Origin of the sequence: Levilactobacillus zymae (assembly GCF_032190635.1) — a bacterium.
In the GTDB taxonomy this organism is placed as follows: Bacteria; Bacillota; Bacilli; order Lactobacillales; family Lactobacillaceae; genus Levilactobacillus; species Levilactobacillus zymae_A.
In genome coordinates this window covers 2,074,364-2,132,034 of sequence record NZ_JAVLAS010000001.1, presented here as the reverse complement: position 1 = coordinate 2,132,034, position 57,671 = coordinate 2,074,364, and the positions used below count along the sequence as shown (strand labels likewise).

At 51.4% G+C, this 57,671-nt stretch carries 51 protein-coding genes and 2 pseudogenes (2 of these 53 running past the window's edge); 39 read left to right on the top strand and 14 right to left on the bottom strand.

Going from position 1 to position 57,671, the window contains the following annotated elements; all coding sequences use genetic code 11:
- Positions 1-270, bottom strand: partial view of a GTPase HflX gene (gene hflX, locus RI501_RS10155; RefSeq protein ID WP_313822256.1) — the 5' portion only. Its footprint begins 1,023 nt before the window's first position; only the first 270 of its 1,293 coding nucleotides appear in the window; the start codon lies at positions 268-270; its stop codon lies off the left edge, out of view.
- 174 nt (positions 271-444) lie between these two features.
- Between hflX and RI501_RS10150 the strand changes: the two genes are divergently transcribed.
- The 9 genes from RI501_RS10150 (at position 445) to RI501_RS10110 (ending at position 13,412) form a co-directional block, all read left to right on the top strand.
- On the top strand, positions 445-2,085 hold the full coding sequence (locus RI501_RS10150) for a peptide ABC transporter substrate-binding protein (RefSeq protein ID WP_313822254.1): 1,641 nt from the start codon (positions 445-447) through the stop codon (positions 2,083-2,085).
- A gap of 199 nt (positions 2,086-2,284) precedes the next feature.
- Positions 2,285-3,913: a peptide ABC transporter substrate-binding protein gene (locus tag RI501_RS10145; protein ID WP_313822252.1), complete on the top strand. Its 1,629-nt coding sequence runs from the start codon at positions 2,285-2,287 to the stop codon at positions 3,911-3,913.
- A gap of 692 nt (positions 3,914-4,605) precedes the next feature.
- Positions 4,606-5,535, top strand: a complete 930-nt coding sequence (locus tag RI501_RS10140; RefSeq protein WP_313819825.1) for an IS30-like element ISLpl1 family transposase — start codon at positions 4,606-4,608, stop codon at positions 5,533-5,535.
- A 44-nt stretch (positions 5,536-5,579) separates the two neighbouring features.
- Positions 5,580-7,217 (top strand): peptide ABC transporter substrate-binding protein, encoded by a 1,638-nt coding sequence (locus RI501_RS10135; protein WP_313822250.1) that lies wholly within the window; start codon positions 5,580-5,582, stop codon positions 7,215-7,217.
- 317 nt (positions 7,218-7,534) lie between these two features.
- The gene (locus RI501_RS10130; protein WP_313822248.1) at positions 7,535-9,166 is read left to right on the top strand and encodes a peptide ABC transporter substrate-binding protein; all 1,632 of its coding nucleotides are present in this window, start codon (positions 7,535-7,537) and stop codon (positions 9,164-9,166) included.
- Between the two features lie 206 nt (positions 9,167-9,372).
- On the top strand, positions 9,373-10,302 hold the full coding sequence (gene opp3b / locus RI501_RS10125; RefSeq protein WP_057732854.1) for an oligopeptide ABC transporter permease: 930 nt from the start codon (positions 9,373-9,375) through the stop codon (positions 10,300-10,302).
- 11 nt (positions 10,303-10,313) lie between these two features.
- The gene (locus RI501_RS10120; RefSeq protein ID WP_313822244.1) at positions 10,314-11,342 is read left to right on the top strand and encodes an ABC transporter permease; all 1,029 of its coding nucleotides are present in this window, start codon (positions 10,314-10,316) and stop codon (positions 11,340-11,342) included.
- A 13-nt stretch (positions 11,343-11,355) separates the two neighbouring features.
- Positions 11,356-12,453 (top strand): ABC transporter ATP-binding protein, encoded by a 1,098-nt coding sequence (locus RI501_RS10115; protein WP_313822243.1) that lies wholly within the window; start codon positions 11,356-11,358, stop codon positions 12,451-12,453.
- Positions 12,453-13,412 (top strand): ABC transporter ATP-binding protein, encoded by a 960-nt coding sequence (locus RI501_RS10110; RefSeq protein WP_313822241.1) that lies wholly within the window; start codon positions 12,453-12,455, stop codon positions 13,410-13,412. Before RI501_RS10115 ends, RI501_RS10110 begins: the two co-directional genes overlap by 1 nt.
- A gap of 145 nt (positions 13,413-13,557) precedes the next feature.
- Here the strand turns inward: RI501_RS10110 and RI501_RS10105 are convergent, their stop codons facing one another.
- The 4 genes from RI501_RS10105 to RI501_RS10090 form a co-directional block, all read right to left on the bottom strand.
- Positions 13,558-14,067, bottom strand: coding sequence for a DUF2798 domain-containing protein (locus RI501_RS10105; protein ID WP_313822239.1), 510 nt, complete (start codon positions 14,065-14,067; stop codon positions 13,558-13,560).
- Positions 14,068-14,140: 73 nt separating this feature from the next.
- Entirely contained in the window at positions 14,141-14,572 is a 432-nt protein-coding gene (locus RI501_RS10100; protein WP_313822237.1) for a nuclear transport factor 2 family protein, read from the bottom strand.
- A 94-nt stretch (positions 14,573-14,666) separates the two neighbouring features.
- Positions 14,667-15,182: a LysR substrate-binding domain-containing protein gene (locus RI501_RS10095; protein WP_313823213.1), complete on the bottom strand. Its 516-nt coding sequence runs from the start codon at positions 15,180-15,182 to the stop codon at positions 14,667-14,669.
- 18 nt (positions 15,183-15,200) lie between these two features.
- Complete coding sequence (locus tag RI501_RS10090) at positions 15,201-15,551, bottom strand: LysR family transcriptional regulator (protein WP_313822235.1); 351 nt, start codon at positions 15,549-15,551, stop codon at positions 15,201-15,203.
- 130 nt (positions 15,552-15,681) lie between these two features.
- On the opposite strand from RI501_RS10090, the gene RI501_RS10085 reads away from it, so the two are divergent.
- Complete coding sequence (locus RI501_RS10085; protein WP_313822234.1) at positions 15,682-17,307, top strand: malolactic enzyme; 1,626 nt, start codon at positions 15,682-15,684, stop codon at positions 17,305-17,307.
- A gap of 293 nt (positions 17,308-17,600) precedes the next feature.
- Here the strand turns inward: RI501_RS10085 and RI501_RS10080 are convergent, their stop codons facing one another.
- Positions 17,601-18,530: an IS30-like element ISLpl1 family transposase gene (locus RI501_RS10080; RefSeq protein ID WP_313819825.1), complete on the bottom strand. Its 930-nt coding sequence runs from the start codon at positions 18,528-18,530 to the stop codon at positions 17,601-17,603.
- Positions 18,531-18,706: 176 nt separating this feature from the next.
- Between RI501_RS10080 and RI501_RS10075 the strand changes: the two genes are divergently transcribed.
- From RI501_RS10075 to RI501_RS10050, 6 genes are read left to right on the top strand one after another with little or no spacing between them, the layout of a single operon-like run.
- On the top strand, positions 18,707-20,050 hold the full coding sequence (locus RI501_RS10075) for an aldehyde dehydrogenase family protein (RefSeq protein ID WP_313822231.1): 1,344 nt from the start codon (positions 18,707-18,709) through the stop codon (positions 20,048-20,050).
- A 12-nt stretch (positions 20,051-20,062) separates the two neighbouring features.
- Positions 20,063-21,490 carry a glycoside-pentoside-hexuronide (GPH):cation symporter gene (locus RI501_RS10070; protein ID WP_313822229.1) on the top strand — a complete coding sequence of 476 codons (1,428 nt, stop codon included), beginning with the start codon at positions 20,063-20,065 and terminating at the stop codon, positions 21,488-21,490.
- The gene (locus RI501_RS10065; RefSeq protein WP_313822227.1) at positions 21,471-22,139 is read left to right on the top strand and encodes a transaldolase family protein; all 669 of its coding nucleotides are present in this window, start codon (positions 21,471-21,473) and stop codon (positions 22,137-22,139) included. Before RI501_RS10070 ends, RI501_RS10065 begins: the two co-directional genes overlap by 20 nt.
- A gap of 3 nt (positions 22,140-22,142) precedes the next feature.
- Entirely contained in the window at positions 22,143-23,480 is a 1,338-nt protein-coding gene (locus RI501_RS10060) for a hypothetical protein (RefSeq protein ID WP_313822225.1), read from the top strand.
- Position 23,481: 1 nt separating this feature from the next.
- On the top strand, positions 23,482-23,844 hold the full coding sequence (locus tag RI501_RS10055; RefSeq protein ID WP_313822223.1) for a hypothetical protein: 363 nt from the start codon (positions 23,482-23,484) through the stop codon (positions 23,842-23,844).
- Positions 23,747-25,477, top strand: coding sequence for an alpha-glucosidase (locus RI501_RS10050; protein ID WP_313823211.1), 1,731 nt, complete (start codon positions 23,747-23,749; stop codon positions 25,475-25,477). The genes RI501_RS10055 and RI501_RS10050 overlap by 98 nt, the downstream gene beginning before the upstream one ends.
- 149 nt (positions 25,478-25,626) lie before the next feature.
- Here the strand turns inward: RI501_RS10050 and RI501_RS10045 are convergent, their stop codons facing one another.
- Positions 25,627-26,292, bottom strand: a complete 666-nt coding sequence (locus RI501_RS10045) for a histidine phosphatase family protein (RefSeq protein WP_313822222.1) — start codon at positions 26,290-26,292, stop codon at positions 25,627-25,629.
- Between the two features lie 46 nt (positions 26,293-26,338).
- Positions 26,339-28,195, bottom strand: a complete 1,857-nt coding sequence (locus RI501_RS10040; protein ID WP_313822220.1) for a cation:proton antiporter domain-containing protein — start codon at positions 28,193-28,195, stop codon at positions 26,339-26,341.
- 171 nt (positions 28,196-28,366) lie between these two features.
- On the opposite strand from RI501_RS10040, the gene helD reads away from it, so the two are divergent.
- The 4 genes from helD to guaA all read left to right on the top strand — a co-directional run bounded on the left by helD (position 28,367) and on the right by guaA (position 33,994).
- Complete coding sequence (gene helD, locus RI501_RS10035) at positions 28,367-30,679, top strand: RNA polymerase recycling motor HelD (RefSeq protein WP_313822218.1); 2,313 nt, start codon at positions 28,367-28,369, stop codon at positions 30,677-30,679.
- 160 nt (positions 30,680-30,839) lie between these two features.
- Positions 30,840-31,763, top strand: a complete 924-nt coding sequence (gene coaA, locus RI501_RS10030) for a type I pantothenate kinase (RefSeq protein ID WP_313822216.1) — start codon at positions 30,840-30,842, stop codon at positions 31,761-31,763.
- Between the two features lie 12 nt (positions 31,764-31,775).
- A complete protein-coding gene (locus tag RI501_RS10025) occupies positions 31,776-32,369 on the top strand; it encodes a hypothetical protein (protein WP_313822214.1) in 594 nt (197 codons plus the stop codon).
- A gap of 68 nt (positions 32,370-32,437) precedes the next feature.
- Positions 32,438-33,994: a glutamine-hydrolyzing GMP synthase gene (gene guaA, locus RI501_RS10020; RefSeq protein ID WP_057732890.1), complete on the top strand. Its 1,557-nt coding sequence runs from the start codon at positions 32,438-32,440 to the stop codon at positions 33,992-33,994.
- A 151-nt stretch (positions 33,995-34,145) separates the two neighbouring features.
- Here guaA and RI501_RS13770 read toward each other — a convergent pair.
- Positions 34,146-34,385: pseudogene (locus RI501_RS13770) on the bottom strand (helix-turn-helix domain-containing protein); the annotation flags it as partial.
- A gap of 194 nt (positions 34,386-34,579) precedes the next feature.
- Between RI501_RS13770 and istA the strand changes: the two are divergent.
- The 8 genes from istA to RI501_RS09980 all read left to right on the top strand — a co-directional run bounded on the left by istA (position 34,580) and on the right by RI501_RS09980 (position 43,523).
- Complete coding sequence (gene istA / locus RI501_RS10015; RefSeq protein ID WP_048734103.1) at positions 34,580-35,797, top strand: IS21 family transposase; 1,218 nt, start codon at positions 34,580-34,582, stop codon at positions 35,795-35,797.
- A gap of 11 nt (positions 35,798-35,808) precedes the next feature.
- Positions 35,809-36,546: an IS21-like element helper ATPase IstB gene (istB, locus tag RI501_RS10010; protein ID WP_048734105.1), complete on the top strand. Its 738-nt coding sequence runs from the start codon at positions 35,809-35,811 to the stop codon at positions 36,544-36,546.
- A 218-nt stretch (positions 36,547-36,764) separates the two neighbouring features.
- On the top strand, positions 36,765-37,244 hold the full coding sequence (locus RI501_RS10005) for a hypothetical protein (RefSeq protein WP_313822209.1): 480 nt from the start codon (positions 36,765-36,767) through the stop codon (positions 37,242-37,244).
- Between the two features lie 315 nt (positions 37,245-37,559).
- Positions 37,560-38,102: a matrixin family metalloprotease gene (locus RI501_RS10000; RefSeq protein ID WP_313822207.1), complete on the top strand. Its 543-nt coding sequence runs from the start codon at positions 37,560-37,562 to the stop codon at positions 38,100-38,102.
- 177 nt (positions 38,103-38,279) lie between these two features.
- Positions 38,280-39,173: an ABC transporter ATP-binding protein gene (locus RI501_RS09995; protein ID WP_313822205.1), complete on the top strand. Its 894-nt coding sequence runs from the start codon at positions 38,280-38,282 to the stop codon at positions 39,171-39,173.
- Between the two features lie 115 nt (positions 39,174-39,288).
- Positions 39,289-39,957, top strand: coding sequence for an ABC transporter permease subunit (locus RI501_RS09990; protein ID WP_313822203.1), 669 nt, complete (start codon positions 39,289-39,291; stop codon positions 39,955-39,957).
- A 270-nt stretch (positions 39,958-40,227) separates the two neighbouring features.
- Positions 40,228-40,779, top strand: a complete 552-nt coding sequence (locus tag RI501_RS09985) for a matrixin family metalloprotease (protein ID WP_313822201.1) — start codon at positions 40,228-40,230, stop codon at positions 40,777-40,779.
- A gap of 206 nt (positions 40,780-40,985) precedes the next feature.
- On the top strand, positions 40,986-43,523 hold the full coding sequence (locus tag RI501_RS09980; protein ID WP_313822199.1) for a M1 family metallopeptidase: 2,538 nt from the start codon (positions 40,986-40,988) through the stop codon (positions 43,521-43,523).
- Between the two features lie 55 nt (positions 43,524-43,578).
- Here RI501_RS09980 and RI501_RS09975 read toward each other — a convergent pair whose 3' ends face one another.
- Positions 43,579-43,890, bottom strand: a complete 312-nt coding sequence (locus RI501_RS09975) for a helix-turn-helix domain-containing protein (RefSeq protein ID WP_313822197.1) — start codon at positions 43,888-43,890, stop codon at positions 43,579-43,581.
- 220 nt (positions 43,891-44,110) lie between these two features.
- Between RI501_RS09975 and RI501_RS09970 the strand changes: the two genes are divergently transcribed.
- Together RI501_RS09970 and RI501_RS09965 are read left to right on the top strand one after the other, a co-directional pair.
- A complete protein-coding gene (locus tag RI501_RS09970; RefSeq protein WP_313822195.1) occupies positions 44,111-44,575 on the top strand; it encodes a hypothetical protein in 465 nt (154 codons plus the stop codon).
- An 84-nt stretch (positions 44,576-44,659) separates the two neighbouring features.
- Positions 44,660-45,505 (top strand): tyrosine-protein phosphatase, encoded by an 846-nt coding sequence (locus RI501_RS09965; RefSeq protein WP_313822193.1) that lies wholly within the window; start codon positions 44,660-44,662, stop codon positions 45,503-45,505.
- An 80-nt stretch (positions 45,506-45,585) separates the two neighbouring features.
- Here the strand turns inward: RI501_RS09965 and RI501_RS09960 are convergent, their stop codons facing one another.
- Positions 45,586-46,992, bottom strand: coding sequence for a C69 family dipeptidase (locus RI501_RS09960; RefSeq protein WP_313822192.1), 1,407 nt, complete (start codon positions 46,990-46,992; stop codon positions 45,586-45,588).
- Positions 46,993-47,205: 213 nt separating this feature from the next.
- On the opposite strand from RI501_RS09960, the gene RI501_RS09955 reads away from it, so the two are divergent.
- From RI501_RS09955 to RI501_RS09945, 3 genes and pseudogenes are all read left to right on the top strand, one after another.
- Positions 47,206-48,909 (top strand): FAD-dependent oxidoreductase, encoded by a 1,704-nt coding sequence (locus RI501_RS09955; protein ID WP_313823209.1) that lies wholly within the window; start codon positions 47,206-47,208, stop codon positions 48,907-48,909.
- 148 nt (positions 48,910-49,057) lie between these two features.
- Positions 49,058-50,833 carry a DNA helicase RecQ gene (recQ, locus tag RI501_RS09950; protein ID WP_313822189.1) on the top strand — a complete coding sequence of 592 codons (1,776 nt, stop codon included), beginning with the start codon at positions 49,058-49,060 and terminating at the stop codon, positions 50,831-50,833.
- Positions 50,834-51,098: 265 nt separating this feature from the next.
- Positions 51,099-52,186, top strand: a pseudogene (locus RI501_RS09945) (GntR family transcriptional regulator).
- 269 nt (positions 52,187-52,455) lie between these two features.
- Here RI501_RS09945 and RI501_RS09940 read toward each other — a convergent pair.
- Entirely contained in the window at positions 52,456-52,644 is a 189-nt protein-coding gene (locus RI501_RS09940; protein ID WP_313822187.1) for a hypothetical protein, read from the bottom strand.
- 131 nt (positions 52,645-52,775) lie between these two features.
- On the opposite strand from RI501_RS09940, the gene RI501_RS09935 reads away from it, so the two are divergent.
- The 5 genes from RI501_RS09935 to RI501_RS09915 all read left to right on the top strand — a co-directional run bounded on the left by RI501_RS09935 (position 52,776) and on the right by RI501_RS09915 (position 56,016).
- On the top strand, positions 52,776-53,093 hold the full coding sequence (locus RI501_RS09935; RefSeq protein ID WP_313822185.1) for a biotin/lipoyl attachment domain-containing protein: 318 nt from the start codon (positions 52,776-52,778) through the stop codon (positions 53,091-53,093).
- A gap of 21 nt (positions 53,094-53,114) precedes the next feature.
- Positions 53,115-53,999 carry an RluA family pseudouridine synthase gene (locus RI501_RS09930; RefSeq protein ID WP_313822183.1) on the top strand — a complete coding sequence of 295 codons (885 nt, stop codon included), beginning with the start codon at positions 53,115-53,117 and terminating at the stop codon, positions 53,997-53,999.
- Between the two features lie 12 nt (positions 54,000-54,011).
- Complete coding sequence (locus RI501_RS09925; RefSeq protein ID WP_313822181.1) at positions 54,012-54,752, top strand: DUF1003 domain-containing protein; 741 nt, start codon at positions 54,012-54,014, stop codon at positions 54,750-54,752.
- 236 nt (positions 54,753-54,988) lie between these two features.
- A complete protein-coding gene (locus RI501_RS09920) occupies positions 54,989-55,528 on the top strand; it encodes a GNAT family N-acetyltransferase (RefSeq protein WP_313823207.1) in 540 nt (179 codons plus the stop codon).
- 92 nt (positions 55,529-55,620) lie between these two features.
- Complete coding sequence (locus RI501_RS09915; protein WP_313822179.1) at positions 55,621-56,016, top strand: hypothetical protein; 396 nt, start codon at positions 55,621-55,623, stop codon at positions 56,014-56,016.
- A gap of 72 nt (positions 56,017-56,088) precedes the next feature.
- Here the strand turns inward: RI501_RS09915 and RI501_RS09910 are convergent, their stop codons facing one another.
- Together RI501_RS09910 and RI501_RS09905 are read right to left on the bottom strand one after the other, a co-directional pair.
- The gene (locus RI501_RS09910) at positions 56,089-56,421 is read right to left on the bottom strand and encodes an AzlD domain-containing protein (protein WP_313822177.1); all 333 of its coding nucleotides are present in this window, start codon (positions 56,419-56,421) and stop codon (positions 56,089-56,091) included.
- On the bottom strand, positions 56,412-57,116 hold the full coding sequence (locus tag RI501_RS09905; protein ID WP_313822175.1) for an AzlC family ABC transporter permease: 705 nt from the start codon (positions 57,114-57,116) through the stop codon (positions 56,412-56,414). Before RI501_RS09905 ends, RI501_RS09910 begins: the two co-directional genes overlap by 10 nt.
- Positions 57,117-57,447: 331 nt before the next feature.
- Here RI501_RS09905 and RI501_RS09900 point away from each other — a divergent pair, with 331 nt between their 5' ends.
- Positions 57,448-57,671: the 5' portion of a MerR family transcriptional regulator gene (locus RI501_RS09900; protein WP_313822173.1), read on the top strand. 16 nt of this gene lie beyond the right edge of the window; the window shows 224 of its 240 coding nt (coding positions 1-224); the start codon lies at positions 57,448-57,450; its stop codon lies beyond the right edge, outside the window.

Genomic DNA, 57,671 nt, shown 5'->3' with positions numbered 1-57,671 from the left:
TAAGTTCCGAATCTGGCTGGGGGTCAGTTCATCGTTGACCACGATGGTATCGACCCCGTCGTCAGCGACGATGGTGGCCAATTCTTCCACTTTCCCGGTCCCAAAGTAGGTGCCAGGATTGGGCTTACTTAAGGCCTGTTGCACCTGTTCGACCACGGTCATGTTGTTGGCCGCCACGAGGGCGTCTAATTCGGCCATGGCGTAGTCGAACGTTGCCTGCCCCGAGTTAAGGCCAATGGTAATGACGGGTGTTGCTGGTGTTTCATCCATATGCTCACGCTCCTTATTCTTCTTATGGGCTCAGTATACCATGTGCTAGACCTTTCGGGGGGAATGTGGGTTAGGATACCTTACAAGATTAGAGGATAATGTTGATTCTCATCGAATTCCAATCTAGGATGACCTCAACGTCATTAAGAGAGACGTGAGGGGAGTTGAGTCGCAATGAAATTATCAGCAATGGCCAAGTTGGGGACTGTGGCCACGCTGGCAGCGATGCTATTAGCTGCCTGTGGTAATAGTGCTTCGCCGGCCAAATCGAGTACCGCCCAGGCCAAGAACCAAACGTTGACTTGGATGGAGAGTTCTTCGCTGACTAGCATGGACAACTCACTGGCCACCGATATTATTTCAGCTGAAACGCTGAATAACACCGGTGCCGGTCTGTTGAAGTTTGGGGCGGGTAATAAAACGTACCCGTCAGTCGCAACCCGGTATACCAAGTCGAAGGATGGGAAGACCTATACCTTTTACCTGCGGAAGTCTAAGTGGAGTAACGGGCAACCGGTAACGGCCAAAGACTTCGTTTACGGGTGGCAACGGACCGTTAATCCCAAGACCGGATCACAGTATGCTTACCTGTACGCGGATATTAAAAACGATGCCGCGATTTCTAAGGGCAAGGAACCGGCTAGTGACCTAGGGGTAAAGGCGGAAGGTAATTATAAACTGGTGGTTAACTTGGTTCATCCAACTAGTTACTTCCCAACCCTAGTGGCCCAGGTCAGCTTCTTCCCGCAAAATAAGTCAGTCGTACAAAAGTACGGCAAGGCCTACGCGGCGAACGCGCAAAATAACGTGTACAACGGGCCGTTTAAGCTAACTTACTGGACCGGGACGTCGGATAACTGGACGTTGACCAAGAACCCGAGTTACTGGGACGCTAAGGGGGTTAAACTCCATCAACTGAAGTTTAGCGCCGTCAAGGATCCGCAAACCGCGTTGAGTCAGTATCAAAGTGGCAAGTTGGATGCCATTTACCTGACGGGACAACAACCACGGAACTTGAAATCCAATCCAGGTTACCGGTCGTTGGACAGTGCCCGGGCGGCCTACGTGGAAATGAATGAGAAACACGATTCGTTGATGCGCAACACCAAGGCACGGCAAGCGTTGTCCTTAGCCATTAACCGGACTCAGTTTACCAAGAAAGTCATGGCCGATGGGTCAACTCCCGCAACTGGAATCGGCACTAAGGGGTTGGCGACCTATAAGGGCAAGGATTTCGCGACCGAAGCCACGGACCCAAGTGCCACGGCTTATGACCAAGCTAAGGCGAAGAAGTTGTGGGCCGAAGCGTTGAAGGAAACCGGGCGGAAGAGTTACAATATGACGTTGATGTCCGATGATACGCCAGTGGGCAAGAGTACCACCAAGTACCTGCAAAGTGAATGGAGTAAGCTCCCTGGCCTGAAGGTCACCAACCAAAACATTCCGTACAAGACGCGGCTCGCACGGTCGGCTGCAGGACAATTCGATGTCGTCGTTTCCCTGTGGGGCGCCGACTTCCCAGACCCGATTACCGATCTGCAACTGTTTACGTCGGGGAACACCTACAACAACGGCAAGTGGTCCAACCAGGCCTACGACCGTCTGATCAATAAGGTCACGACGACCGATGCCAACAACCCAGACAAGCGGTGGAACGAAATGGTTTCTGCCCAAAAGATTCTCTTACAAAACGAAGGCATCATTCCATTGTACCAAGCCGGTAAGCCACAATTGTTGAAGTCGAAGGTCAAGGACGTTGTGTACTACCCAATTGGGGGTAACTGGGACTTTAGTCACGCCTACATCTCGAAGTGAGGTCGGTAACAGACTAATTCTTAAAATTTGATGATAAATGGGAAACGGGGTCAATCCAGCGATTGGCCCCGTTTTTTTGGCGTATTCGACAACTAAATTAATATAAAATTAAAAAATACTATTGATTCTCATTGTTCTATCATTTATGATGATGACATGTTGTATTGCTGATGGGTACATATTAGAGGGGTTGAAAGATATGAGGGTAACTTCGTTTATTAAGTTGGGGACTGTCGCCACGCTCTCGACGATTTTATTAGCAGCGTGTGGCAGTTCCACCAGTAGTTCTAAACAGGCCAAGGACCAAACCTTAACCTGGATGGAAAGTTCGTCACTCTCGTCGATGGATAATTCACTGGCCACCGACATCATTTCGGCGGAGACGTTGAATAATACCGGGCAAGGGCTCTTACAGTTCGGTAAGAACAACAAGACCTACCCGGCCGTGGCCAAGAGTTACACGACGTCTAAGGACGGAAAAACGTACACGTTTAATTTGCGGAAATCCAAGTGGAGTAACGGTGATCCCGTGACCGCCAAGGACTTTGTCTACGGGTGGCAACGGACGGTCAATCCTAAGACCGCGTCGCAGTATGCTTACCTGTACGCTGACGTGAAGAACGCTAACGCTATCATGAACGGAAAGAAGGCCGTGTCAACGTTGGGGGTTGAGGCTAAGGGGAATTACAAAGTAGTCGTTCACCTAACCCACGCAGTTAGCTACTTCCCAACGTTGGTCGCGCAGGTTAGCTTCTTCCCACAGAACCAAAAGGTCGTGCAAAAGTACGGTAAGAAATACGCCAACAACGCCCAGAACAACGTTTACAACGGGCCATTCAAGTTAACCTCCTGGACCGGGACGTCGGATAACTGGACCTTGAGCAAGAACCCGAAGTACTGGGATGCCAAGTCCGTGAAGTTGCAACACATCAAGTTCAGCGCCATCAAGGATCCACAAACCGCGTTAAGTCAGTACCAAAGTGGCAAGATGGACGCCATCTACCTGAGTGGGCAACAACCACGAAACTACAAGAACAACAAGGATTACCGGTCCTTGACCAGTTCGCGGGCGGCTTACGTGGAAATGAACCAAAAGTCCGACTCGATGATGAGAAACGTCAAGGCGCGGCAAGCTCTGTCCCTGGCCATCAACCGGAGTCAGTTTACCAACAAGGTCTTAGCCGATGGGTCGACGCCGGCCACGGGGATTGTGACCAAGAAACTGGCCTTACGTGACGGCAAGGACTTTGCGGACCAGGCCACGGTTAAGTCCGCCACGGACTACAACCTGACCAAGGCCAAGCAACTCTGGAAGCAAGCCTTAAAGGAAACCGGCCGTAAGAGCTACAACCTGACACTGATGGCCGACGATACGCCGGTCGCCAAGAGTACCACCGAATACTTGCAGAGCCAGTGGAGCAAGCTCTCCGGCATCAAGGTGACGAACCAAAACATTCCGTACAAGACGCGGCTATCCCGTTCGGCCAACCAACAATTTAACGTGGTTGTGAGCCTCTGGGGCGCTGATTTCCCCGATCCGATCACCGATTTACAGTTGTTCACATCGGACAACTCGTACAACAACGGGAAGTGGAAGTCTGCCGCTTACGATAAGCTGATCAAGGAAGCCACGGACACCAACGCCAACAAGCCAGCCGCTCGGTGGCAGAACATGGTGGACGCCCAGAAGGTCCTGCTGAAGGATGAGGGGATCATCCCGCTGTACCAAGGGGGTAAGCCGCAATTGGTTAAGTCGAAGGTCAAGAACGTGGTCTACTACTCGGTGGGTGCCAACTGGGACTTTAGTAAGGCCTACATCGCCAAATAATTAATGCTAATTGGAGCGAGATTGGTCGCCCTCCGGCGCTCAGGAGCTGGAACGCCTGCGGGCACAACTTCGAACCTCGCAAAAGCCGCGAGTTTTGAAGCTTGGCCTTATGGTAAGTCAGCGAAATACGCTGGCTAACCATAATGTCGCTGGCTGAGCTCCTGCTCGCCTCCGGGCTGTACACTAGTGGGATAAATTAATCAGTACTGCGAACTGGTAAACACAATTTTAACCGAGAAAATCTCTACTTGTGATTGGATAAGGGTTTATGCATAATATCCCACCTTAAGTCAATTTAGCGACAGCTTAAATCCGTGGGGTCCTAACGGGGCCGCACGGATTTGGTTTGCTTGCTTAACCGTTTATGAGTTTTTAAGGTGAATTTACTAATTTTGTAAGTGATATTTATTCAATTTTAGAATGGATTCCCCCACAAAAGACAGTTAATTAATCAATTACGCTTAATTTGAAACGTTAATTAGACGGCGTTTATAACGGTTTACTAAAAATAAATTAGATATTACTATTGATTTTAATGTTCTTCTAATATACACTAGGACTAATCAAATTTGAGGTGTTAGTTTTTGTTCCATGGTAGATTGTAAAATTAATCCGAACGCTGTTCGGACAAAAAAGATCAGCTTCCTTTAAAATGGTGTTTACCACAAACCCATCTTTTAGGAGCTGATCTTTTGTCTAGTATAACCTATTCCGAACGAATTAAAATCGAAACCTTTTGTGAACTAGGGCTGTCCAATATCCAAATGGGCGTTCGGCTGAACCGATCACCGTCAACAATTTCTTATGAATTATCTCGATGTCAACCTTATCAGGCTGAATTAGCACAAACAGATGCCGAATACAAGCGATCACGATGTGGTCGGAAAACTAAGCTGAGCGATGAGTTAAAGCAAAAAATTCTCAACCATTTACGTCTAAGCTGGTCACCAGGAATGATTGCTCACGAATTTAAACTAGCTACTAAATCTATTTATAATTGGCTAAATCAGGGGAGAATTGATTTCTCCTTGAATGATCTACCTGAACATGGCGTACGCCAACGGCGTAACGTTGACCAACGATCCAAATATAATCAATCTTTGGGGCGATCAATTGAACAGCGTCCCATGATGATTAATCAACGTAATCGCATCGGCGATTTTGAACTAGATACAGTCGTTGGTCCTCGTGGGCATAGTAAGGCAGTTTTATTAACTTTAATCGATCGAAAATCACGGTTCCTTTGGGCATACCGGTTAAAAGATCGAACGACAGCGAGTGTTAATGAAGCACTGACTAAGTTCCTAACAACTTTTAATGGACCGGTGCACAGTTTTACTGTGGACCGTGGTACTGAGTTTAGTGGGCTAGTATCATTTGAATCACAATATGGTATTAAGACCTATTACTGTCATGCTTATACGCCAGCTGAACGTGGTAGTAATGAACGCTTTAATCGGAATTTACGTTATTTTTATCCTAAGGGGACTCGTTTTGAGCACATTAGTGCTCAAGATTTAACGACGACGTTACTCCAAATTAACCAGCGACCGCTTAAAATACTCGACTGGCAAACACCGTATCAGGTTATGCTGACCAATTTGTCCAAAAATTCGGATTAAATTTGCAATCTACCCATGACCAACTAAGAGGGGTTGAATAAGTGATGAAAATCAATTCAGCAGTCAAGTTAGGGACGGTTGCTACCTTCGCCGCAATTTTACTCGCGGCGTGTGGCAGCTCGTCCAGTAGTAACGGTGGTGCCACCCAGGCGAAGGACCAAACCTTAAACTGGATGGAGTCCTCGGCTTTACCATCCATGGATATTTCCACGGCGACCGACGTGGTTTCCGGTGAAACCCTGAACAACACCAACGAAGGGTTACTTCGGATGGGGAAGAACAGTAAAACGCATCCTGGGGTCGCCAAGAGCTATTCCAAGTCCAAGGACGGGAAAACGTATACCTTCAATTTACGGAAGTCCAAGTGGAGTAACGGAGACCCCGTTACCGCTAAAGATTTCGTTTATTCCTGGCAACGCACCGTTAATCCGAAGACCGCTTCGCAATACGCTTACTTGTTTGCTCAGGTGAAGAACGCCAACGCCATCATGAACAATAAGAAGCCGGTTTCTAGTTTAGGGATCAAGGCGGACGGCAACTACAAGGTCGTGGTTACGTTGACCAAGGCGACGAACTACTTCCCAGCCTTAGTGGCTAACCCAACCTTCTACCCGCAAGATCAAAAGATCGTGCAAAAGTACGGCAAGAAGTACGCGGCCAACGCCCAAAGCAACGTTTACAACGGCCCATTCAAGTTAACTTACTGGACTGGGACGTCAGACAACTGGACGTTAAGCAAGAACAGCAACTACTGGAACGCTAAGAACGTCAAGCTGAAGAAGATCAACTTTAAGACCATGAAGGATCCACAAACCGCCTTGAGTCAATATCAAAGTGGTAAGTTGGACGCCACTTACCTGAGTGGTCAGCAACCAAAGAACTACAAGAACAGTAAGCAGTACGTGGTTCGTAAGGGGGCTTCAACCTTCTACATTGAAATGAACGAAAAAAAGGATGCCATCTTTAAGAACGTCAACGCCCGGAAGGCCTTATCCTTGGCCATCAACCGGAACCAATTCGTCAACAAGGTCTTACAAGACGGGTCCACGGTGCCATCCGGTTACGTGGCTGACGGTTTAGTTTCTTACAAGGGCACGGACTTCGCTAAGGCCGCTAAGACCAGCGAAGGCACGGCTTACAACTTGGCTGAAGCTAAGACCTTATGGAAGAAAGCCTTGAAGGAAACCGGCAAGTCTAACGTGTCTCTGACCTTAATGGCCGATGATACGCCAGCCGGTAAGAACGCCACTGAATACGTTCAGAGTCAGTGGGCTAAGTTACCTGGCTTGAAGGTTACGAACAGCAACTTACCATTTAAGACCCGGTTGAGCCGGTCACAAAATGGGCAATTCGATGCCGTAGTTTCTGGCTGGGGCGCTGACTTCGCCGATCCAATCTCCTTCCTGTCTCTGTTTACTTCCGGCAACTCGTACAACAACGGGAAGTGGAAGTCCACGACTTACGACAAGGACATCGACAAGGCCAACAACCAGGATGCTAACAACGAATCCGCTCGTTGGAACGATTTGATCGACGCTGAAAAGACGTTGATGAACGATCAAGGGATCATCCCAATCTATCAACAAGCTAAGCCACAACTGGTCAAGTCTAACGTCAAGGGAATCATCTACTTCCCAACCGGCGCTAACTGGGACTTCAGTCAGACTTATATCTCCAAGTAACGCATGCGTTATCGAAGCTCGCCGCTCGATCGTCGACCGGCGAGCTTCCTTAATCATCAGAGTGAATAATCGGGGGTGAAACTTAGTCATTTCCTGTATATCGTATACAAGAATGACGAATTAAATACATTTAAAATGTGACATCAGATTTTAATTTTTAATTTAAAACGTTGCTATATCAACGCTTATATCCGATTTAACCGAATAAATTAAATCCAACCATTGATTTTAATTGTTTTCTCATATACAATTGGAACCATCAAATTTGAGGTTGTCAATTTATTTGGCACAACCAGGATAGAGGGGTTGGATTTTCAATGAGGATCAATTCAGCAGTCAAGTTAGGGACAGTGGCCACGTTTGCCGCCATTGTGCTGGCAGCGTGTGGCTCGTCGTCAAGTTCGAGTACGAGTGCGGCGAAGGGCCAAACCCTAAATTGGATGGAAGCGTCCGCGCTCCCATCAATGGATATTTCTAAGGCGACTGATCAGGTTTCAGGGGAGACCATGAACAACACGGGGGAAGGACTCTTGCGGATTGGCAAGAACAACAAGCTAACCCCGGGTGTCGCGAAGAGCTACAGCAAGTCAAAGGACGGTACGGTCTATACCTTTAATTTGCGGAAGTCGAAGTGGAGTAACGGCGATCCCGTTACGGCCCAAAACTTCGTGTACTCTTGGCAGCGCACGGTCAATCCTAAGACCGCATCCCAATACGCGTACCTTTTGTCACCCGTTAAGAACGCTGACGCAATTTCAAAGGGTAAGCAACCCATGTCAACCTTAGGAATTAAAGCCCAGGGTAAGTACAAGGTCGTGGTCACGTTGACCAAGGCGACCGCCTACTTCCCATCCTTAGTGGCGAGTCCGACCTTCTTCCCACAGAACGCATCCGTGGCCAAGAAGTACGGTAGCAAATACGCCACGACTGCTCAGGCTAACGTTTACAACGGTCCTTTCAAGCTGACTTACTGGACCGGGACTTCCGATAACTGGTCGATGAGTAAGAATGCTAACTACTGGAACGCCAAGAATGTTAAACTGAAGAAGATTAATTTCAAGACGATGAAGGATCCTCAAACGGCCTTGAGTCAGTACCAAAGCGGTAAGTTAGATGCCACTTATTTAAGTGGTCAACAACCCAAGAACTACAAGAACAGTAAGGAATACGTGGAACGCAAGTCAGCCGGAACCTTCTACTTGGAACTCAACGAAAAGAAGGATTCCATGCTGCGTAATAAGCATGCTCGGCAAGCCCTATCCATGGCCATCAACCGGAACCAATTCATCAACAAGGTCTTAGAAGACGGTTCTACGCCGGCCAAGGGTGTGGTTGCGACGGGCCTAGCTTCCTACAAGGGTAAAGACTTCTCCGACGTTGCGAACGTCAAGTCGGCTTCAACGCAGAACTTAACGCAGGCAAAGAAGTTGTGGAAGCAAGCCTTGAAGGAAACTGGTCGGAAGAGCTATTCATTGACCTTTATGGCCGATGATACGCCAGCCGGCAAGAACGCAGCCGAATTCATCCAGAGTCAATGGGCCAAGTTACCTAACCTGAAGGTCACTAACCAGAACTTACCATTCAAGACGCGGTTAAGCCGTTCACAAAATGGTCAATTCGACGTGGTGGCCACGGCTTGGGGCGCTGACTTCCCCGACCCAATTTCCTTCCTGCAATTGTTTACGTCCGACAACGCATACAACAACGGGAAATGGAAGTCTGCGGCGTACGATAAGGATATCGCCAACGCTAACGGCAAAGATGCCAATAACGAGCGCGCTCGGTGGAACGACATGGTTAACGCCCAAAAGACGTTGCTAAACGACCAAGGGGTCATTCCGTTCTATCAACAAGGGAAGGCCCAACTGGTGAAGGCCAACGTCAAGGGCTTGATCTACTTCCCAACCGGCGCCAACTGGGACTTCAGTCAGACTTACATCGCCAAGTAATTGACGACTCATGCACAGGGTTTCTGCTTATGAGCCGGGCGACCGACTCATAAGCTTTATCGGGGAGTAAGGATCAACCATTGGTGGTCCTTACTCTTCGATGCTATAGCAATCATTTATCATCTTGTTGTTTTTTGATAGTTTTTATTAAGTTGTGGAACTTATATGGTAACGAATAAGTCTACTGATTGAGAAGAGGTAAACAAATGGCAAAATACCTAGCAAAGCGGATCTTTTACTTGATCCTGACCTTATTCATCGTGATTACCGTAACGTTTTTCCTGATGAAGCTGCTTCCCGGGACGCCATTGACCAACCAAGCCAAGCTGTCCAAGAGCCAGATTGCGTTGATTTACAAGCAATACGGGTTGGATAAGCCGGTTTGGCAGCAATACGTGCTGTACCTTGCCGGGGCAGTGAAGGGGAACTTCGGGACGTCATTCCAGTTCAGTGACCAACCGGTGTCCTACCTGATTTCCAGTCGGATTGAACCCTCCTTGCAGATTGGGCTGCAAGCTATCATCGTGGGGGTCATCGTGGGAATCATCATCGGGGCGTTTGGCGCGATGAAGCAAAATAGTTGGGTCGATACGTCGGCCACGGTGGTCTCCATCTTAGGGATCTCCATTCCGTCCTTCGTGTTGGCGGTCTTGTTGCAGTACTACCTGGGGTTAAAGCTTGGGTGGTTCCCCATTGCCGAATGGGGGGGCTTCAGTTATACCGTGTTACCAACCTTAGCGTTGGCCGCGGCACCGTTAGCTGAATCCGCCCGGTTCGTGCGAACCGAAATGGTCGATGTATTGAGTTCGGATTACATCGAATTAGCGAAGGCCAAGGGGCTCAGTCGGATGGGCGTGATTTACCATCACGCGTTGCGGAACAGTTTAATTCCGTTGATTACCATTGTGGGACCGTTAGCCGTCAACATCATGACCGGGTCGATGGTGGTGGAAAACATCTTCTCGATTCCCGGGATTGGGGAACAATTTGTGAAGTCCGTCTTGACTAACGACTACCCAACCATCATGGGGCTGACCATCGTCTACTCCTTTATGTTGTGTGTCGTGCTGCTGATTACCGATATCCTTTACGGTATCGTTGATCCGCGGATTCGGATTACAGGAAAGGCTAACTAGGAGGTAAATAAATGGCAGATACAGTAAAACTCCCAGAAGATAGCTTTAAGCCGATGACGCCGGCCGAACGGCAAGCGCTCGACAGTGAAAAAATTGCTGCCCCATCGCTGACGTTCCGTCAAGATGCTTGGCGTCGACTGAAGAAAAACAAGGGGGCCTGGGTGTCCCTCATCGTTTTAGCGATTATCTTTATCATGGCTTTCGGATCATTGGTCGTGTCACCGCACAACCCGAACGCCGTTAACCCGTCGTACGCCAACTTACCGTCCAAGATTCCGGGCGTGGGCATTAACGGGTTTAACGGGACGTTGGTTCAAGCGGGCCAACGGGTCGACGCCTACAAACAGGCGGGGGCCAGTGCCGGGACCTACTACATCATGGGGACCGACTACTTAGGCCGGGACCTGTTCTCCCGGGTCCTTTACGGGACACGAATTTCCCTGATTATTGCGTTGGTCGCCACGTTATTTGATTTGACTATCGGGGTGACTTACGGGATGGTTTCCGGCTGGAAGGGTGGTCGAGTCGACACCATCATGCAGCGGATTATCGAAATTATTTTGTCCATCCCTAACCTGGTCGTGATTGTCCTGTTGATTTTGATCTTAAAACCCGGGATGACCTCGATCATTATCGCCATCGCGCTGACGTCGTGGGTCAACATGGCCCGACTAGTCCGGGCGCAGACGTTAGAGTTAAAGGAGCAGGAATTCATTCTTGCGGCCAGAACCTTGGGGGAAAGTTCGATGAAGATTTCCTTCAAGCACTTGTTGCCGAACCTATCGAGTGTGATCATCATTAACACGATGTTCACCATTCCAAACGCGATCTTCTTCGAAGCTACCTTGTCCTACATCGGGATCGGGATTTCGTCACCCCAGGCTTCACTAGGGACGTTGTTGAACGATGGGCAAAAGAACTTCCAGTTCTTGCCGTATCAGATGTGGTGGCCCGCGTTGATTCTTTCCATCATCATGTTAGCCTTTAACCTCTTGGGTGATGGGCTGCGGGACGCCTTTGATCCACGGACGAAAGAGTAGGTGAATGCACGTCATGGATAACGAAAAAGATATTTTGGAAGTCCGGAACTTACAGGTTAACTTCAAGACCTACGCCGGGGACGTTAAAGCGATTCGGAACGTTAGCTTTGACCTGCGGAAGGGTGAAACGTTAGCCATCGTGGGGGAATCCGGTTCGGGAAAGTCCGTTACTACGCGGACCATCATGGGCTTAAACGCCTCGAACGCCCGAATCACCAGTGGTTCCATCATGTATAAGGGTCAGGACCTATTAAAGAAGTCGGAAAAAGAAATGCAAGCCATTCGGGGGCAAGACATTGCCGAAATTTTCCAAGATCCAATGACTTCGTTGGATCCCACCATGCGGATCGGCCGGCAAATCGCCGAACCGTTGATGATCCACAAGGGCATGAAGAAGGAAAAGGCCTTAAAGCAGGCCCTCGAAATGATGAAGTTGGTCGGGATTACCGACGCCGAAAACCGGATGAACGACTACCCGCACCAATTCTCAGGGGGGATGCGCCAACGGATCGTGATTGCGATTGCCTTGGTCAACTACCCGGAGGTGTTGATCGCCGACGAACCAACCACCGCGTTGGATGTGACGATTCAGGCCCAAATTCTGAATTTGATGAAGGAATTGCAAGACAAGATCTCGACGTCAATCATCTTTATCACGCATGATTTGGGCGTTGTGGCCGGCATGGCCGACCGGGTCGCCGTCATGTACGCCGGGAAGATCGTTGAATATGGGACCGTGGACGAAATCTTCTACAACCCCAAGCACCCTTACACCTGGGGCCTACTGAGTTCGATGCCGACGCTGGATACTAAGGGTGACGAATTGCCATCCATTCCCGGGACGCCACCGGACCTGTTGGATCCGCCAACTGGGGATGCCTTTGCGGCCCGGAACCAGTACGCCTTAAAGATCGATACGGAAAAGGAACCGCCGTTCTTCAAGGTTTCCGATACGCACTACGCGGCCACCTGGTTACTTCATCCGGATGCGCCGAAGGTGACGCCACCGGCCCAAATCGTGGCGCGCCAAGAACAATACGCTAAGATGCAAAAGGGCTTATTGGCTCAGCAGCATCACGGACCCGTTGAAGAAGAGGAGGAACAGCAATAATGGACTACGAAAATGCCGAAAAAATCCTCGAGGTCAAGCACCTCAAGCAATACTTCAACGTGGGCAAGGTCGATGAAGTTCGCGCGGTCGATGACATTTCCTTTGACATCTACAAGGGGGAAACCTTTGGGTTAGTCGGGGAATCCGGTTCTGGGAAAACTACGACCGGTCGGGCCATCATTCACTTGTACGAACCCACGTCCGGCGAGATCCTGTTTGACGGCAAGAACGTCGATAACTTTACCAGTAAGGAAGATCGTCATAAGTTCCACCAAGACATGCAAATGATTTTCCAAGACCCGTACGCGTCACTCAATCCGCGGATGAAGGTCAAGGATATCGTGGCGGAAGGTATCGACATCAACCATCTGGCGAAAGACGATGCCGACCGGACCAACCAAGTGGAAACGCTGCTGGAAACCGTGGGCTTGAATAAGGACCACTCCAGTCGTTACCCACACGAATTTTCCGGGGGGCAACGGCAACGGATCGGGATTGCCCGGGCGTTAGCCGTCCACCCGAAGTTCGTAATTGCCGACGAACCAATCTCCGCGTTGGACGTGTCGATTCAGGCCCAAGTGGTCAACTTGATGAAGAAGTTGCAACGGGAACAGGACTTAACCTACCTGTTTATCGCGCACGATTTGTCGATGGTCAAGTACATTTCCGACCGCATCGGGGTCATGCACTACGGGCGGATGCTGGAAATTGCCGACGCCGACGAAATCTATGCGCACCCGCTCCACGACTACACCAAGAGCCTGCTGTCAGCGGTACCTGTTCCGGACCCCGAATTCGAACGGACGCGCCAAGAGATCCACTACGACGCCAAGAACGAAAACGACGGTAAGGAACGGCACTTGGTTGAAATCGCGCCGCATCACTATGTGCGGGCGGCCGACGATGAAATTGAGATGTACAAGCAACGGGCGCACGCCGCTTCGTTGATTAAAGATTAGTCTCCTGTGAGGGACGCAAAAGGGCTTGCCAAGCGGCAAGCCCTTTTTGTGCACGATAAATGGATTCAGGGTCGCGGGCGTGGGTCCCGGACCAACGAAAAACGCCACCCCTACACTGATTGGTAGCGGTGACGTTTAGTTTGAATTAATCTTCTAAGGTTTTGGTGGCAGCTTCCGGCGCCGTTTTGGCAGCGGTCCGTCGTTGGACGGCACCCAGGATGGCCCGGGCGATGGGCCCGACAATCAAGAGTTGCAGTGGCAGAGCCATGAATAGGTTGAAAATCCAGGTGTGCAAGTAGGTCAACACGGGGTTGGCCCCGAAGTTCTGAGTCACCACCATCCCGAACAGTGACATCAGAGTCACCATGCCGGCCACCATCAGACACGAGATGGTTAGGGCAATCCGGATTTGTTTTTGTTTCATATAGTCGTTAATGATGAAATGGAAAAAGAGGTATTTGACGCCGGGGCCGATAATCCCCAGATCACAGATAGCAGCGACCAGTAACGCTAACGGGTAGCCGGTTAGGACCTCGCTGAGATAATGGGCCGTGAAGCCGTCGGTTAAGGCAATGTTGTAACCCGCCATGACCAGGACCATCAGGCCGGCCATTACAGCGGTAAATAATAATTCTTCTTTGAAATTTTTAGGCATAAATTGCTCCTTGGTTGAATTTCCCACGAGCAATTAGCGTACCACACCTCAAAAAATTTCGTAAGTCTTTTTTTTAGGCTAGAGGATGCGCGTCTTCGATCAAGAGGTGGACTTGACGTTCCTGAATCGCCCAGTTGTGGTCGATGAAGGCGTATTGGTCGTCGTAACGCACGCTGTAGTCGGTCAAGACTTGGTCCTTGACCACCTTGACTTGCGCGTACAGGACCCCGCTGGCCGTATTTTCGTCGGCGTTTAAGGTAATGAGGTGGGGGCCGTTTAAGGTAAAGACCGTGTCTGCGGCCTGAGCCTGTTGGGTGAATAAGGCTTTGAGTGCGGGCCGGCCGGTGGCTTCGGCAACCACGGTGTCCTGCCGGGTGACCCGGTAAGTCCCGCTGGCGGCCATTAGGTCGAGTTGCTGGTCGATTTTACGTTCGTCCCCCAATACGGCCCACTGGTTGACTAACCGGTCCAAGATAAGATTACTTTCTGCTTCACCATACGTCATAAGTTAAAACGCTCCTTTTTAAGCCTTAAGTTCTATTAAACCACCAACTTTGGGTGCTGTCAGTAGGCATCCCCCAATTAGGGTCGGATGCGGGTCAACGGCCTAGCGTCTGGGTCAACACGGCCAGCACCTGTTGTTGGGCGGGCGTCAGCACGTGGGCGGTCCGGTAGACGATGCTGGCGATAAATTCGGGTTGCTCGTCGTCCGTTAAGGTCAAACGGACCACGTCGTTGCGGTGTTGATCGGCGATGCTGGTCAGAAAGGTGATACCCACGTTGGCGGCCACCAGGTTCATGATCACGTGGGTGTCGTTGGCTCGGTAGACCACGTCGGGTCGAAAGTGGTTACGACGGGTCAGTTGGTTAAAGGCGGCGTTGTGCACGAAGTCGTCCGTAAAAAGGATGAAGTGTTCGTGGCGGAGCTCGCTAAAGGCAATGTGGTGGCGGTTAGCCAGGGGATGTTGCCGCGAGACGAAGATGGTGAAGGGCTGGCGGTCGAATTCCTGAGCTAGAAGCTGCTGGTAAGACAGCGGCGCCGTGGACCCCAGTAACGCGATGTCGGCCTCCCCGTTGCGCAGGGCCTGCCGCAGGGTCACCGAGCCGCCCTCGATGGTCCGAATGTTCTCTAGCTACTGATGGGCCTGCAGCTGGGCGGCAATTTGCGGGAAATAGTGGGTCTCGATGATGGGGGGCAGGGCCAAGACGGTTTGCTGCTGGGTCAGACGGGTGATCTCTTGGCGGGCCACCGTCAGTTCGTTAAGAATCGCTTCGGCGTGCGTCAACAGCTGCTGGCCGGTCGCGGTGACAGTTAGCTGGTTGTGGACCCGGTCACGTTGAATCAATTTAGTGCCGTAATCGGCCTCCAGCCGCTTCAGGGCCATGGTGATGGTGGGTTGAGTCACATGAAAATAATCGGCGACTTTGGAAAAACTTTTTTGGCGAATTAATTGATAAAAATAAGCTAGGTCTCTGGTGTTCATTTTAAATCCCTCTAATTCAGCGTTAATAGCTCCATTATAAAATATATTTATGTAACGGTCGAGAATTGACTATAAGATTTCTCGGCGACTATAGTAGGGCTTGTGAAATCGAACGAACGGAGGACTTAAAATGCCACAAGCAGATGAAATCTTAAATAATCCATTTTTAAATAAAGGAACGGCGTTCACTCAGGCTGAGCGCCAGACCCTTGGCTTGGTCGGGACGTTACCGAGTCAGGTCCAGACCATTGACGAACAAGCACAACAGGCCTACCTGCAGTTTCAGAACCGGCCAACTAATTTGGCCAAGCGGCTGTATTTGATGGACCTCTTCAACGAGAACCGGACCCTGTTCTTCCATTTGATGGGCGAACACGTGGCGGAGTTCATGCCCATCGTGTACGATCCCACGGTATCCGACTCAATCGAATCCTACAGCCACCTATTCAAGGATCCCCAAGACGCCGCGTTTATCTCGGTCGATGCGCCCGCCGATATTGAGGCCACGTTACGCAACGCCGCGAACGGTCGGGATATTCGACTGATCGTGGTGACCGACGCCGAGGGCATCCTGGGAATCGGTGACTGGGGCGTCGATGGGGTCGACATCGCCGTGGGAAAACTAATGGTCTACACGGCCGCCGCGGGGATCAACCCAGCGCAGGTCTTAGCCGTCAGCATTGACGCCGGGACCAACAACCAAAAACTGTTAAACGACCCGCTTTACCTGGGGAACCGCCACGCACGGGTGACCGGAGAGGCCTACTACGCGGTCATCGACCAGTTCGTTCAGGCCGAACAAAAGCTCTTTCCCGATGCGTTACTTCACTGGGAGGACTTCGGCCGGGATCACGCCAAGGTCATCTTGGATAAGTACAAGGACCGCTTGGCGACCTTTAACGACGATATTCAGGGGACCGGGATGGTGGTCTTAGCCGGAATCTTAGGCGCCATGAACATCGCTCACGAAAACATTCAAGACCAGAAGTTCATGGTCTTCGGTGCCGGGACCGCCGGCATGGGCATCGCCAGTCAGATTCTGGACGAGTTGACCCGGACCGGGTTGTCCGTAGCGGCTGCCAAACAACGCATCTACGCCGTGGATAAGCAGGGGCTGTTGTTCAACGACACGCCGGACCTGACCGCCGCGCAACGCGAGTTTACTCGTGACCGGTCGGAATTTAGCCAGGCGGACGCCTTGACGACGCTGACCGCGGCGGTCAAAGCCGTTCACCCGACCGTTTTGATTGGGACCTCCACCCAACCGGGGGCCTTCACCGAAGAGATCGTGAAGGACATGGCGGCCCACACGCCACGGCCCGTGATCTTTCCGTTGTCCAACCCGACCAAGTTAGCGGAGGCGAAGGCCGCGGATTTGATTACCTGGACGGCCGGTCGTGCCTTAGTGGCAACCGGGATTCCGACGCCGGACGTGACCTATCGGGGCGTGACCTACCAGATTGGGCAGGGCAATAATGCCTTGATGTACCCGGGGTTAGGCTTCGGGCTGATGGCAGCGACGGCTAAGGTCTTAAATGGCGAGACCCTGTCGGCGGCGTGCCACGCCTTAGGCGGCCTGGTGGACACCACCCAACCGGGCGCCGCGGTCTTACCCCCGGTCAGCCAGATTACGGCGTTTTCCCAAACCATCGCCGAGGTCGTGGCCCAAAGCGTCCTCGACCAGCAGTTGAACCGCGAACCCATTACCGATGCTAAGCAAGCGGTCGCGGCCATGAAATGGGTCCCGGAATACTAGGCTCAGTGGTCGGCAATTGTAACACGTTTCACACCAGAGAATAGAAGAGAAGCAACGTCTGGTAGCGGACACACCTCAGTGATGAAAGTGTGACCGCGACAAGAAGATTTTCTTGTTTTTACCGCGAGGTTGGTTAGTAACGGTCGTTTCCTGCGGGAGACGGCCGTTTTTGCGTGGTCGAAAGCGGTTGAAGACCATGCAGCTGGCTTTAGGCTAGCGTTAAGGATGATGAAGGGTTCATAAAGTTTCAGGGGTTTCTTAATATTGTTTTGACCTTATGGTAGATTGCAAATTTAATCCGAATTTTTGGACAAATTGGTCAGCATAACCTGATACGGTGTTTGCCAGTCGAGTATTTTAAGCGGTCGCTGGTTAATTTGGAGTAACGTCGTCGTTAAATCTTGAGCACTAATGTGCTCAAAACGAGTCCCCTTAGGATAAAAATAACGTAAATTCCGATTAAAGCGTTCATTACTACCACGTTCAGCTGGCGTATAAGCATGACAGTAATAGGTCTTAATACCATATTGTGATTCAAATGATACTAGCCCACTAAACTCAGTACCACGGTCCACAGTAAAACTGTGCACCGGTCCATTAAAAGTTGTTAGGAACTTAGTCAGTGCTTCATTAACACTCGCTGTCGTTCGATCTTTTAACCGGTATGCCCAAAGGAACCGTGATTTTCGATCGATTAAAGTTAATAAAACTGCCTTACTATGCCCACGAGGACCAACGACTGTATCTAGTTCAAAATCGCCGATGCGATTACGTTGATTAATCATCATGGGACGCTGTTCAATTGATCGCCCCAAAGATTGATTATATTTGGATCGTTGGTCAACGTTACGCCGTTGGCGTACGCCATGTTCAGGTAGATCATTCAAGGAGAAATCAATTCTCCCCTGATTTAGCCAATTATAAATAGATTTAGTAGCTAGTTTAAATTCGTGAGCAATCATTCCTGGTGACCAGCTTAGACGTAAATGGTTGAGAATTTTTTGCTTTAACTCATCGCTCAGCTTAGTTTTCCGACCACATCGTGATCGCTTGTATTCGGCATCTGTTTGTGCTAATTCAGCCTGATAAGGTTGACATCGAGATAATTCATAAGAAATTGTTGACGGTGATCGGTTCAGCCGAACGCCCATTTGGATATTGGACAGCCCTAGTTCACAAAAGGTTTCGATTTTAATTCGTTCGGAATAGGTTATACTAGACAAAAGATCAGCTCCTAAAAGATGGGTTTGTGGTAAACACCATTTTAAAGGAAGCTGATCTTTTTTGTCCGAACAGCGTTCGGATTAATTTTACAATCTACCTTATCTTCACGACTTTCACAAATTCCACTCGCATACTGGATTCTAATTTAGCAACCCAGCAGAAAGGCGATGGTGAGATGTTACAAGACTCTGAAACGGTGATTGCTCGGGTGACGGACGAGCAACTAGACACGGCGTTGGCGGCGGGGGCAACTTACTTTGCGACCCAGCCGACCAACCAATACGACCGGTGTGAACACCTTTTGGCGTTAGCCCAACTCTTCGACGATCAGGCCGCCGAATTGGCGACCCAGGCGGCCCACGACATGCACAAGTTATTTGCGGAGGGACAACAGGAAGCCCACGCCGCCGCGGCCATTCTGCGGTATTACGCCAATCACGGGCCGGCCTTTTTAACCCCTAAACCCTACGTTTACGGGCCGCACGATGCGCCCGCCCAATTAGAGTACGCCCCGTTAGGCATCGTGTTGGCGGTGGAACCCTGGAATTTTCCGTACACCCAGGTCATCCGGGTGCTGGCCCCCAACTACCTTGCGGGGAACCCGGTCCTCTTGAAACCGGCGCGTCAGGTTGCGGGTTGTGCCGCGGCGTTAGGGGATTTAGTCCAAGCGGCGGGGATTCCCGCGGGGGCCTTCACCAGCCTGCCGTTGACCCATGATCAGGTTGCCCAGGCGATTGCCGACGACCGGGTCCAGGGTGTGGCCGTTACGGGGTCGCCCGCGGTCGGTCGGCACTTGGCGAGTCTGGCCGGCCAGGCCTTAAAGAAGTGCACCCTGGAATTAGGGGGCAGTGACGCCTGTGTGATTCTCGATGACGCCGACTTAGCCACGGCAATTCCGGCCATGGCGACCTCACGGTTACGTAACGCCGGGCAGACTTGTACCTCGGCCAAGCGTTTCATCGTCCACCGCGACGTGGCCGACCAGGTGATCGGGGGACTGAAGACGATCTTCGAAGACCAATTGATTGGCGATCCCTTAGATCCGGCGACCACCCTGGCGCCTTTGGCGTCCGTCGCGGGCCAAACGCACCTGAGTGAACAGGTAAACCGCGCGTTAGAGCACGGGGCCACGGCCCTGATCCCCGGCGGCGCGGTGCCGGGGGGGACTGGCTTTCGCCCGACGCTGCTGACGGATTTAGCGCTGACTAACCCTGCCACCCAAGAAGAATTTTTCGGGCCCGTCGCACAACTGTACGTGGTGGATTCCGACGACCAAGCCGTGGCGGTCGCTAATCAAACACCGTTTGGCTTGGCCGGAAGCATCTTTTCCGGTGACCACCAGCGCGCCCAACGCCTCGCGAGTCGACTGGCAACCGGCCAGGTCTTCATTAACCAGGGGTCTAGTGGCATTCCCGAGTTACCGTTTGGTGGGATCAAGCAGTCCGGGTACGGGCGCGAGATGAGCGACCTGGGCATCCTGGAATTTATGAACGCGAAGATTGTGGTCTTGCCCGCCTAAGGAGGTGCTGCGATGGAAACCGAATCACTAACCAAGCCGCGACCAACCACCAACTTTCCCCGGACCACCACGCTACGCAACAAGTTGGGGTATGCGCTGGGCGACGTCGGCAATAACTTTTTGTTCGATATGGGACAACTGTACTTATTGAAATACTACACGGACGTTTTGCAGTTACCGTCCGCGTTAGCCGGAACGGTCTTTCTGGTCGCCAAGATCTGGGACGCCTTCATGGACATGGGGGTCGGGACCTGGATCGATAACCGGCAGAACATTGGTCCGCGGGGGAAATACCGGCCGTTTCTATTATGGGCGGCGATTCCGTTGGCCCTATTGTTAATTGCGAATTTTTCCATTCCGAATTTCTCGGTGACCGGCAAAATGTTGTGGGCCTACCTAGCCTACATGGTCTTTGGGACCTGCTATAGCATCTCCAACGTGCCGTTCGGGTCGATGATTCCGACCATGACCCGCAACAGTCAGGAACGAGCGGAGTTGGCGTCGTTTCGGCAGGCTGGCTCCAACTTAGGGCTGATGCTGGCGACCATCGGGTTTATGCCGATTGTGAACCTGTTACCCACGGACAAAAGCGGCTACCTGGTCGCCGTGGTGGGGTTTGCCGTGATCGGGGTTTTGTGTCAGTGGGGGGCCTATGCCAACATTCGCGAGGTCTACACCCAACCGGCCAAGCCCAAGGCCACCAAGGCCGACATTCAAAAGAGTTTCCGGGCGCTACTAAAGAACCGGCCGCTGGTCACGCTGTGCTTGGTGAACCTCTTTACCTTCTCGGCGTTTAATCTCAAGTTGACGGTCCAGGTCTACTATTGCCAATACATCCTCAAGGACACCACCGCTGAATCCTGGTTGGGCGTCTTTAGTATTGGGATGGTCTTCGTGGCCGTGGCGCTGGTACCGTTATTGACCAAGATCTTCGATAAGACGACCGTCTACGTGCTGGGGTGCCTGATCTGGGCCGTGGCCGACATCTTAGGCTTCTTCTTTGCCAACAGTACGGTGATGTTGGTGATCCTGACCAGCATCGCGTACCTGGGGGATGGCTTTACCAGTGCGCTGAACTGGGCGTTGGTCTCCGATTGCGTGGAATATGGCGAGTGGCAAAGCGGGATTCGCTCGGAAGGCATGGTCTATTCGGCGTTTACCTACTTCCGGAAGTTGTCTCAGGCCATTGCGGGCTTCGTGCCCGGCCTGGTATTGACCTGGGTCGGCTACGTGCCGAACCAAACGCAAACGGCCACGGCGTTGCTCGGGATTCGTGGGTTGATGTTCTTCTATTCGGCGGGGATGGCGATTTTGACCATCATGGTCATGCACTACCTCTATCCGCTGACCGAAGCCCGCTACCGGCAGGTCTTAACGGAAAAATTACGCCCAAAAGTTATCGGAAAGGAAGCGGCTTTAAATGAAATACTTTTTAGATAGTGCCAAGCTAGACGAAATCGAGTTAGCCTACCGCGACTACGGCATCGATGGGGTGACCACCAACCCCAAACACATCAAAAATAGCGGGGAATCTTTCGAGACCGTGGTTCAGCAACTGGCCGAGTTTGCGGCCGATAAGCCCGACTTTCCCATCTCCGTGGAGGTCAACCCTCATCTGGCCACCAGCGACGAGATGGTCACCATGGCCCACCAGTTGCACGCCCAATCCGACAACTTCGTCATCAAGATTCCCTGCACGCCGGCCGGACTAGTGGCCGCGCGCCAACTGGAGGAGCAGGGCGTTCGCACCAACGTGACGCTGGTCTTCTCCGCCGCGCAGGCGCTGTGGCCGGCGCACTTCCACGCCAAATACGTCTCGCCGTTCGTGAACTGGCAGGAAATCACCGGTCAAGACGGCCTGCAAACGGTCCAAGAGATCGCTAAAATCTATCAGAATTACGGGAGCGAGACCGAGATCATCGTGGCGGCGGTGCAGACCGGTCGGCAACTGGTTAACGCGGCGTTGACCGGGGCCGACATCGTTACCGCCGGCCTGGGCGTCTACCAGGCCAGCTTTACCCACCCGTATACGGACGTGGGCCTGCAGCGATTCCAAGCCGCTTGGGACCAAACCGCTAAGGAGGTGTAGCCGATGACCATCGTTTATCTTCCCGTCGTGCGCCGCAAGTTTGACGCCGAACTGGCGCAGCAACGCTTTACGGCGACCCAAGCGGCGCTTCGGTTAGCGATTCCCGATCTGGTCAGCCCGGCGGCCCCCCTGGGGGAACCCGCCGAATTATTGGCGTTTATCGAAACGCTCGACCAGGAACCCACGGCGTTGATCGTCCAACAGTTGACCTTTACCGGCCAGGAGTTTATCAACGAACTCATCAGCCGTTACGCGGTGCCCGTCTTGCTGCTGGCCGAAGAGGAACCCAGCGTTCACGGTTGGTTGCACCTTAACGCGCTGACCGGGCTGTTGAGCACGGCCAACGCCTTACACACCCACGGGTTACCCTATCAGCAGTATCTGGGTGGGGTCGATACTCCGCAAGGCGCTCAGGTGGTGCGGCAATTCGTCAGCTCGGTGCAGGCCTATCAGGCGATCCACCACCTCACGTTGGGGGTCGTGAGCGATCATCCGACCGGTTTTGATTTCTCCGGGACCGTGCCACGGGACTTGACTCGGACGTTTGGCGTGCAATTGAAGCACTATTCGATCGATCAAGCCTTCGCGGCGGCCGAACAGTTGGCGCCGGCGGACTACGCCCCACAACTCGAGTATGCCCGCCAGCACCTGCACGGTTTGGATGTCGAAGACCCGCGCGCCATTAAAATGGCCCAGTACCTGACCGTCATGCACCAAAAAATTGACCAGGACCACCTAGGAGCGCTGGCTTCGCGGTGTTGGCCGGACTTCTTCGACAAATTCGATAGTGCCCCGGGGGGCGTCTTTTCGCAATTGACGGCGCAACTCACGCCGGTGGCCGAGGAAGGCGATATTCACGGGGCCGTGTCGATGGCGTTACTCCAGGCGTTGACCGGCAATACCGCGCCGGCCTTTCTGGGCGATGTCACCCGCTTAGATCCGACGGACAATACGGTGACCCTGTGGCACGACTACGGGGCTTACCAACTGTGTAACCCCGATTATCCGGCCACCGCGGGCGTTCATCCCAACCGTCACGTGGGCGTCAGTGTCGACGGGGCGTTAAAACCCGGGCCGGTCACGCTTCTGCGAGTGCACTGGGACCAACAGGGCTACCGACTACTCAGCTTCACGGGCCGAGCATTAGCCGTTGAGCCCCAATTCAACGGGGTCTCGGGCAAAGTGCAGGTCACTTTACCGGTCACGCAACTGTTAGACCGGTTAGCCCAGAGTGGGGCCGAATCCCACTTCGCGTTGATTTACGGGGACTACGCGCCGGCCGTTACCTGGTTAGGGCGGTGGCTAGGCGTCCCCGTCACGACTTTAGATCAGGAGGGATAGGATGCAAATCACGTTAGATCACGATCGGTTGACCCTACAAGACTTGGACGTGGAAGATGATTGGCAACTGAGCTGGGCGGAACAGTCCCCCGCCATCTTGCACAGTACGGCCACCCAACCCGCCATCGCGGTTGGGGAGGGGTATAGCCACGTCACCATGGACCGCGGGAACTTTCAGCTGACCGACACGCCTCAGTCCACGATCGGCTTACCCTGGGTCCGACGTTTGACCCAGGCTAGCAACACCGTGCAGTTCGAACTGGCGCCTGGACTTTACCCCGTTAGCCGGCCAACTGAATCGATTTTGGTGCCGCTTATTAGCGCTACCCACGGACCGATTTTACGGGGGTGGGGAACAATTTAGTGCCTTCGACTTGGCGGGACGGCGATTTCCAATCTGGACTTCCGAACCGGGCGTGGGGCGCAATAAACAAACGGCGGTGACCCAGGCTGCCGACCGGGCCAACGGTGGGGGTGGCGATTACTACACCACTAACTACCCCCAGGCGACCTACCTGACCAGTCGACACCAGTTAGTACATCTGGCCACCACGGCTTACGCGGTATTGGATTTTCGCGATCAACGGTTCACCGAATTGTCCGCCTGGGCGATTCCGGCCGGGCTGTGGTTGGGGACGGCCCCGACCTTAGCCGATACCGTCAAACTGACCAAGACCTGGTTCGGCACGCAACCGAGCTTGCCGGATTGGCTGGTGGACGGCGTGGTCTTAGGGTTACAGGGTGGAACCACTAAAGTGACCCAGCGCGTGACCCAGGCGCAACAAGCCGGGGTCCGTCTTGCGGGGGTGTGGACTCAGGACTGGGTCGGCCCGTTGACCACCAGCTTTGGCCAACGACTCCATTGGGACTGGCATCTCGATCCGCAAACCTATCCGGGCTGGTCCGCGCAGGTCAAGCGTTGGCGCCAACGGGGGATTCGCTATCTGGGCTACGTCAATCCGTATTTAGTTGACGACGGGCCACTGTTTCAAACGGCCGCTAAACAACAGTATTTAGTCCGTACGGCCGACGACCAGCCCTACCTGGTCGATTTTGGTGAATTTAATTGTGGGCTGGTCGACCTCCTGAATCCGGCGGCCTATCGGTGGTACGCTGGTGTGTTGGCCGACCGATTGGTGGCCGGTGGTATGAGCGGGTGGATGGCCGATTTTGGCGAATACTTACCCGCCGATGCCCACCTTTTCGGTAAGGCCGATCCGTTGACGGCCCATAACCGCTGGCCGGTTCTCTGGGCCAAGTTAAACCGTGATGTCCTGCAAATGACCGGCACCACCGGCGAAGTCGTCCCGTTCTTTCGGTCCGGTGGGGCGGGTACCCAGCGCTACGCCCCGTTATTGTGGGCGGGCGATCAGAGTAGTGATTGGAGCGTTGACGACGGATTACCCGCGGCGTTAACGGGGATGCTGACGGCGGGACTGACCGGGAATGGTTTGACCCATAGCGACATTGGTGGGTACACCAGCCTGTACGGCGTGCACCGCAACAAGGAACTTTGGTTGCGGTGGTTGGAGCTAGCGGCCTTTACACCGGTGATGCGCACCCACGAGGGCAACCGACCGGCCGAGAATTTCCAACCCAGTCAGGACACCGCCACGTTGCGCCAATTAGCACGCATGACGCGCATTCATCACCGCTTAGGACCCTATCTTCGCCGGGCCATGCAGGAGAATACGGCGACGGGGTTACCCGTGATGCGCCCGGTGATGCTGAGTGACGAAGCTAACGCCGACTTGTGGCAGGAACACACTAGCTTTACGTTGGGGGCCGACCTGCTGGTGGCACCAGTGATGACCCCACACACGACTAGTCGTGCGGTGACGTTACCAGCGGGAGAGTGGGTTCACCTCTGGAGTGGTCGCCAATACTCTGGCCGCCAAACGCTAACGGTGGTGGCACCAGTGGGCCAGCCGCCGGTTTTTTACCGCGCGGGCAGTGCGGACCGGGTGCTGTTTCAAGATTTGATAGCGAACGCCTAGGACGAGCTTGGCTCAACCGGATCGCCTGCCGGTGCGGTAACACTGCGCCAATGAAATTAGTTATTTAAAAGGGCTTAGGAAATTTAAGATCAACTAAATAGCGGCATCCCGCAATTTGCGGGATGCCGCTATTGGTGAACCGGTTGGCGTTAGTTTAACTTGCCGGTCGTGTTGTTGTAGTAATCAACCTGGTAATGGCCGTCCGTCACGGTCAACTTGGTGATGCTCCCATTTTCGACGGGAACGGAGATATCAATCTTTTTATTAAACTTCGACACGATGCTGCGAATGGTGGTACTGTGCGAGGCAATCAAGACCTTGTCACCATCACTGGCGGCCGTTATCACACGGTCCAGGGCCGGTTGAACCCGGGCCCAGAACTCTTCGTTGTTTTCGGCGTCGTGGTACGGGTCTTGGGCTTTGAACATGTCCTTAGTTTTTTCGATGGTCAACTCACGGATCATCGCGTTAAAGGAGTTCAGGCCGACCGGGGAGCCCACGGCGTGCCAGGTAAAGCCAGAATCTAAGCCTTCGTAGTAACCGAAGTTTTCTTCGCGAAAACCCACCTCGGTTTGCAGGTCGGCCGGCGTTAAGACCTGGTTGGCCGCGATGATGTGCTTGGCCGTGGTCTGCGCCCGGTTAGTGTCGCTAGCGTACGCGGCGGCAAATGGAATTTTGGCTAGCCGCGCCCCCGCGTTATTCGCATCGGCGATTCCCTTGTCGGTTAGCGGGGAGTCGGACCACCCTTGGATCCGGAAATACTTGTTCAGATAGGTTTGGCCATGACGGACCAAATAAAGTTCAACTGTCGCCATTATCTCGCTCCTTTTTCGTTTGAATGCGTCCCATTCTAACATAGTCCTAGTTCAAAATTCCCAACTCCCGTCTAATTTCTCGGGCAGTTTCGGGACTACTGGTAAAAATAAGTCGGTCATTAAACTTTAAGGTGGTCGCCCCAGTTGGTCGAATAAAATGCCGATCCCGGAAGATTTGGCTGATGGTGATGTCGCCAATAAATGGGAGCTGACGGATGGCTTGATCGGTATACCGACGGTTACGCAGGGTAACTTCGTAGACCGTGGTGGTTGAGGAAGTCAACAACTGCAGGGTGGCGGGAGTTTCAATCAGGCTGCGCAGCATGGCGATGTTGACGTTAGGCGTGTTGAAGACTTCGATGCCGAGGTCCGTGAGTTCGTCCTCACGAGCGTCTAAGACGTTACGATCCTCGAAGCGGGCGATTACGCGTGAAACGCCGTAAGCCTTGGCCACCTTGGCGAGCTGGTAGTTTTTGGTGGCATTGAAGTGGCCGAGCACGACAATGTCGGCGTCAAAGACGTTCTGTTGTTCGACGGCGGTTGGCTCTAAAGTGTCGAGTAAGTCGACGGTAACCTCTGAATTATAGGTGCGGTAGTTGGCGGCCTTGTCGGTGTACATGGTGATGGTGTACCAGTTCTTAGCCAATTGTTGGGCAACCGGTACCGTCCAGAGGTTGGTGCCGATAAAGTGGACGGTGGTCTGTTTGAGATCTTCGGCCTCGGCCGCATAACTGAGATTAAAGACTAACGGGCCCAACACACAGGTTAAAATGGCAGCGAGCAGAAAGGCCCCGGACTGTTGTGACGTGACGGCATGCATGGTCTTAGCGACCTGTAAGACCGCCAAGACCATGGTGATGGTGACGCTGGAAATGGCGGCACCGGCCAGCGCATTTTTACGGTGAAACCGGAGACGTAAGACGGCGTAAACGGCGACCTTGGCCAATAAGTAGGCGATAAAAAAGGCGGGGATGAGAAGCAGGGTGGCCGGTTGGGCCAAAAGTTGACGTAAATTGAGTTCGGCACCGCTCATCATGAAGAAAATGGGGATGAAGAAACCATAACCGATCGCGTCGAGACGGACCTTGGTATCCTCGTGCGGTTGTAAGAGCTTCATGACGATCCCGGCGACAAAGGCGCCCAGAATTCCTTCGGCCCCCACGGACTCGGCGATGACGACCAGACTAAAAATCAAGAAGAAGGCCAACCGAATGTCCAACTGGGTAGTTGACTTGTTGATACGTTCATAGAAGTTAAAGAATGGTTTGAACCGTAAGAAAAGGATCCCGGCGGCTAAGAAGATTAAGAGTAGCAGCCACAATGAACGGCTATTACTGCCAAAAATGGAAGCATAGAGGGTTAGCGCGAACAGGGGCACGATTTCTCCCAGTGCGGCGATTAGGAGAATCGTTTGACCGAACGGCTTACTCAGTAGTTCCTTTTCCTTTAAGGTGGCAATGACGATCCCCAGTGAAATGGTCATGAAGATGATTGCGGCCAACCAAGCGTCCTTGAATAGGCCTAACCAGACACACCCCCAGCCCAAGGCCAACGCTAGCACCACGATGCTGGCGTAGCTGGTCACGGCCAGAAAGACCGGTGAGTATTTGGGGGCCTGACTGGCAACCTTTGCGGCCAACGGGGTTTGTGGTACCCGCCGCCTGGTAAAAAGGCTAAAATCGATTTCCATCCCGCTTAGGAACAGAAGAAAGATGACCCCGGTGTTGGAAAGTAGGGTTAGCGTGGTGTTGCTATGGACTAAGTTCAAGGCACTGGGGCCTAATAAGATTCCGACTAAAATTTCCACGACGGCAGTTGGTAAGACGCTTAACCTTAACCAAGCCATGGTTAAGGGCGTCACTAGCGCCGCTGTTAAAATGATTAATAATGACAATTGATCCATCTAAATCCACCCCCGACATGTTAGGTCCATTATAGCAAAAAAATCCCCAAAATCAGTGAGCCGGCTTGCGGGCAGAATCCTTTATTTGTCGCGGAAATAAGTGTAATATGGTTAGGCGAATTATGACAAATTGACGGTTACTGTGTCCAGGTTTAGCGAGGAGGAATTCTATTGGCAGACTCAATTAAGGCCCAAGAGCAAAAACATTTGGATATGGTCGTTGCCAAGATCAAGGTGGCCCAAGCGGCGGCGAAGAAACGGATTGACGTGGCCGAAAGCGATGAAGCTGGGATTCGCAAGAACTTTGTTAACGACTTACGGCTCAAGACGGACAGCTATGAAGGCATCATGGAAACGGCGTTGTCCGTGCGCCAACAGCAACAGATGCTGGCCGAACGCCAGAATAGTTGGCAACACGCCACCACGGAGTTAAGTACGTTAAAACGGTTAGAAAAACGGGCTTATTTTGCCCGGATCGATTTTCAGGAAAGCCCCACGGCTAAGCCGGAGACCATTTATATCGGTCTCGGATCGTTTTCCGACACGCCCGATCATTTTCTGATTTATGACTGGCGGGCTCCCATCTCGAGTATTTACTATGACGGGGAACTCGGTGCGGTTAGCTACCAGACGCCGGACGGCCCCCAGACCGTCGATGTTCAATTAAAACGCCAATTTCAGATTGAAGACGGCAGCATCATCACCCTCTACGATACCGACCAGACCGTGACCGACCAGATGCTTTTATCGGCGTTAAGTGAGCATTTTGACACGCATATGAAGAGTATCGTGACCACGATTCAAAAGGAACAAAACCAAATCATTCGGGACACCAAGTCCGACCTGCTTTTCGTGCAGGGAGCGGCGGGGTCCGGGAAGACGGCGGCCATTTTACAACGGGTGGCCTTCCTGCTGTACCGCTACCGTGGCAAGTTAAATGCCGGGCAGGTCATCTTATTTTCGCCTAACCAACTCTTTAACGATTACATCGACCAAGTGTTACCGGAACTGGGCGAGCACAACATGGTTCAGATGACTTACTACCAGTACGCGGGACGCCGGTTGCCGAAGATTAAGATCGAAACCCTAGCGCAGCGTTTCGCCGAAACCAACACGCCGGTGCAAAAGCGCATCAACGCCTTAAAAGGCAGTCTCGCCTTCTTCAACGCGGTAACCGGCTACGCCGATCACCTGGAACAGCGCGACATGGTTTTTCGCAATATCGTATTCCAGGGGAAGGTCTTTATCCCTAAGGAAAAGATCCAAGAAATCTACTACAGCTTTAATCGCAACTACCACCTGGGCAATCGGCTGCAGGCGACCAAGGAGGCCTTGATTCGCATTCTAAATCGGCGCATCTCCAGTGAAATGAAGAGTAAGTGGGTTGAAGAGACCATTCAAGACCTAAGTAAGGAACAGTTGGATAGCCTCTACGGCGACCATCCCCGTGAATTCGATTCCGCCGATAAGGAGTTTCAATTCTTGGCACGCCGGGTGGTAATGAGTTCGTTAGAACCCGTTCGTAAGGCGATCGTCCGGGCCCGGTTTTTGAGTATCAACAATCAATACGTTCACTTGTTGCGGCAGATGCCGGAACGGATTGATTTGGCCCATTATCAATTGACGTTAAAGGATTGGCAGACCAGCGTGGATGCCACGGTGGCGGCTTTACGCGACCACAAGATGCAGCTGCTCGACACCACGCCCTACCTGTACCTGTACGACAAGATGGCCGGTAAGGCGGGAGAACGCGATATGCGTTACGTCTTTCTGGACGAGATTCAAGACTACAACGCCTTTCAGTTAGCCTTCTTGAAGGCGACCTTCCCGCGGGCACGCTTTACCATGCTGGGGGACCTGAACCAGGCCATCTTCACCAAGGAAAACAGTCACACGTTGCTTCATGAGCTGAGCACCATGTTCGATCCGGATAAAACCCGGGTGGTTCAATTAACGCGATCTTATCGTTCCACCCAACAGGTAACCGATTTTACCAAGCACATCTTGAAGAACGGTGAAGCGGTCACCTCGTTTGCCCGGGAAGGCGAGTTACCGACAATTACTGTCGCGCCGACCGAGACGGCGGCGTTGAACCGGGTCAAGGCAGAGCTGCAGCGGAATGCGGCCGACCACGAGACCACGGCCATCATCGGTAAGGACTTAGCCGATTGTCGCCATTTGACCGAGGCCTTGAAGGCCGACGGGGTGGCGGTCACGTTGATCCAATCGGAAAATCAACGACTAGCCCCCGGCGTCATCGTGGTGCCTTCCTTCCTGGCCAAGGGGTTGGAATTTGACGCCGTGATCGTCTGGGAGGCTTCGCAGAGCCGCTACAGCGCCGACGACGAGCGGCAATTGCTCTATACGATTTGTTCGCGGGCCATGCACCGGTTAAGCTTGGTGGCCATCGAGCAGTTATCGCCGTTGTTGAGCGATGTGCCACAAGCTGAGTTCACCGTCGTACCGGCGGCAGAACGGGTCTAACGACCGAAAAAACAGCAACTGAGAAAGGGGTTTAGGAGATTGAGTCTTAAATCCTTTTTTTCGACCTGAATGCGGTATAATGAGGGGTAAATTTGCCCGAGTACCGGGACTGGGATGTCCGCCGGTGGGCAGGTTGAACTTAACTTTGCGAGGTGTCTTCATGAGCGATCCGATTAACTACAATGCATTTACTAGGGCACAATGGAAGGCGTTTGCTAACGCCGCTACGTTACCGTTAACGCAGGAAAGCTTACGGCAAATCAAGGCGTTTAACGACCGCATTTCTCTGCAGGACGTCCAGGATGTTTACATCCCGCTGGTTCACCTACTGCGGCTGCAGTACGATCACTACCAGCTGTTACAAAAGGACAAGGCGGCCTTCTTGCAGCAGCCGCCACGGCGAGTCCCGTTCATTATCGGCATTGCCGGGAGTGTGGCGGTCGGAAAGAGTACCGCCGCCCGGTTGCTCGAAGTTTTACTGAATTACTATTTAAAGGATCAGCGAATTCAGTTGATTACCACCGACGGCTTTTTGTATAGCAATCAGGAGTTAAAACGCCGTAACCTGATGGCGCGCAAGGGGTTCCCGGAGAGTTATGACATGTCCGCGCTGATTCAGTTTTTAAACGCAGTCAAGGGTGGGCAGGGGTTAATTAAGGCTCCGGTCTATTCGCATAAGGTCTACGACATCGTTCCCGACCAGTTCGAGTATATCGTGCATCCCGATATCCTAATTGTGGAGGGGATTAACACCTTACAGCTGCCCACTAACGAACAAATCTATGTGAGTGACTTTACGGACTTTTCCATCTACGTCGACGCGGATCCGTCATTGATTGAGACCTGGTTTTTGGAACGGTTCGAGTTGTTACTGGAAACGGCCTTTCAGGATCCCACCAACTATTACTATCCGTACGCCATCGGGGATCATGATGAGGCCATTGCGAAGAGCCGCCAGGTCTGGCACGACATTGACTTGAAGAACCTGGAAGAGTACATCTTACCCACGCGTAACCGCGCGGATATGATTATTCACAAGACCTTTCATCACCGAATTGATCGGCTGCTATTACGGAAATATTAAGGGGATGACACCATGTTACGAGACGCCACAGTGGTGGATGCCGACGCGGTAGCCATCCTGGTGTTGCACGAACTAGAACGGCGTCAGCTCCGGCAATTGCGGCGGGTTAGTAAGGAACAACTCTCGCAATTGTTATTTGTGGGGTATCAGCAACCGGACTTTCGTTACGGCTTTCCGCAGGCGCGCGTGTACCAGAACCAGGGCGTCGCGGTGGGCGTTGCGTATGGTTATCCGGCGGCGCGGGAACCCCAACTGGACAGCCAGTGGACCGCATTGTTTAGGCGGCTGCAGGTCACCGCACCGCAAGTCCCGGTGATTCGCCCCCACGCGCTGGCCGACGAGTGGTACCTAGACCTATTGACGGTTAATCCCCGCTATGCCCATAAGACCTATCAGCAGCGCTGGTTCGCTGAATGGTTGATGAGCGACGTGCTGCATCGGGCCCGAATGAGTGGGGCGCGGTACGTGGGACTTGACGTGCGCCCGGGCAGCCCGCTAGCCACGTTGGCGGCGCAATTTGGGTTCGTCGGCACCCAGTGGCGCTCGTTTGACCGGCGCGCGTTGTTGCATCTGCGGTACAAGCTCACGGCGGAAATTAAGAATTGACCCGTGTTTGAAAAGCCGGTATGATAAGGGCAGTGTTTTTTTAGCATACAGAAGAAAGGGTGAATGGCTTGGCAAACGTTGATCTGTCTAAATTTGACAAAATCATCGTCTTAGACTTCGGGAGTCAGTACAATCAACTGATTACCCGCCGGATCCGGGACTTAGGCGTTTACTCCGAGCTCAAAGCGCACACCATGAGTGCCGCGGAGATCAAAGCTTGGGGACCTAAGGGGATCATCTTTTCCGGAGGACCAAATAGTGTCTACGATGACGACGCTTTAGAGGTTGATCCAGAAATCTTTAACCTGGGGATTCCGATTCTGGGAATCTGCTACGGGATGCAGCTGATGGCCCACAACTTACCAGGAGGCAAGGTCGAATCCGCCGATAACCGTGAATACGGTCGTGCAGACATCCAAGTGTTGTCTGACGAGGCTCGGTTATTCAAGGATACGCCGAAGACCCAAACGGTTTGGATGAGCCACGGGGACTTAGTCACTCAGGTGCCGGACGGGTTCGACCGCGTGGCCACGAGTGAAAACTGCCCGATTTCGGCCATGCAAAACGTGGACCGTCAATTCTACGGGATTCAGTTCCACGCGGAAGTGCGCAACACGGAATATGGGAACCAGATTCTGAAGCACTTTGCGTTCGATGTTTGTGGCGCGCAAGCTAACTGGTCGATGAACGACTTCATCGACTTACAGATCGAACAGATCCGTAAGACCGTCGGCAACAAGCGCGTCCTGCTGGGCTTATCCGGTGGGGTGGACTCTTCCGTGGTCGGCGTGCTGCTGCACAAGGCCATTGGCAACCAGCTGACCAGTATTTTCGTCGATCACGGCTTGCTCCGTAAAGGGGAAGCCAAACAGGTGATGGACAGTCTGGAAGGTAAGTTTGGGTTGAACATCGTCAAGGTGGACGCCCAAGACCGCTTCTTGAAGAAGTTGGCTGGCGTGACGGAACCGGAAAAGAAACGGAAGATCATCGGTAACGAATTCATTCAGGTCTTTAACGACGAAGCCCAAAAGCTCGACGGCATCGACTTCCTGGCCCAAGGCACGTTGTATACCGACGTGATCGAAAGTGGGACGGATACGGCGCAGACCATTAAGTCCCACCATAACGTGGGTGGGTTGCCGGAAGACATGCACTTCCAGCTGATCGAACCACTGCGGTCGCTGTTCAAGGATGAAGCCCGTGATTTGGGTGAGAAGTTGGGAATGCCGAGCGACTTAGTCTGGCGGCAACCGTTCCCTGGCCCTGGTTTGGGGATTCGGGTGTTGGGTGAAATTACCCCTGAAAAGCTCCAAATTGTGCGGGACAGTGATTTAATCTTACGCGAAGAAATTAAAAAGGCCGGCTTGGACCGCGATATTTGGCAATACTTCACCGTGCTGCCGAACATCAAGTCCGTCGGTGTGATGGGTGACGGCCGGACCTACGACTATGCTGTCGGTATCCGGGCCGTGACGTCGATCGATGGGATGACGGCGGACTTTGCCCACATTCCGTGGGATGTCTTGCAAGAGATTTCCGTCCGGATCGTTAACGAAGTCAAGCACGTGAACCGGATCCTGTACGATGTCACGAGTAAGCCGCCTTCGACCATTGAATGGGAATAAATATATAAGTGAAGTTGGAGCCATAACTTTGATTTAACAGATTTTGTTGTTAGTAAAATAGCATAAATTAATTAAAAGACTATATGGTTCCCTACCAAAAAGTACGATTACCCAATAATGGTAATCGTACTTTTTATAAACTGAATTTATATTATTGAGACCTTAAAAGTAGGTCGAGAAATTCTTCAATAATTTTGAGTGTCTCTTCATCATTAATCAAGTCGAGCTTACTTTTTAATTCGTTTTTGTGTATGGGGATTGTAAATGAAAAAATACTTTCATAATCAGTTCCTAAGGCATAAACGATTTTACTCAGCATTTCCAATCTAATATTTGTTCGCGCTCCACGTTCGATTCTAGATATGACAGAGACATCAAGATCGGTTCGCTCTGCTAGCTGTTCTTATGTCATTTATTGCCGAGCGGAGTTAGAGAATTCTTGCTGCAATTTTTCACCAATAGTATCAGCCAATAGGTATATGTATATGGCGGTCGTAAAATGTAGGAAAATGGCAATTAGAAATTGTCGGTTTTCCTACATTTTTTGATATCATAAATCACATTGGAACCAAGGAGGTTATCGATGTGAGATACGATATTCGAGAAGGAGTGCAGACTTACGTGAAAAATAATTTAAAGCCTAACTACGCTGCCCTAGCCCGACAATACGGGGTTGATTACCGCACCGCCAAACGAGCATTTCAAGAGGCCCAAGCCCCAATAGCGTTGAAGAAAACGACTAAGCGTCCCAGTAAGCTTGACGCTTACCGAGACATTATTGAAGATAAGATTGAGCTTAACTGTTCAGCGATGGCTATCTTCAAATTCATTCAGAAGAAGGGATTTACTGGCCAATACACGATTGTCCGTAACTACTGCGCCGGTCTCAAAAAAGAAAAAGTTCATAAAGCTACAATACGTGTTGAACACACGCCTGGACTATCAGCTCAAGTGGATTGGAAGGAAGAAATGACGCTATATTCACGCGATGGGAAGCCACATCACTTCAATGTCTTCCTGTATGTTTTACCATTTTCAAAGTTGAAATTCATTACGTTAGTCTTCGATCGGAGTCAGGATACCCTGTTCAGTTGCTTAGATGATGCCTTCGAAGCAACTGGTGGCGTTCCTCATGAAATCTGGTTCGATAACATGAAGCAAGTCGTTGATCACTCAAAGTCTAATTTTGGAAGGGCCGTGTTCAACGAACGATTTAAACAATTCTGTCAAGATGCCGGTTATAAACCAATTGCTTGTCGGCCGTTAAGGCCACAAACAAAAGGAGTCGTGGAAGCCTTGGCACGAACCATCGAACGTCTCCGGCCATATAATTATGAGTTCGATGATGGCGTAGATTTGATTCATATCGTCGATGAACTCTGCGATGATTTAAATCACGAAGTGTCACAATCAACGAACCAAGTTCCTTTAGATAAATTTGAGTACGAAGAAAAAGAGTACCTCCACGAACTACCGGCTAACCTGCTAGATTCCTTCTTCGAAGAAGACATTACCCGTGTCGTATCGAAGGAATCGATGGTTAACTTCCGTAAGTGCAAGTACTCTGTAGATCCGCGTTACATAGGTCGGACAGTCAACATTGAACTATCTGATAATGCACGCCAACTTCAAATCTATTATAACGGAGAACCAATCCGTTCGCACGACATTACGACTCAAGCCTTAAATTATCATGAGGATGACCGCGTTCAAATCCTAAAATCCGACCTCCTTAAAGGTCGGAATGATCAAGAAATTAAGGCATTTATCGCAGAACATCTATCTCAATATGACGAAGTGTGAGGAGTAAATAAATGAATAGTAAATTCCAGGAATTAATGACCAACTTAGATACTTTGGGTTTAGCCAAGATGCATGCGTACTTACCAAACTTTCTTGATCAAATCAACGAGCAAGAACTCTCATTTACAGAGGCTATGCTTAAGCTCACTGACGTGGAGCTTGAATGGCAAGAACAACGTCAAGTTCAACGAATAGTTGAACGAGCAAGGTTCCCCCAGAATAAATCTTTGAGAACTTTTGACTTCTCATTTCAGCCCAGTATTAATCAGCAGAAAATAAAGAGTTTTAGCGACTTAGCGTTCTTGGAGAAACAAGAAAACTTAGTCTTTATCGGTAGTCCGGGCGTCGGTAAGACGCATCTAGCCATTGGAATAGGCATGGCGGCCTGTCAGCAAGGAAAACGAACCCTATTTATCAACTGTCATGACCTCTTACTAAGGCTGCATACGGCTTACGAGAAGGGCGCCCTAGACCGTTGTATTAACCGTTATGCACGATATGACTTATTGATTATCGACGAGATCGGCTATTTACCAGTAGAACATGACGAAGCCAACCTTCTTTTTCAGTTAATTAATGCGCGATATGAACGACACTCAACGATAATTACTAGCAATAGCGAGCTTTCAACATGGGTCGAGATTTTCAAGAATCCAACAGTCACCGCTGCCATTCTAGACCGCTTAGTTCATCATTCCCATATCATCAAGATAACTGGAAAATCATACCGCCTAAAAGCAACAAACTAACCGCCAAAAACCTACATTTTTAAACCGCCATTTTCCAACATTTCTACGCCGCTATTGACAGGTATATAGCTTCCTTTACTATATTTCTACTTGCAGCGTACAAAATGTTTATTACTCATTGTTTTTAAATAACTATAATGTTTTAAAATTATGTTCTTATTGAACTTTTTGGAGTATTATACACTAGAGTGGTAGAAAAATTTTAAGGAGTGATCAGAATGCATAAATTAAGTAAAAGAACCCTATTATTAAGTTTAGCATTAATTGTGACAGTTCTGATGGGAACGTCTGTTACAGCAAATGCAAAGGCACATTTTACCAAAACGACAACGCCAAAGACATTCAGAGGGACATGGGTCAATACAGAACACGATGATGTAGGAAATTATCGTACAACCTATAAAGTTACTAAGTATACTTTTGGTTTTAAATATTACCGTAATAAAAAGCTTATTACATCAGTTAAATGGTGGGGTAATAAAACTCCTTGGCCTAAGTACTCATGGTCTAGTAAAACACACAGCGATTTACTGGTAAAAAATCGTAAGCATGGAAAGTGGCTAATTGGTGGGTACGAAAGAGATATGGACTTCAATTATACTTATAAAGTGGTCAAACATCATGGGAAAAAGGCTCTTATGAGTATGGATACTTATTATGATGGTACACCACAATATATATATTATTATAAGAAGTAACAGTATTGTTTTTTCTGAAAAATGTAATATAAAATGTAATATAAAGAGTTTGGGACATAGACCTCTAAGTTCCAGTAATTAAAAATGGTTCTACGATGTTTGGTGTTGGTGGATTTCGTCCATCAACACCAAACATCGTAGAACCATTTTTTTGTGATCTAAAAGTAAAGAATAGTATAAAAGATAAACATTTGACATTAAATTATCTAGACGGTTGATATGTTTTATATTATGATTACTATAATAAAAACTCGATGACTCGCAACTGTGAAGAAAGGTGGCCCTATCATGCTGACTCAATGTGGACGTTTCCTGATGAAATTGACTTGTTGCTTAACCGCCAGTCTGTTGTTACTATGGACCACGCCTCTCACGGTCACGGCCGCTGGGGTCATTCCGACGCCACACTGGGGCAGTTGGGAGACCAGGACGATTACCTACCATTATGCCGGTTCGTCGCCATACTACCGCAAGGTCTGGCAAAATGCGGCCCGGCAGTGGAATCAGACGGGAACCGTGCGGCTTAAGCGGGTGAAGACGGCGCGGCAGGCCCACGTGGTGGTACGGATCAACACGAGACAAACCGGGTACACGGGGTTGACCCATTCGCGCTACCACGCTCAAAGGCCCATGCACAAGATTGTGGGCGCCAAGGCCAGTCTGAACCATAAGGTTTTAGCGAAGCATCGGTATACGCAAAAACAGCGGACTAACGTGGCGGCACATGAGTTTGGCCATGTTTTGGGATTAAGCCATTCTAAATGTAAGAAGAGTGTCATGCACGCGACTAACCGGCACGCCGTGGTTAATCGGCAGGATCGGTTGGCCATCAAACGGGCGTACCGGAAGCGTAAATAGGGATTAAATATGATCTTAGTTGTGATGAGCAATTAAGATTTTTTGTGTTTTCGGCCGGGGTGATGATTAGGAGATTTATTGTTTTAGATATATTTTTATACTAAATAATTAATAAGACGTTCTTTTAACATCTGCAACCAATTTTTGCTATACTCAACGTACATGAGGAGGGATGATATGGAAGAAACAGCATTATCGGTACGGCGGTTGAACAAGTCCTTTGGGCGCAAACAGGCCTTACATAACGTGAATTTTGATTGCCGACCGGGCCACATTGTGGGATTGATTGGCGCGAATGGCGCGGGTAAAACCACCATTATGAAGGCCATCTTGAGTTTGATCAAAAGTCAGGGAGACATTACCATCAACGGCCAAGCCAGCACGTTTAACCACCACGCGGCGTTGGCTGACGTGGGGGCGTTAATTGAGTATCCCGGAATTTACCCGTTTCTCAGTGGGCGGGACCACCTAAAACTTTTTGCGCGACCGACCGCCGACAAGGCCCAGCGCATTCAAATGGTGATTCAAGAGCTTCACCTGGAGCCTTATATTGATCGGCGGCTCAAAGGGTATTCATTGGGGATGCGGCAAAAAATGGGGATTGCACTGGCGTTAGTGAATCAGCCACGGCTGGTGATTTTGGATGAACCCATGAACGGGCTGGACCCCCAAGCAACGAAGGATTTACGGGAACTGATCAAAAAGAAGCAGGTCCAGGGCACAACGTTTTTGATTTCCAGTCATATTTTAGGAGAACTCCAGAAATTGGCAGAAGATTTAATTGTGATTGATCACGGTCGGGTCGTTCATCAGACGACCATGCAAGAACTACTGGCGCGAAACCAGCATTTCTTGGTTCTCACGACCGATCAGGATTTACGAGCGGCGGGGATTTTGGCGGAAAACGGGTACCTGGTTACGGCTCACGCCCCCATTCGGGTTCAGTTACGAGCGGCGGATACCGTGGCGGCAGTGTTAAAAACGTTGACCAGTCACGGGGTATCCATCGAAGATGTGCAACATGAGGACGGCGATTTTGAACAGTCTATCTTGGACATGCTGAGGGAGTAGGGGAACGATGAAAGAATTGTATCGACAAGAAATGTTTAAATTGTGGAAACGCCGGGGAACCTGGCTGGGACTGACTTTCTTGGTTCTACAGAACTTGGGCTTTGCCTAGTTAGGCGTGGCCTATCATACCCATATAGGGGCTAAGCAGTTCTGGGTTGCTGACTTTGCCAGTCCTGCCTTCATTGTGTTCATGATGATTGCGGCTAGTGCGGGAAGTATTTCAAGTGAATTTGAATTTGATACCCTGAAAAACGTGGTCACCCAAGCCTATTCACGTACCGCAGTGCTTGAGAGCAAGTGGCTGGCGATGTTCACGCATTCAGTAGTGTTGTATGGTCTAGCGACCGGATTGACCCTGGTTAATCGGTTGATCTGGCCCAATTATCAGTTTGCGTTGACCGCAACAATGCCGGGGAGTCACCAGCTTCTGTGGCGGTACTGGCTCACGGCCCAGACGGCTAACTTTGTGACGCTGTGGCTCGTGTTGAGCGTCGTCTTTTTGGTCGCCGCGATGTTTAAGAAGGGACTGGTTGCCACACTTTGTGGCGTTGTGGGGTACTTCGCTCTGGGCGTGATTAGTCGGTTGATGTTCCAATTGATCGATAAGTGGGAGCCTCTCAAGTGGAACCCGATTAACCTGATGAACTACGCGGTCCAGGTCACCATGCCGTTTCTCACCAAACTCACCCATCTGACCAATACCCAAATGCTGTGGGGCAATCTGGGCTATATCGGATTATTTATGGCGCTGGGGCTTTATTTTTTCTCGCGAAAAGAAATCTAATCTATAAACTATATTCAAAAAGTGGATAGAGAGTAACGATTAGGACAAGAGGTAGAAGGGTTAAGGGGTTAGCGGTTAACTGTAAGCGGTTAGCTAACAATTTTCTATCCACATCGGCAAAAGTGTTGCTAAGAAACTGTCCAGATTGGGCAAAGTGGTTAGAGGGTAATCTAATTTCGTGTCGCATACTAAGCAACACAGAACGGAACCCAGCGACAGTAAAGAAAGTGAGTGCTTAGTATTATTTTTCCCCAAAGAGTTAACCGGATTTTGAAAACCATTTTAATGATTGCCACTTTAATGATCGGACTGAGTGGTCTATTGACCGCCCAAGCCAAGACTTACAAAACGCCTTCTTGGGGTCACTGGGATTCGCGAACGATTACATATAGTTACGAAGGGCATTCGAAATGCTGCCGGACCAGTTGGCAAACGGCGATTAAACGGTGGAATAAAACGAAGATTGTGCATTTAAAGTTAGCGAAGGCTGGTCAGAAGGCGGACATTACCTTAGAGTCCGCGCCCACCCTAAACGCGAATAACGGGAAGTTGTTTACGGGATATACTCATTATTCGTTCTATCACCACAGTACGTCGTTAAGCGAAATTGTAGCGGCGGAATCCACGTTAAACCGGGAGTTGCTCACGGCTTACAATTATACTAAAGCACAACGGGCCAACGTGGCCACCCACGAAATTGGGCACGCCTTAGGGCTCAGTCACTCTAAGGATAAGCACAGTGTGATGTACGCCAAGAACCGTTACAAGAGTATCGATCACCAGGATAAGCTGGCCTTAGCAAAGGCCTATGCTAACCAATAGTTTAACCAAAGTCTGAGACGTCGTTCTCAGGCTTTTTTCGTCGTCTGATTAATGGTTTCAGGGAAATCGGTTCCACCTGATACCCCAGCGTCTTTGGGTATAAAATGAGAATTAGCTGAGAAAAGCGCTACAGAATAGCGGCATCGATTCCTTGAATAGCGTATAATAGATTTATTCTAATAGCTTTTTAACTTGGAGGGGAATTCATGACTGAATCGAAACACTTTTATCAGACGTTCCAACCAACGCACTACAATGTCTACATCGACATTAACCGGGCCACTAAGCAGATTAGTGGGACATCCACGATTACCGGGGATGCTAAGGAATCCACGATTTCCGTTCATGAGAAATACATGACAATTTCGTCCGTGACGGCCGATGGGACCGCCGTACCATTTACCCTAGACGAAGCCGCCGAAGGGCTGCACATCGATCTGGGGAAGACCGGGGAAACCACGGTGGCCATTACCTACACCGCACCGTTGACCGACAGCATGATGGGGATCTACCCGTCCTACTACGAACTGAATGGTGAAAAGAAGCAGATTATCGGGACCCAGTTCGAAACCACGGCGGCGCGTCAAGCTTTCCCGTGTGTCGACGAACCCGAAGCCAAGGCCACGTTTGACCTGGCCATCAAGTTTGACGAACAACCGGGCGAAACGATTCTGAGTAACATGCCTGAAATCAAGACGGAAAACGACGTGCACTACTTTGACACTACCAAGAAGATGTCGTCGTACCTGATTGCCTTTGCCTTTGGGGACCTCCAGAAGAAGGTCACGAAGACCAAGAGTGGCGTGGAAGTTGGTGTATTCGCCACCAAGGCGCACCAAGCTAACGAACTCGATTTCGCGTTAGACATTGCCAAGCGCTCCATCGAATTTTACGAAGACTTCTATCAAACGCCATACCCACTGCCACATTCCTGGCAATTAGCCTTACCGGACTTTTCCGCGGGCGCCATGGAAAACTGGGGCCTGGTCACGTACCGGGAAGCTTACTTGTTACTCGATCCCGCCAACACGGCCTTAGACATGAAGCAACGGGTGGCCACCGTGATTGCCCACGAACTGGCCCATCAATGGTTCGGTGATCTGGTCACCATGAAGTGGTGGGACGACCTTTGGTTGAACGAAAGTTTTGCCAACATGATGGAATACGTCGCCATCGATGCGCTTGAACCCGATTGGCACATCTGGGAAACCTTCCAGACGTCCGACGCGCCAATGGCCCTGCAACGCGATGCCACGGACGGGGTCCAATCCGTTCACGTTCAAGTGGAAGATCCCGCCGAAATCGATGCGTTGTTTGACAGCGCCATCGTTTACGCTAAGGGCGCGCGGATGTTGGTCATGGCCAGAGCGTTAGTCGGTGACGATGCACTACGGCGGGGCCTGAAAGCGTACTTTGAAGCCCACCAGTACAACAATGCCAAGGGCGCCGATCTCTGGGCCGCTTTGGGTGAAGCTTCCGGGATGGACGTGGGGAGCATCATGAATACCTGGCTGGAACAACCGGGTTACCCAGTGGTCACGGCCGCCGTGGAAAACGGTAACCTGACCTTGAAGCAAACCCAGTTCTTTGTGGGTGACGGGCAGGATCAGGGCCGTCAATGGAAGATTCCGTTGAACAGTAACTACGCGGCCGCTCCGGCGATTTTCGAGGACCAGACCGTGACGTTAGGCAACTATGCCGACCTACGGCAAGCTGCTGGCAAACCGTTCCGGGTCAACGTGGGTAACAACTCGCACTTCATCGTGAAGTACGATGATACGTTGCTCAACGATATTTTGGACCACCTGGCCGACCTAGACGCCATTTCTCAGTTACAGGTCTTACAGGATCTGCGGTTGTTAGCCGACGGTCGTCAGATCTCTTACGCCGCCGTGGTACCGTTATTGGCTCGGTTCGCGGACAACCCGGCAACGGTGGTCAACGCTGCGCTCTACCGGATCGCCAACAACTTGAAGAAGTTCGTGACGCCGGATTCCGCCGAAGAAAAGGCGCTTCAAGCGCTCTTCGATCGGTTGAGTGCCCAACAGGTCGCCCGGTTAGGTTGGACCCCGCAAGCGACGGACACTAACGACGATCAATTGACCCGGCCGTACGTCTTGAACGCCGCTCTTTATGCGCAAAACGCCCAAGCCATTCAGGACGCTCACGGCTTGTTTACGGCCAACGCTGACCACTTAGGTGCGTTGTCGGCAGACGTGCGGGTCTTGGTCTTGGCTAATGAGGTCAAGCACTTTGGGTCCGCCGAGTTGTTCGACCACCTGTTAGCCGAATACCGGACGTCAACGGATCCGAGTTACAAAGCCGACTTGGCTGCGGCGGTCACAACCACGACCGATGCCGCGTTGATTACCAAGCTGATTGGCGTCTTTGAAGATGCCGATACGGTCAAGCCACAGGACTTGCGGGCTTGGTACCGGGGAACGTTAGCCAACAATACGGCCCAACAAGCGGCTTGGGATTGGTTACGCAACGATTGGCAATGGTTGGAAGACACGGTGGGTGGTGACATGGAATTCACCACGTACATCACCGTGACGGCCGGCGTGTTCCACACGCCAGAACGCTTTGCTGAGTTCAAGGCCTTCTTTGAACCGAAAATCAACACGCCTGGTTTGACGCGTGAAATCAAGATGGACACTAAGGTCATCGGCAGTCGGGTTAGCCTGATTGAAGATGAAAAGGCGGCCGTTAACGCCGCCGTGGCTCAGGCGAGCCGTGCTTAATCCATGACAAACAAACACCCCGACGAGATCTTCGTCGGGGTGTTTTTGATTGGAGCTAATGTTTGACGAGCTTTAAAACGGCTCCTGCCACGGTTTCTCGGCGTCGTCGGGGGAGCGATTCTAGGTACTTGACCAGGGCCAAAGTCTTCACGCCAGTTAATCGGTCATCAACAAAGAAATCTCCCAACCGAAGTTCCAAAGATTGGGCTAGGTCATTCAGTTTGTTGACGCTAATATTCTTGAGGTCGCCCCGTTCAATCCGCGAAATCAAACTCACCGACACGCCGGACCGTTGGGCGAGTTGCTCAATGGTCAAGCCGAGGCTTTTACGTTTTTCGTGAACGAGTTGACTAATCGTTTCCAACATAGAAATTCTCTCCAATCAGGAACTTCTAGTCAATAATAACAAAATATTCTATATTTAAGCGTTTATAACGTAAATTTATTAGAAATAAAATAGACGAGTCCCAGAGTAAGTCTCGGTAAGGGCTACACGGCATTACTGAATTTGTAAGACGTCCGATTAGGGGAACGTACGGTCGCCATGCTATCCTAAACGTAATCTAAGGACGATAGGAGTGGGGCAGATGCGCCAGATGCTAGTCAAATTGGGAAGTGGGGAACGTCACGTTTTTCGGGGAACCTTTGTCCGACCGGGATTCAAGAGTTACGGGCACCATTACGCACCGACATTGTTGCTGCGAGACATTTACACCGCCACGAACCAGCTGGTCACCGATCATTTATGGTTCAACTATACGCTGGGCTTCTTAAGGTTGGGGGCACTCTCCGCGGGAGATGAGGTGCAGTTTGCGGCGCGGGTCGCCAGTTATCGGAAGGGGTATGTGACGCAGCGTACGGTTGACTATAAGTTAGCGCGGCCGACTCAAATTCAGTGTCTGACCGCGGCACCCCGTCAGGCGTTACCACTTGATAATCGGCACGCATTGATCGGGTACATCATGTTGGCCAATCAGGCCTTCTATCAAGCCAACGGGCGGCCCTTTGAGGCCTATTACGTGACCGCTTTTCGTCAGTGGCAGACCCAATAGACCGGAACTAGGCGTAAAACGCTCCGCCCGGACTAATCTATGGTAACGTGAGGGTATTCAGGGATTGAGGAGGTCGAGTTGCGCATGAGAACGATTAGTCAGCGAGTGGGTGTCGTGATTATGTTGAGTGGCCTGCTATTTAGCGGGCTGAGTGGTTGTGCGGCCCAGGCTGGGACCACGCGGTCAGTGGGCACTAAGGCCACTAAATCGGTCGTGGGTACGCATATTGCCTTACAAGGCCCAACCAACGTGCAAGATTTAGGGGGAATTCGGACCAAGAACGGACAGACGGTGCGCCCCCACCGGTTGATTCGCTCTAGCAAACTGGCTGACTATACGGCGCAAGACCTGCGGACACTACGGGTAACCTATCACTTGCGGTCCATCGTAGATTTTCGGTCGCGCAAAGAGATTCAACAGACGCCGGATCCTCGGGTCGCCCGGACGACCTACCACCAGGATAGCGTGGTCGCCAACAACTACGGCCAACGGACCACTAAGCAGTTCTACCAGGGCCTGGTCAGTGATCCGATTGCTTTGCGGGGGTACCGGGCGTTCTTTAACCAACTTTTACACCAAAAGTCGGGCGCGACCTTGTTTCACTGCACCTATGGTAAAGATCGCACGGGCATCGGCGCCATGCTAGTCTTATCAGCGTTAGGTGTCAGCAAGCAGACCATCTTACGCGAGTATCTCTATTCCAATACCAACCTCGCTCGTGATCCGCACGTAGTTTTCTTGAATCAGCGAACACCGGGCAAGCGTGCTAAAACACACTTACAACGAATCAACGCGGTGACCAAAGGTGATTTAACGGCGGCGACCCAACGAATTGACCAGAAGTATGGGTCGATGGCCAACTTCTTAAAGCGCTTAGGGGTAACACCAACCAAGCAGGCCCAGCTGAAACGGCTGTATCTGACCAAATAGTCCGCGTTCGTATGGAAATGATAATGGGGGACGACAAAAAAGCTGGGACCCCGTCAGGCGTCCCAGCTACTAAAGCAAATTTAGTCGTTTAAGTTGTACCGTAATTTCATGTGTTCGGAGCCCATGATGACCATGTCACCTAAGAGCTTGGTCTGACGCTTCAGTGATTCGGCGGCTAAAGCATCGTTAGCCTTGGCCAGGTAAGCTTCGGGATCGCTTTGATCGGCAATTGCGGCGTCCGTATCGTTTTGAATCTTCCGGTAAGCGCCCATGGCTTCCAGCGCGAAGGTGTTCCGGAAGTCAACGTACAGGTCGTAGTCGGTGTCCCCCAACAGGGCCGTGGTGCAGCTTAACCAGTACATGTCGTTCAGGTTGAAGTTACCGTCGGCGTTCTTGTAGCTAGCTGGCGTGTCGTTAACGTTAGCGTAGAACGGCACCACCGTGTTGAAGGTGTTGGCGCCGAAGGCTAACCAGTGGATTCCAGCAACGGCGGCGGGCACGTTGTTACGGATTTGTAAGATGTGCACGTCGTGGTTCCGGTTGATCCCGATTGGCCGGAAGAGGGTCTTGTCGGCTTCGGAGCCACTACCGTAAGGGTCGTACTTGGTGTTTTCAAAGTGGGAACTCAAGACGAACTTCACGTCTTCAATGGAAATCTTCCGGTTGGCGTGGCAGATGAACGGCAGGTCTTGGCCCATTGGGTCTTGCTCAACGTCTGGAGTAAAGTACTTTTGACCGAACCAGGCCCGCGGGTTGTTGTAGACCGTGTCCTTGATGGTCGCACTCCCGAAGATGTGACGCAGGTTAACTTGGTCGAAGTCCGGGTTCAGATGGTATTTTTCAATCATGTCTTGGAGGTCGGCGGAAGCCAGCGTATCGTCGGCATCAAAGTCGAAGTCGTCGATGTTCATCCGGTTAGGGGCGACTACGTAGGCGTCGTCTGGAATCCGCTTAGCGGCCCAGTGATGCCCCCCGATAGTTTCTAACCACCAGATTTCGTCCTGATCGGAAAAGGCGATGCCGTTAGGTTCGTAGGTCCCGTATTGCGCTAAGAGGGCGCCTAGACGTTCGACCCCTTCTTTAGCACTATGGATGTACGGTAAGACCAAGGTGACCAGGTCCTCTTCGCCAATACCTCCGGCCACGTAAGGATCGATGCCCATAACGCGGGAGTTAGTGGTAATGGTTTCCGTGGCAGACATCGCAATGTTTTCACTGTTGATGCCGGCAGCGGGCCAGATTCCGTTAGTTAGAATGGAGTTCGGAATGGATGTATAACGTAATGGGTTATCGGGTAAGTCGACTTGGACTCGACTGATAACCGATTGATAATGACGGGGTTGATCGGCGGGGTTAACCACCACAAACCGTTCTGGATCAAGGGCTTCGTGACCATCATCGTTACGAGAGATGATGGTTGAGCCGTCGATGGAGGCCTTCTTCCCCACTAAAATCGTGGTACAGGAACCTTTAATTCGTTTAGTCATAGAATGCGACACTCCTTTGCTAAGTTAACCTGTATTATAGCATTAGTCGTGATCGAAAACGACTGACGCGTCAGTCGACGGGGGCGAAAATTGGCGGCTAGCCTGCCTAATTTTGGAGAGGCGGGGGGCCACTTAGTTCAGACTTGCACTTGATTAGGGGAATCCGTACACTAAATGTAACGGACAGCAGTTAATCTGAAGGGATGATTAATGATGGGAAAGAAAATCGTCATTGTCGGTGGGATGGCCGGTGGTGCTTCAGTCGCAGCGCGGATTAGACGGTTAGACGAAACGGCCCAAATTACCATTTATGAACGGGATGCGTACGTTTCGATCTCGAGTTGTGCTCTGCCGTACTATCTGTCACGAACGGTGCCAAATGCCGACGAGCTAGTTTTAATGACCCCCGAACAATTTAAAGCTCAGTATAATATTGACGTGGTGGTTAACCACGCGGTAACGGCCATTGATCCGGTGGCCCAAACGGTTCAAGTGACCGACCAGCGAACGCATGAGGTGAGTACGGCGGCCTACGATGAGCTTTTCCTGGCGACTGGGGCGACACCGCTGCGGCCGGCTAGCTTAACGGGTAGCGATGGTGAGCAAGTCTTTGCTTTGCGGAACGTTGCGGATGTTACGGCGCTCGACACCTATTTACGGACGCATCGCGTAACGGATGTCGCCGTAATTGGCGGGGGAGCTATCGGGGTGGAAGCCACCGAAAACCTTACCAGAGCAGGGTACCGGGTGACCATTATTGAGCAACGGCAGCAAGTCCTTTCCGCTACGGTAGATAGTGACTTGGCGCAACTGGTTCATAAGCAATTGTATGACCAACACGTGGACTTACGATTAGGAAAGACGGCACAAAGGATTACGGACCGGACGGTGGACCTAACCGACGGCACCCAAGTGACTGCCCAAGCAGTGTTGCTAGCGCTAGGCGTTCAACCCAATACCACGTTGGCTCGGGCTGCGGGGGTTGAGTTGGGAACGACCGGGGCAATTCGCGTCGATCAGCACTACCAAACAAATTTACCGCACGTGTATGCGGTCGGGGATGCCATTGAGGTCACCAACGCGTTGACGCGCCAGCCGCTGCGGTTAAGCTTAGCGTTACCCGCCCAGATGGAAGCACGGCGGGCGGTAGACCACCTTTACGGGCGGCCGATTCGTCGACATGGGGTGCTTGGCTCGCAAGGCTTACCCGTTTTTGACCTCCGAGTGGCAGCGACCGGATTAACCGAACACGCCGCGGATGCTGCGCAGGTAGCTTACCGGAGTGCCTTGGTCATTCCCAGCGATAAGGTGGATTTGATGCCGAATGCCCATGACTTGTATTTAAAAGTGTTATTTGCGCCAGTGACGGGTGAAATTCTAGGAGCTCAGGCCATTGGTCAAAGTGAGGTAGACCGTCAAATTAACGTGGTGGCCACGTTGATGCAACAGCACGCGACCGTTGAGGACTTAGCTGACTTAGAGTTGGTTTATCAACCAACCGTCAGTCCCGTGAAGACCGCAGTGGTGATGGCGGGATTAGTTGCCACTAATCTCCTAAATGACGAGTATCCTCAGGTTGATGTTCGCCAGGTTCGTCAACTCGTCAAGGCTGGGGCGACGATTATTGACGTACGCGAACCGGGGGAATATGCGGCGGGCCACCTTAAGGGCGCCAAGAACATTCCTATGAGCCAGTTCAGAGACCGGTTGGCTGAGATCCCGCGTGATCGGCCGGTATATCTGCACTGTGCCACGGCTAAACGTAGTTATAACGTCACCCGGGCGCTGCGAAATCGGGGGTACACGAACGTGGTGAACATTGCGGGGTCATTTAACGCCATTTGCGAAACGGAGTTTTTCCACGATCAAACGACGACCCGTGAACCGATTGTGACGGCTTATCATTTTGATCTATGAGTGACGGCAAATGCTGTGTCGACGAATCTTTCGGCACAGCATTTTTCGGTCAAACGAATCGTTTAGTGGCTGGCCAGTTGTTCTTACGAGTGTTTGCCGGTAAAATAGAACCACTGATGATGGATCAGAAAAGGAGTGTTTAGACAGGATGGATTTAACGGCGGCCCAAGGGGTCTTAAAAACGACGTTTGGATACGATGACTTTCGACCGGGCCAGCGAGCAGTTTTAGAACACGTCCTGACGGGGGATAACACGTTGGCCATTATGCCTACGGGAGGTGGAAAATCGCTCTGCTATCAAATTCCGGCTCTCTTGTTTACCGGAATTACGGTGGTGGTGTCGCCATTAATCTCCTTGATGAAGGACCAGGTCGATGCGTTGAACGAAGGGGGCGTGGCGGCAACCTATATCAATAGTACCGTGGCGTGGCCGGAGATTCAGGAACGCTTAGCGGCGTTGCATCAAGGCGAATATAAGTTACTGTATGTGGCGCCCGAACGGTTAGAATCGGCTGCCTTCTTACAGGCGCTAGGCCAGCTGCCAGTTGATTTGCTGGCTGTAGATGAAGCGCACTGTATCTCGCAATGGGGCCATGACTTTCGGCCTAGTTATTTGGCCTTAAGCACGGCAATTCAGCAACTCCCCACCCACCCGCAGGTCTTGGCGTTGACCGCAACGGCCACGGAGCAAGTGGCCGCCGATATCTGTCAGCAACTCGATATTGATCCTAAAAACGAGGTCAATACAGGGTTTGAACGGGATAATCTCAACCTAACCGTGGTGAAGGACCAGGATACGGATCGTTATATTCTGGATTACTTACACGTCAACGCCGATGCGGCGGGCATTATTTACGCCAGCACGCGGAAGGAAGTTGAACGCTTGACTAATCTGTTGATTAATCACAAAGTGGCCGTGGCCATGTACCATGCGGGGCTACCCGATGAGGTTCGTCGGCAGAATCAGGAAGACTTTTTATACGATCGGGTTCAAGTGATGGTGGCGACCAATGCTTTTGGCATGGGCATTGATAAGAGTAATGTGCGGTTTGTGATTCACGCGCAGGTACCGGGAACTTTGGAAGCTTACTACCAGGAAGCTGGTCGGGCCGGTCGAGATGGTCTCCCCAGCGAAGCCATTTTGCTCTACCGATCGCAGGACTTACAGATTCAACATTTCTTTATCGATCAATCGGACATGGATGATCCCCACAAACAACGGGCGTATCGCAAACTGCAGATGATGAGCCAGTATGCGAATACGCAGGGGTGCTTGCAACAATTTATTTTGGCGTACTTCGGTGAGACGTCCCAACCGTGTGGGCGGTGCAGCAACTGTCAGGACGATCGTGAAGCCCAGGATGTCACCACGGCCGCGCAGAAGGTTCTGTCCTGCGTGGTGCGGTTACGCTCACGTTACGGCAAGGGGATCGTGGCCCAAGTCCTGACCGGCGCCAAGAATAAACGAGTCCTAGACCAACAACTCGATCAGTTGCCAACCTATGGCATCATGCGGAACCAGCGGCAAAAGAGCGTTGGCGAGCTGATTGACTTTCTCACGGCTGCCGGGTATCTTCAAAGCGTGGGGGGACAATACCCAACGTTGCAGGTAACGGCAGCGGGTGTCGGGGTGTTAAAGGGTGAAACGCCCGTTTACCGGAAGATGGCTAGACAGGCCCAACGGCTAACGCCGGTAGACGATGAACTGTTTGAACGGCTGCGAGCCTTACGCAAGGAGTTGGCCGAAGAGCAACACGTGCCACCGTTTATGATTTTTTCCGACCGAACCCTCCACGACATGTGTGCAGTTCAGCCGCACGACGATGATAGTTTCTTAAGCGTGCGCGGGGTTGGTACCAGTAAATTGGAAAAGTATGGTGCGGCTTTTATGGCGGCCATTCAAGCCGAGAAGGCGGCCCAATAGGGCGGTTGCGGAGCCAGTTGATCGCAAGCATAGGGATTAATAGAAAGCGACCAGTCGTTTACCTAGCCTCATGCAGGCGGGACAAACGACTTTTTGGCATTTGATTGGAAGCCAGCGAGCTTATGCAACGCGGAGAAGCCGGCAATCGCAATTGGAAAAAAACGAAAAGTTTGCTATGCTGGAATGAGGCATAGGCAGGATTTGAACGAGTATCAATTGGTTAAATTTAAACGGTACCGACTAACGGCACGGGGGGAGAAGAACGATGGAAAGCAAATACCAAAAAGTAAAGGGCGCCCTCAAAGAGGCCATTTTGTCGGGAAAATATCCGATTGACCAGAAGTTACCGACGGAATCTGAACTGATGGAACGGTTTAATGTGTCTCGGTACACGGTTCGGCGCGCGGTGGGAGATCTGGAGACCGAACACCTCATTTACCGGATTCAAGGTGGCGGTATGTTTGTCCAGGACTGGCATCAGGATTGGTCCAAGAAATCCGATAACAAGATGATTGGGGTGGTCACCACCCACATCACCGACTACATCTTTCCCCAGATTATTTACGGTATTAAGTGATTTCAGACAACGGCTATTCGTTGTTACTGGGGAGTACCCAAAATAATCACGAGAAGGAACGGAAAAATCTGATTAACATGTTAAATGCCAAGGTGGCGGGGCTAATCATTGAACCCACCCAAAGCGCCCTTCCCAATCCCAATATGGATCTCTATCAGGAAATTAAGGACGACCAGATTCCAACGTTATTTATTAATGCCAATTATCAAGCAACGTATCCGCAGTTGAACTTTCCGTTTATCGCTACGGCGGACGCGGCTGCCGAACGACAATTGATGGATTACTTGTTCAGTTTGGGCCACGAAAGCATCATTGGGGTTTTCCAGGTCGATGATATTCAGGGCGTTCACCGCATGGACGGATTCGTTCAGGCCTACCAGCAGCACCCGGATATTTCCTATAAAAGTAACTTGATCATGTATCAATCGGGTGACGCACTGGAAAAAATCACGCAGCGCATCGAAACCTATTTAAAGGATGATCACCGGCCGACAGCGATTGCTTGCTATAACGATCAACTAGCTATCCAGGTTTTGGCCTTCGTGAAGCAACTGGGGCTGCGGGTGCCGGAGGATCTCTCGATTGTCGGCTTTGATAATTATCAGATGGCCGCATACATGAGCCCCGCCTTGACCACGTTAAACCACGAAAAGGCACAGATGGGACAAGCGGCTGGCAACATGATTATCGATTTATTGAAGCACAAAACGGTGGAATCCATCACTTACGATCCCCAGCTAGTGCTGCGGCGTTCGGCCACGCCACCACACCAGTGATAGAGGCCAAGACTTAGCAGTTGTCCGGTGGGGAGCTCTGATCGCTATTACTTTATAAATGTGCAGATTGTACGTCAAAAACAACGCCCGGGAAGTCCTCAGCAGTTAGCTGAGCAGGTCCCGGGCGTTGTTTTTTGGCTGGTCATAATCGGAATTGGTAGCTGGTTTAGTTTAGCCAGGATTTGTTTGTTAACCGGCCTTAGTTACTGTGGGGCGGCTAAAAAAACCGACTAGGCACCAGTGGCACCTAGTCGGTCGACGTTAGTGGGTTACGAAAAGAAAATCCAACCGCCCATGCAAGTGACCCCTAAACTGACGATTAAGTAGAGCCGAGATAGGAACCGGCCGTCTACTTCGGCCTTCATTTTGGGCATGAGTTTCAAGAGTACGAAGAAAAAGAAGATCACCCCAATGACCATAATCAACGTCCCTGTCATCATGTTTTTACCGACTAACATTTTAACTCCCCCTTTATGGGTTCTATTATAACTGGTTTCACGGCAAAATGGGGAATTATTCCCCGGGTAATCATGGGCTATGGTAGAATGAAAGGGAATTATCACCAAAGAAATTGAAGGGGCGTGACGAGATGATTGATCGGTTAGAAACCAGTGCCGATGCGTTATGGTTAACCCCGCAAGCACCGGGCGTCGTCCGGCTTGGCTTTGCGGATAATGGGCGTGAGTTGGTGGGTCCCGTTAAGCGATTGACGTGGAAAATCCAAACGGGTCACGTGAATTTGGGGGATCCCTTTTTAGAAGTTGAAGGGACCACGGAGACCTTAGTTCTGCGGTTTCCATTAGCCGGGCGGATTAAGCAAATCAATACCGACCTGGCGGCCCACCCCGACTGGCTAGACACGCACAATGATGCGCGTGACTGGATGGTTGATTTAGATGATGAATAGTCAAGTAGAGAGGGAAATTTAATGAAGTTATCCTGGGCCGTTACGGCACCCGTTACGAGTATGAAACGTTTTTTAAGTCAGCAGGGAATCAGTCACCGGGGTTATAGTGATTTGAAACAACGGGGGATTATTTGGGTCAATGGCCGTAACGTCGATGCGACCGTCCAACTCCAAGTAGGAGATGAGGTCACCGTAATTTTACCGCCCGAGGTGGCGGACCCCGAGGTGGCCGTGAGCACCGCACCGATTACCGTGCTGTTCAGCAATCGGGATTGGGTGATTGTCGATAAGCCGGCGGGACTCAACGTGGTTCCTGGGCCGGCGAACCGCACCGATACCCTAGTGAACCGGTTAAAGGGTGCTTGGCAGGCGGAAAATGCCGAGAATCGGGTACCGCACATCGTGACCCGGCTGGACCGCTATACCAGTGGTTTGGTGTGGGTGGCCCGGCATCGCTTGGCGAATAGCTTAGCCAGTCAGATGCAGGCGGCTCACACGGTGGAAAAGCGGTACCTGGCCGTGGTTAGCGGCCAATTGACCGCCGATCATGAGGTGATTGACGCACCGTTAGCCCCTGATCCAACCGGGTATAATCAGATGGTTTCCCCAGCCGGTAAGCCGGCTAGAACCGAGTACTGGGTGCAGGAACGGTTCGCCAACGCGACGTTGGTGCGCGTTCAGTTGCACACGGGACGGACACACCAAATCCGCGCCCACTTTGCTTCGTTGGGCCACCCACTAGTGGGCGATGAGTTATATCATGGGCCGTTTTTGGGCGGGATGCAGCGCCAAGCGTTACACGCGGCATCGTTGGCCTTTACGGATCCATTTACTCAGGAAACGCGGCAATTCCCCAGCCCGGTACCGGCGGACTGGCAAGCATTAGTGACCGCTTTACGGCAATAGGAGGAATCAGCAATGACAGCGGGGGAGCAACTTACTTGTTTGGTTGATCAGCAGCCAATTGCGTTGGAAAGTAGTTTACAATTATCGGAACTCGATGCTAACTTACGAAACCGAATTAAGCGGGATTATCCGCAGGCTAAGGTGACGGACTATATTTGCGGGCACCACCTGCTGAAGTATCGTTTGGATCGGGTGGATGCCATGATCAACGCGGATTTAAAACAGACCCAGAAGATTAACCATAAATTGACGCGCGCTTTGCAGAGCGACGATTACGACGTGGTGGACGTGAATGAAATCTTAAAAAACAGCCTGACGTTCGGTCAGAAGGTTTCCGATGACGTGGCCCGTTTTGGCGGTTCCTGGGGATTTATTTTTGTATTCATGTTCGTTTTACTCGGCTGGATGATTGTGAACGGGCTACACCTATTTGGGGTGAATTTTGACAACTACCCCTTCATTCTGTTAAATTTAGTACTTAGTTGTGTGGCCGCGATTCAGGCGCCCATCATTATGATGAGTCAGAACCGCTCGGCGGACCGGGATCGGATGATGGCCGAAAACGACTATCACGTGAACTTGAAGTCCGAACACGAATTACGTCTCTTGCACGCGAAGGTGGACCATCTGGCCCAAAACCAGTTGCCCCACACCATGGAAATTGAACGGTTTCAATTGGAAATTCTCGGTGAAATTCGTCAAGAACTGGCAGAATTACGCGAAGCAAATCAAAAGACGCCACCAACACGGTAACACGAAGGGAGTTTCAACATGCGTACCTGGGTAACGGCTAGTACCCTGTTCGTTGTGGGCCTGATCTTTGGTCACCGCGCGGCAGGCCACGTGGCTCATTAAGTGAACCGCACAACGTGGCAAATCCGTTGACAAATTAGAAATCCTCCGTTAATCTGGTAATTATCAGAAATGGAGGATTTTTTGTGTTAATTCGTGAAGCTCGACCAGCGGACGCGCCGCAAATTGCGCCGCTGATGAACTTGATTTATGATGAGATGGCACTGACCGATCTTGAGGACGTGCCAGGCCCCGACTTGCTGGAGGTCATCACGGCAGCTTACCGTACCCGGACATACTTGTCCGGGGCGGCAACTACGGTGGTGGCCGAGGCCCAGGGCCAAGTTGTCGGGGTAGCCTTTGGTTATCCTGGTGAACATGAAGACGTCGTCGATGACGTGATGGCGGATTTGACCGCCGCAAATGCGGCTTTTGACGGGTCCTACGAACCGGAAGCGGAAGCTCGCCCGGGGGAATGGTACCTGGACTCACTGGCCGTCGACCCCCGCTATCAGGGACGAGGCATTGGCCGGCAATTATTACAAGCCATGCCGTGGTATGCACGCCGTGACCGCCAGACCGTGATTGGGTTGAACGTGGACCAGGACAATCCGGGGGCGTTACGCCTATATGAACGGATGGGTTACCGGATTACGGGGACCCAGATTATTGGGGACCACGTTTACGATCACATGCAGTTACAGATCGGTCGACCGGTTCGTGTGATGAACGCTTAAATTGAAGTTAAGACACCACGGTTAACCGTGGTGTCTTTTTTGCGGATAGCGTATAATGAATCAATTGCTGAACACATAAGGAGGAACTTCCCATGAAGGACCAGTTACAATTGGGTGATGACGAATTTGGCCAGATGATGTTGGTGCTTAAGCAGCCCGTCACGCAAGCCAATCACAAGGAATTTAAGTTTTTAGACGGTGAGATGCAAGAAATTGCACCCGACATTTGGGCCATGCCCGCCTACATGCAAGCCGACGATGACTTCACGTTGTTCTTTTTAACCACCCAGATCGAATCTGGCGAAACCGTTGTGGCCTTTTCGACGGGCGATGCCAGCCACGGAGACTTTCGGTTGAGTGAACCAATGGTGACGGGAGCGGGCCTGAACCTATTGAATACCCAACAGCCGGATCGGGCTAAGCGCGTTTTGAAGTTTTTAAACGATATTTCGCGTGCCGACGAAGGCAATTGGCGGATGGTAGATTAGATTGTCGTTAAAATAGACGTTAGCCAGTGTCGCTGGGTAACGTCTATTTTAATGGTCCTGATGGGACCCATCTTAACCAAAGTGAAAGTAACGAATTAACGCCATGGCCATGATGCCAACTACCACAACCACCAAGAGACTCTTAGTGAAGATTCCGGCCAGGGTGGCGGGGATGGCCGCGTAGCAATTGGCGAGGTTCAGCGTGGCCCAATGACCAGCGTGGGCCACGAAAAGGCTTTGACAGCACAGGGCGGTCATAATGGCAATGGGCACGAAACTTAAAAAGTCGATGACCGCCGCGGGAAGCTGCATCCGTTGGACTAGGGCGAAAGGGAGGGTGCGGGAGATCAGCGTTACGGCGCCGCAGCCTAAGATGACCCACAGTTCTGGTAAAGTTAATGACATTTTTTCAGCTCCATTCCGAAGAGACACCCTAAGACGGTCGCCGTCAAGAGGGCGAAGTTGCTATCTAAAACGCGTAAAGCCCCGTAGTAGGCTAGTGCCACGAAGGCCATGACGAGTAATTGCCGGGTCAAGCCGAGGTGCTTATCGCTAATCAACTGCAGGTAAACCAGCCCGATAAACATGGCGGTTAGGGCGAAGTCGAACCCAAACTGGGTGGGGTTCGTGATAAAACTCCCCAGGATGGCACCCGCGATGGTGGCCACGCCCCAGACCAGGTAGGCGACCACGTTAGCGGCAGATTGCCAGGCGAAACTCAGCTTGCCGTGAGTTTGGTTCTGCTTGTTCATGGCGAGCGCGAAGGTCTCGTCGGTCACTAATGAGCCCAGCAAGAGGTTTTTGGTCAGCGATTCGTGACGAAAGGCCTGAGCGAGACTGGTACTCATTAAGATCATGCGGGAATTGACCAGAAACGTGGAGAGCATGATGGCCGATAATGGGTCGTGAGCCACCAGCATACTGGTGATGATAAACTGAGCGGATCCCGCGTAGACGATAAAGGAAAGCCCGGCCACCATCAGGAGGCTGAGGTGACTGGTATTGGCGACGATGCCAAAGGCGAGCCCCACCCCGATATAGCCAAAAACGGTGGGGAGAACGTCTCGTAGACCGGCGCGAAAGGAAAGGTCAGGCGTCATTGAATCAGAATCCTTTCTATGTAAAAATGAGCTAAGTATTTAAGAAAATGGGGTTAAAGACTAGTGTAAAACAGTGGTATGGTCAGGTAAAGCCCTAATTAGCGCCGGAGCGAATTAGCGCACACTGGCCAGACCGCCGACGCGAGGAGTTGGGGCCAAGTTAGGGACTCTCAATGGTTAGTCTAATTAGTGATTGTGAAGGACAACGGCCTTTAAATCGGTGGTCGCTAGGTGAGAAAAAAAGTGCGGAGGAAAAGGTTGCTTTTTTGTAAAGGTGGCTGTATGATACTCTCATCAGTGAGAAATGAACGTAGAAAGTGGGGGAGTGACGATGAAGATGAACTTGACTGAACTGGCGCATTCAGCGCATGTCGATGAGAGCCGTGTCGAGGAGTACGTCAAGAACGGACTGTTAGGTTCCAACCATTCAACCGTGGAATTTGACGATTCCGATCTGTATTGGATCGATATGATTCAGTGTTTTCAGGAAAATGGGACGTCTTTAAGTGACTTATCTGGCTTGATGCCGCGTTGTCGGCAGGCCCAGTCTAAGAT

Bases quoted from the DNA above. Each gene is read 5' to 3' on its own strand.
- RI501_RS09915 (WP_313822179.1), top strand. From the start codon at position 55,621: ATGAAGGACCAGTTACAATTGGGTGATGACGAATTTGGCCAGATGATG.
- coaA (WP_313822216.1), top strand. From the start codon at position 30,840: ATGAGCGATCCGATTAACTACAATGCATTTACTAGGGCACAATGGAAG.
- RI501_RS10100 (WP_313822237.1), bottom strand. From the start codon at position 14,572: ATGACGTATGGTGAAGCAGAAAGTAATCTTATCTTGGACCGGTTAGTC.
- RI501_RS10005 (WP_313822209.1), top strand. From the start codon at position 36,765: ATGCATAAATTAAGTAAAAGAACCCTATTATTAAGTTTAGCATTAATT.
- RI501_RS09965 (WP_313822193.1), top strand. From the start codon at position 44,660: ATGAGAACGATTAGTCAGCGAGTGGGTGTCGTGATTATGTTGAGTGGC.
- RI501_RS09970 (WP_313822195.1), top strand. From the start codon at position 44,111: ATGCGCCAGATGCTAGTCAAATTGGGAAGTGGGGAACGTCACGTTTTT.
- RI501_RS10075 (WP_313822231.1), top strand. From the start codon at position 18,707: ATGTTACAAGACTCTGAAACGGTGATTGCTCGGGTGACGGACGAGCAA.
- RI501_RS10090 (WP_313822235.1), bottom strand. From the start codon at position 15,551: ATGAACACCAGAGACCTAGCTTATTTTTATCAATTAATTCGCCAAAAA.
- RI501_RS09930 (WP_313822183.1), top strand. From the start codon at position 53,115: ATGAAGTTATCCTGGGCCGTTACGGCACCCGTTACGAGTATGAAACGT.
- RI501_RS10000 (WP_313822207.1), top strand. From the start codon at position 37,560: ATGAAATTGACTTGTTGCTTAACCGCCAGTCTGTTGTTACTATGGACC.
- opp3b (WP_057732854.1), top strand. From the start codon at position 9,373: ATGGCAAAATACCTAGCAAAGCGGATCTTTTACTTGATCCTGACCTTA.
- RI501_RS10115 (WP_313822243.1), top strand. From the start codon at position 11,356: ATGGATAACGAAAAAGATATTTTGGAAGTCCGGAACTTACAGGTTAAC.
- RI501_RS09995 (WP_313822205.1), top strand. From the start codon at position 38,280: ATGGAAGAAACAGCATTATCGGTACGGCGGTTGAACAAGTCCTTTGGG.
- RI501_RS09905 (WP_313822175.1), bottom strand. From the start codon at position 57,116: ATGACGCCTGACCTTTCCTTTCGCGCCGGTCTACGAGACGTTCTCCCC.
- RI501_RS10065 (WP_313822227.1), top strand. From the start codon at position 21,471: ATGAAATACTTTTTAGATAGTGCCAAGCTAGACGAAATCGAGTTAGCC.
- RI501_RS10040 (WP_313822220.1), bottom strand. From the start codon at position 28,195: ATGGATCAATTGTCATTATTAATCATTTTAACAGCGGCGCTAGTGACG.
- RI501_RS10105 (WP_313822239.1), bottom strand. From the start codon at position 14,067: ATGCCTAAAAATTTCAAAGAAGAATTATTATTTACCGCTGTAATGGCC.
- istB (WP_048734105.1), top strand. From the start codon at position 35,809: ATGAATAGTAAATTCCAGGAATTAATGACCAACTTAGATACTTTGGGT.
- RI501_RS10120 (WP_313822244.1), top strand. From the start codon at position 10,314: ATGGCAGATACAGTAAAACTCCCAGAAGATAGCTTTAAGCCGATGACG.
- RI501_RS10045 (WP_313822222.1), bottom strand. From the start codon at position 26,292: ATGGCGACAGTTGAACTTTATTTGGTCCGTCATGGCCAAACCTATCTG.
- RI501_RS09910 (WP_313822177.1), bottom strand. From the start codon at position 56,421: ATGTCATTAACTTTACCAGAACTGTGGGTCATCTTAGGCTGCGGCGCC.
- RI501_RS10110 (WP_313822241.1), top strand. From the start codon at position 12,453: ATGGACTACGAAAATGCCGAAAAAATCCTCGAGGTCAAGCACCTCAAG.
- RI501_RS09920 (WP_313823207.1), top strand. From the start codon at position 54,989: ATGAACTTGATTTATGATGAGATGGCACTGACCGATCTTGAGGACGTG.
- RI501_RS10085 (WP_313822234.1), top strand. From the start codon at position 15,682: ATGCCACAAGCAGATGAAATCTTAAATAATCCATTTTTAAATAAAGGA.
- RI501_RS09935 (WP_313822185.1), top strand. From the start codon at position 52,776: ATGATTGATCGGTTAGAAACCAGTGCCGATGCGTTATGGTTAACCCCG.
- RI501_RS10055 (WP_313822223.1), top strand. From the start codon at position 23,482: ATGCAAATCACGTTAGATCACGATCGGTTGACCCTACAAGACTTGGAC.
- RI501_RS10070 (WP_313822229.1), top strand. From the start codon at position 20,063: ATGGAAACCGAATCACTAACCAAGCCGCGACCAACCACCAACTTTCCC.
- RI501_RS10060 (WP_313822225.1), top strand. From the start codon at position 22,143: ATGACCATCGTTTATCTTCCCGTCGTGCGCCGCAAGTTTGACGCCGAA.
- RI501_RS09925 (WP_313822181.1), top strand. From the start codon at position 54,012: ATGACAGCGGGGGAGCAACTTACTTGTTTGGTTGATCAGCAGCCAATT.
- RI501_RS09940 (WP_313822187.1), bottom strand. From the start codon at position 52,644: ATGTTAGTCGGTAAAAACATGATGACAGGGACGTTGATTATGGTCATT.
- RI501_RS09960 (WP_313822192.1), bottom strand. From the start codon at position 46,992: ATGACTAAACGAATTAAAGGTTCCTGTACCACGATTTTAGTGGGGAAG.
- RI501_RS09980 (WP_313822199.1), top strand. From the start codon at position 40,986: ATGACTGAATCGAAACACTTTTATCAGACGTTCCAACCAACGCACTAC.
- RI501_RS10150 (WP_313822254.1), top strand. From the start codon at position 445: ATGAAATTATCAGCAATGGCCAAGTTGGGGACTGTGGCCACGCTGGCA.
- RI501_RS09975 (WP_313822197.1), bottom strand. From the start codon at position 43,890: ATGTTGGAAACGATTAGTCAACTCGTTCACGAAAAACGTAAAAGCCTC.
- RI501_RS10145 (WP_313822252.1), top strand. From the start codon at position 2,285: ATGAGGGTAACTTCGTTTATTAAGTTGGGGACTGTCGCCACGCTCTCG.
- recQ (WP_313822189.1), top strand. From the start codon at position 49,058: ATGGATTTAACGGCGGCCCAAGGGGTCTTAAAAACGACGTTTGGATAC.
- RI501_RS09955 (WP_313823209.1), top strand. From the start codon at position 47,206: ATGGGAAAGAAAATCGTCATTGTCGGTGGGATGGCCGGTGGTGCTTCA.
- RI501_RS10025 (WP_313822214.1), top strand. From the start codon at position 31,776: ATGTTACGAGACGCCACAGTGGTGGATGCCGACGCGGTAGCCATCCTG.
- RI501_RS10130 (WP_313822248.1), top strand. From the start codon at position 7,535: ATGAGGATCAATTCAGCAGTCAAGTTAGGGACAGTGGCCACGTTTGCC.
- RI501_RS10135 (WP_313822250.1), top strand. From the start codon at position 5,580: ATGAAAATCAATTCAGCAGTCAAGTTAGGGACGGTTGCTACCTTCGCC.